General features: G+C 68.2%; 49 protein-coding genes and 4 pseudogenes. 28 read left to right on the top strand and 25 right to left on the bottom strand.

Annotated features, from left to right (window positions below; all coding sequences use genetic code 11):
• On the top strand, positions 1–474 hold a 474-nt coding region (locus PGN37_RS24810), incomplete at its 5' end, for an FBP domain-containing protein (protein WP_335333634.1).
• Here the strand turns inward: PGN37_RS24810 and PGN37_RS24805 are convergent.
• From PGN37_RS24805 to PGN37_RS27385, 4 genes and pseudogenes are all read right to left on the bottom strand, one after another.
• Positions 438–908 carry an SRPBCC family protein gene (locus PGN37_RS24805; RefSeq protein ID WP_335333633.1) on the bottom strand — a complete coding sequence of 157 codons (471 nt, stop codon included), beginning with the start codon at positions 906–908 and terminating at the stop codon, positions 438–440. The two genes, PGN37_RS24810 and PGN37_RS24805, sit on opposite strands and share 37 nt — an antisense overlap.
• Positions 905–1189, bottom strand: a complete 285-nt coding sequence (locus PGN37_RS24800; RefSeq protein WP_335333632.1) for an ArsR/SmtB family transcription factor — start codon at positions 1187–1189, stop codon at positions 905–907. The genes PGN37_RS24805 and PGN37_RS24800 overlap by 4 nt, the downstream gene beginning before the upstream one ends.
• A 6-nt stretch (positions 1190–1195) precedes the next feature.
• Complete coding sequence (locus PGN37_RS24795; RefSeq protein WP_442933015.1) at positions 1196–2524, bottom strand: replication-associated recombination protein A; 1329 nt, start codon at positions 2522–2524, stop codon at positions 1196–1198.
• A gap of 9 nt (positions 2525–2533) precedes the next feature.
• A pseudogene (locus PGN37_RS27385) lies at positions 2534–3291 on the bottom strand (DUF3097 domain-containing protein).
• Here PGN37_RS27385 and PGN37_RS27380 point away from each other — a divergent pair.
• Complete coding sequence (locus tag PGN37_RS27380) at positions 3202–3471, top strand: hypothetical protein (RefSeq protein ID WP_442933016.1); 270 nt, start codon at positions 3202–3204, stop codon at positions 3469–3471. The pseudogene PGN37_RS27385 and the gene PGN37_RS27380 overlap by 90 nt on opposite strands.
• Here PGN37_RS27380 and PGN37_RS24775 read toward each other — a convergent pair.
• Positions 3429–3611 carry a hypothetical protein gene (locus tag PGN37_RS24775; RefSeq protein ID WP_335333630.1) on the bottom strand — a complete coding sequence of 61 codons (183 nt, stop codon included), beginning with the start codon at positions 3609–3611 and terminating at the stop codon, positions 3429–3431. The two genes, PGN37_RS27380 and PGN37_RS24775, sit on opposite strands and share 43 nt — an antisense overlap.
• Positions 3550–4728 carry an alpha/beta hydrolase family protein gene (locus tag PGN37_RS24770; protein WP_335333629.1) on the bottom strand — a complete coding sequence of 393 codons (1179 nt, stop codon included), beginning with the start codon at positions 4726–4728 and terminating at the stop codon, positions 3550–3552. The genes PGN37_RS24775 and PGN37_RS24770 overlap by 62 nt, the downstream gene beginning before the upstream one ends.
• Before the next feature lie 147 nt (positions 4729–4875).
• On the opposite strand from PGN37_RS24770, the gene PGN37_RS24765 reads away from it, so the two are divergent.
• On the top strand, positions 4876–5526 hold the full coding sequence (locus PGN37_RS24765; protein ID WP_335333628.1) for a TetR/AcrR family transcriptional regulator: 651 nt from the start codon (positions 4876–4878) through the stop codon (positions 5524–5526).
• Between the two features lie 13 nt (positions 5527–5539).
• On the opposite strand, the gene PGN37_RS24760 is transcribed toward PGN37_RS24765, so the two are convergent.
• From PGN37_RS24760 to PGN37_RS24740, 5 genes and pseudogenes are all read right to left on the bottom strand, one after another.
• Positions 5540–6625 (bottom strand): zinc-binding metallopeptidase family protein, encoded by a 1086-nt coding sequence (locus PGN37_RS24760; protein ID WP_335333627.1) that lies wholly within the window; start codon positions 6623–6625, stop codon positions 5540–5542.
• Complete coding sequence (locus PGN37_RS24755; protein WP_335333626.1) at positions 6618–7541, bottom strand: transglutaminase family protein; 924 nt, start codon at positions 7539–7541, stop codon at positions 6618–6620. The genes PGN37_RS24760 and PGN37_RS24755 overlap by 8 nt, the downstream gene beginning before the upstream one ends.
• Positions 7538–10173 (bottom strand): annotated as a pseudogene (locus tag PGN37_RS24750) (circularly permuted type 2 ATP-grasp protein). The gene PGN37_RS24755 and the pseudogene PGN37_RS24750 overlap by 4 nt, the downstream one beginning before the upstream one ends.
• Positions 10173–13484, bottom strand: a complete 3312-nt coding sequence (locus PGN37_RS24745; protein WP_335333625.1) for a transglutaminase family protein — start codon at positions 13482–13484, stop codon at positions 10173–10175. Before PGN37_RS24745 ends, PGN37_RS24750 begins: the two are co-directional and overlap by 1 nt.
• A gap of 43 nt (positions 13485–13527) precedes the next feature.
• Positions 13528–14460, bottom strand: a complete 933-nt coding sequence (locus PGN37_RS24740; protein WP_335333624.1) for a DUF389 domain-containing protein — start codon at positions 14458–14460, stop codon at positions 13528–13530.
• 185 nt (positions 14461–14645) lie between these two features.
• Here PGN37_RS24740 and PGN37_RS24735 point away from each other — a divergent pair, with 185 nt between their 5' ends.
• The 9 genes from PGN37_RS24735 to PGN37_RS24695 are packed head-to-tail and all read left to right on the top strand — an operon-like array spanning position 14646 to position 23087.
• On the top strand, positions 14646–15440 hold the full coding sequence (locus PGN37_RS24735) for a DeoR/GlpR family DNA-binding transcription regulator (RefSeq protein ID WP_335333623.1): 795 nt from the start codon (positions 14646–14648) through the stop codon (positions 15438–15440).
• Positions 15437–16930, top strand: a complete 1494-nt coding sequence (locus PGN37_RS24730; RefSeq protein ID WP_335333621.1) for an FGGY-family carbohydrate kinase — start codon at positions 15437–15439, stop codon at positions 16928–16930. The genes PGN37_RS24735 and PGN37_RS24730 overlap by 4 nt, the downstream gene beginning before the upstream one ends.
• A 16-nt stretch (positions 16931–16946) precedes the next feature.
• Positions 16947–18272 carry an ABC transporter substrate-binding protein gene (locus tag PGN37_RS24725; protein WP_335333620.1) on the top strand — a complete coding sequence of 442 codons (1326 nt, stop codon included), beginning with the start codon at positions 16947–16949 and terminating at the stop codon, positions 18270–18272.
• A 54-nt stretch (positions 18273–18326) separates the two neighbouring features.
• On the top strand, positions 18327–19187 hold the full coding sequence (locus tag PGN37_RS24720) for a carbohydrate ABC transporter permease (protein ID WP_335333619.1): 861 nt from the start codon (positions 18327–18329) through the stop codon (positions 19185–19187).
• Positions 19187–20002, top strand: coding sequence for a carbohydrate ABC transporter permease (locus PGN37_RS24715; RefSeq protein ID WP_335333618.1), 816 nt, complete (start codon positions 19187–19189; stop codon positions 20000–20002). The genes PGN37_RS24720 and PGN37_RS24715 overlap by 1 nt, the downstream gene beginning before the upstream one ends.
• 10 nt (positions 20003–20012) lie before the next feature.
• The gene (locus PGN37_RS24710; RefSeq protein ID WP_335333617.1) at positions 20013–21083 is read left to right on the top strand and encodes an ABC transporter ATP-binding protein; all 1071 of its coding nucleotides are present in this window, start codon (positions 20013–20015) and stop codon (positions 21081–21083) included.
• Positions 21084–21107: 24 nt separating this feature from the next.
• Entirely contained in the window at positions 21108–21878 is a 771-nt protein-coding gene (locus PGN37_RS24705; protein ID WP_335333616.1) for an SDR family NAD(P)-dependent oxidoreductase, read from the top strand.
• Positions 21879–21924: 46 nt separating this feature from the next.
• A complete protein-coding gene (locus PGN37_RS24700) occupies positions 21925–22746 on the top strand; it encodes a BtpA/SgcQ family protein (RefSeq protein WP_335333615.1) in 822 nt (273 codons plus the stop codon).
• Positions 22743–23087 (top strand): cupin domain-containing protein, encoded by a 345-nt coding sequence (locus PGN37_RS24695; protein ID WP_335333614.1) that lies wholly within the window; start codon positions 22743–22745, stop codon positions 23085–23087. Before PGN37_RS24700 ends, PGN37_RS24695 begins: the two co-directional genes overlap by 4 nt.
• On the opposite strand, the gene PGN37_RS24690 is transcribed toward PGN37_RS24695, so the two are convergent.
• Positions 23080–23541 (bottom strand): winged helix-turn-helix transcriptional regulator, encoded by a 462-nt coding sequence (locus PGN37_RS24690; protein WP_335333613.1) that lies wholly within the window; start codon positions 23539–23541, stop codon positions 23080–23082. The genes PGN37_RS24695 and PGN37_RS24690 overlap by 8 nt on opposite strands.
• Positions 23542–23636: 95 nt before the next feature.
• On the opposite strand from PGN37_RS24690, the gene PGN37_RS24685 reads away from it, so the two are divergent.
• Positions 23637–24821: a thiolase family protein gene (locus PGN37_RS24685; RefSeq protein ID WP_335333612.1), complete on the top strand. Its 1185-nt coding sequence runs from the start codon at positions 23637–23639 to the stop codon at positions 24819–24821.
• 1 nt (position 24822) lies between these two features.
• The gene (locus tag PGN37_RS24680; protein WP_335333611.1) at positions 24823–25311 is read left to right on the top strand and encodes a DUF302 domain-containing protein; all 489 of its coding nucleotides are present in this window, start codon (positions 24823–24825) and stop codon (positions 25309–25311) included.
• Here the strand turns inward: PGN37_RS24680 and PGN37_RS24675 are convergent.
• Together PGN37_RS24675 and PGN37_RS24670 are read right to left on the bottom strand one after the other, a co-directional pair.
• The gene (locus tag PGN37_RS24675) at positions 25301–25753 is read right to left on the bottom strand and encodes a nitroreductase family deazaflavin-dependent oxidoreductase (RefSeq protein WP_335333610.1); all 453 of its coding nucleotides are present in this window, start codon (positions 25751–25753) and stop codon (positions 25301–25303) included. The two genes, PGN37_RS24680 and PGN37_RS24675, sit on opposite strands and share 11 nt — an antisense overlap.
• A 29-nt stretch (positions 25754–25782) precedes the next feature.
• Entirely contained in the window at positions 25783–27210 is a 1428-nt protein-coding gene (locus PGN37_RS24670; protein ID WP_335333609.1) for an APC family permease, read from the bottom strand.
• Between the two features lie 114 nt (positions 27211–27324).
• Here PGN37_RS24670 and PGN37_RS24665 point away from each other — a divergent pair, with 114 nt between their 5' ends.
• Positions 27325–28995 (top strand): serine hydrolase domain-containing protein, encoded by a 1671-nt coding sequence (locus PGN37_RS24665; RefSeq protein ID WP_335333608.1) that lies wholly within the window; start codon positions 27325–27327, stop codon positions 28993–28995.
• On the opposite strand, the gene PGN37_RS24660 is transcribed toward PGN37_RS24665, so the two are convergent.
• Positions 28985–29734, bottom strand: a complete 750-nt coding sequence (locus tag PGN37_RS24660) for a glucosamine-6-phosphate deaminase (protein ID WP_335333607.1) — start codon at positions 29732–29734, stop codon at positions 28985–28987. The two genes, PGN37_RS24665 and PGN37_RS24660, sit on opposite strands and share 11 nt — an antisense overlap.
• A gap of 116 nt (positions 29735–29850) precedes the next feature.
• On the opposite strand from PGN37_RS24660, the gene PGN37_RS24655 reads away from it, so the two are divergent.
• The gene (locus tag PGN37_RS24655) at positions 29851–30705 is read left to right on the top strand and encodes a GntR family transcriptional regulator (RefSeq protein ID WP_335333606.1); all 855 of its coding nucleotides are present in this window, start codon (positions 29851–29853) and stop codon (positions 30703–30705) included.
• A 13-nt stretch (positions 30706–30718) separates the two neighbouring features.
• On the opposite strand, the gene nikE is transcribed toward PGN37_RS24655, so the two are convergent.
• From nikE to PGN37_RS24635, 4 genes and pseudogenes are all read right to left on the bottom strand, one after another.
• The gene (gene nikE / locus PGN37_RS24650) at positions 30719–32395 is read right to left on the bottom strand and encodes an ABC transporter ATP-binding protein (RefSeq protein WP_335333604.1); all 1677 of its coding nucleotides are present in this window, start codon (positions 32393–32395) and stop codon (positions 30719–30721) included.
• Entirely contained in the window at positions 32392–33339 is a 948-nt protein-coding gene (locus tag PGN37_RS24645; RefSeq protein ID WP_335333603.1) for an ABC transporter permease, read from the bottom strand. The genes nikE and PGN37_RS24645 overlap by 4 nt, the downstream gene beginning before the upstream one ends.
• The gene (locus tag PGN37_RS24640) at positions 33336–33989 is read right to left on the bottom strand and encodes an ABC transporter permease (protein ID WP_335333637.1); all 654 of its coding nucleotides are present in this window, start codon (positions 33987–33989) and stop codon (positions 33336–33338) included. Before PGN37_RS24640 ends, PGN37_RS24645 begins: the two co-directional genes overlap by 4 nt.
• Positions 33990–34001: 12 nt before the next feature.
• Positions 34002–34271 (bottom strand): annotated as a pseudogene (locus PGN37_RS24635) (ABC transporter permease); the annotation flags it as partial.
• Positions 34272–34418: 147 nt separating this feature from the next.
• On the opposite strand from PGN37_RS24635, the gene PGN37_RS24630 reads away from it, so the two are divergent.
• The 5 genes from PGN37_RS24630 (at position 34419) to lysA (ending at position 41708) form a co-directional block, all read left to right on the top strand.
• Complete coding sequence (locus PGN37_RS24630; protein ID WP_335333636.1) at positions 34419–36056, top strand: ABC transporter substrate-binding protein; 1638 nt, start codon at positions 34419–34421, stop codon at positions 36054–36056.
• Complete coding sequence (locus tag PGN37_RS24625; RefSeq protein WP_335333602.1) at positions 36056–37516, top strand: leucyl aminopeptidase family protein; 1461 nt, start codon at positions 36056–36058, stop codon at positions 37514–37516. Before PGN37_RS24630 ends, PGN37_RS24625 begins: the two co-directional genes overlap by 1 nt.
• 67 nt (positions 37517–37583) lie before the next feature.
• Positions 37584–38948 carry an aspartate aminotransferase family protein gene (locus PGN37_RS24620; RefSeq protein WP_335333600.1) on the top strand — a complete coding sequence of 455 codons (1365 nt, stop codon included), beginning with the start codon at positions 37584–37586 and terminating at the stop codon, positions 38946–38948.
• Positions 38938–40419 carry a xylulokinase gene (locus PGN37_RS24615; RefSeq protein ID WP_335333599.1) on the top strand — a complete coding sequence of 494 codons (1482 nt, stop codon included), beginning with the start codon at positions 38938–38940 and terminating at the stop codon, positions 40417–40419. Before PGN37_RS24620 ends, PGN37_RS24615 begins: the two co-directional genes overlap by 11 nt.
• Positions 40416–41708, top strand: coding sequence for a diaminopimelate decarboxylase (lysA, locus tag PGN37_RS24610; RefSeq protein ID WP_335333598.1), 1293 nt, complete (start codon positions 40416–40418; stop codon positions 41706–41708). The genes PGN37_RS24615 and lysA overlap by 4 nt, the downstream gene beginning before the upstream one ends.
• On the opposite strand, the gene PGN37_RS24605 is transcribed toward lysA, so the two are convergent.
• From PGN37_RS24605 to aspS, 3 genes are read right to left on the bottom strand one after another with little or no spacing between them, the layout of a single operon-like run.
• Positions 41705–42154, bottom strand: coding sequence for a nitroreductase family deazaflavin-dependent oxidoreductase (locus PGN37_RS24605; protein WP_335333597.1), 450 nt, complete (start codon positions 42152–42154; stop codon positions 41705–41707). The two genes, lysA and PGN37_RS24605, sit on opposite strands and share 4 nt — an antisense overlap.
• Entirely contained in the window at positions 42151–43083 is a 933-nt protein-coding gene (locus tag PGN37_RS24600) for a DUF4436 family protein (protein ID WP_335333596.1), read from the bottom strand. The genes PGN37_RS24605 and PGN37_RS24600 overlap by 4 nt, the downstream gene beginning before the upstream one ends.
• Before the next feature lie 36 nt (positions 43084–43119).
• Positions 43120–44892, bottom strand: coding sequence for an aspartate--tRNA ligase (gene aspS, locus PGN37_RS24595; protein WP_335333595.1), 1773 nt, complete (start codon positions 44890–44892; stop codon positions 43120–43122).
• A 78-nt stretch (positions 44893–44970) separates the two neighbouring features.
• On the opposite strand from aspS, the gene PGN37_RS24590 reads away from it, so the two are divergent.
• On the top strand, positions 44971–45468 hold the full coding sequence (locus PGN37_RS24590) for an SRPBCC family protein (RefSeq protein WP_442933014.1): 498 nt from the start codon (positions 44971–44973) through the stop codon (positions 45466–45468).
• Here PGN37_RS24590 and PGN37_RS24585 read toward each other — a convergent pair.
• Positions 45462–46949 (bottom strand): carboxylesterase/lipase family protein, encoded by a 1488-nt coding sequence (locus PGN37_RS24585; protein WP_335333594.1) that lies wholly within the window; start codon positions 46947–46949, stop codon positions 45462–45464. The genes PGN37_RS24590 and PGN37_RS24585 overlap by 7 nt on opposite strands.
• 70 nt (positions 46950–47019) lie before the next feature.
• On the opposite strand from PGN37_RS24585, the gene ypfJ reads away from it, so the two are divergent.
• A complete protein-coding gene (gene ypfJ / locus PGN37_RS24580; RefSeq protein ID WP_335333592.1) occupies positions 47020–47907 on the top strand; it encodes a KPN_02809 family neutral zinc metallopeptidase in 888 nt (295 codons plus the stop codon).
• The gene (locus tag PGN37_RS24575) at positions 47900–49531 is read left to right on the top strand and encodes a DUF885 domain-containing protein (RefSeq protein ID WP_335333591.1); all 1632 of its coding nucleotides are present in this window, start codon (positions 47900–47902) and stop codon (positions 49529–49531) included. Before ypfJ ends, PGN37_RS24575 begins: the two co-directional genes overlap by 8 nt.
• Positions 49532–49535: 4 nt before the next feature.
• On the opposite strand, the gene PGN37_RS24570 is transcribed toward PGN37_RS24575, so the two are convergent.
• A complete protein-coding gene (locus PGN37_RS24570) occupies positions 49536–50555 on the bottom strand; it encodes an Rv2578c family radical SAM protein (protein ID WP_335333590.1) in 1020 nt (339 codons plus the stop codon).
• A gap of 56 nt (positions 50556–50611) precedes the next feature.
• On the opposite strand from PGN37_RS24570, the gene helR reads away from it, so the two are divergent.
• Positions 50612–52804 carry an RNA polymerase recycling motor ATPase HelR gene (helR, locus tag PGN37_RS24565; protein WP_335333589.1) on the top strand — a complete coding sequence of 731 codons (2193 nt, stop codon included), beginning with the start codon at positions 50612–50614 and terminating at the stop codon, positions 52802–52804.
• A gap of 1 nt (position 52805) precedes the next feature.
• Here the strand turns inward: helR and PGN37_RS24560 are convergent, their stop codons facing one another.
• Entirely contained in the window at positions 52806–53225 is a 420-nt protein-coding gene (locus PGN37_RS24560; protein ID WP_335333588.1) for a hypothetical protein, read from the bottom strand.
• 265 nt (positions 53226–53490) lie between these two features.
• Here PGN37_RS24560 and urtA point away from each other — a divergent pair, with 265 nt between their 5' ends.
• The 3 genes and pseudogenes from urtA to urtC form a co-directional block, all read left to right on the top strand.
• Positions 53491–54756, top strand: a complete 1266-nt coding sequence (urtA, locus tag PGN37_RS24555; protein WP_335333587.1) for an urea ABC transporter substrate-binding protein — start codon at positions 53491–53493, stop codon at positions 54754–54756.
• A 4-nt stretch (positions 54757–54760) separates the two neighbouring features.
• Positions 54761–55646, top strand: a pseudogene (urtB, locus tag PGN37_RS24550) (urea ABC transporter permease subunit UrtB).
• Positions 55643–56673, top strand: a 1031-nt coding sequence (gene urtC / locus PGN37_RS24545) for an urea ABC transporter permease subunit UrtC (protein ID WP_335333586.1), incomplete at its 3' end; no start/stop codon positions are given. The pseudogene urtB and the gene urtC, both read left to right, overlap by 4 nt.

Below are 56673 nucleotides of genomic sequence, written 5' to 3'. Positions count from 1 at the left end.
AGCGAGATCAAGAAGGTCACCTTCGCAACCGATTTCGACACTGTCGAGTTCGACGCGCTGGAGTACTACGGCTGGACCGATCCCAAGATCCCACGTCGGGCCTACCTCGTCATCGAACGCACCGACGGGCCGGTGGCACTGCTGGTCAACCGGGCGGCGAGCAAGCCTCGAGGACGGACCATGTGCACGTGGTGCAACGACGTCACCCTCAGCGAGGACGCCGTGCTGTACACCGTGCGTCGCGCCGGCGCCGCGGGCCGGCGGGGTGACACGCTGGGCACGCTGATCTGTTCGGATTTCGGGTGCTCACGTAATGTGCGGCGGCTGCCACCCGCCTTCCACAAGGGCACCGACCTGGACCTGATCCGGGCTCAGCAGGTCGACGAACTTCGCCGCAAGGTGCACGGATTCGTCGACAGGGTGCTGTCCTCCGACGATCAGGTGCGGGCCAGCAGCTCGTCGAGCGCGTCGTAGCCCTCGGTCATGCCGCTCTCCATACCCGAGGAGAGCAGCGCGTCCCGCGCCTCGATGGTGGGGCAGATCGACCGCCCGCGCAGCCGGGAGCGGCCATCGCCGAGATCGTCGAACCACAGGTACTCGAGGTTCACCATGTCGGGCGCGCCGTCGAATTCGAAAGTTTGGAGGACGAATTCGTCGGTGCGCACCGTGTGGAAGGTGCCGTTGAACGAGAAGGTGCCCCGCCGGTTGTTGTGGATGTAGCGGTAACCGCCGTGATCGCGGAAGTCCCATTCGGCGATCTCCATTTCCAGGTCACGTGGCCCGAGCCACTGACTGACCAGGTCCGGGTCTGCGTGCGCGGCGAACAGCGCGCCGACCGGGGCGTCGAACTCACGGGTGAACTCCATGGCGAGGGTGTCCACGGGTGCGGTCACCTGCAGGGTGCTCATCGTGGGTGTCCTTTCTCGGCGAGCAGCTGGTCGAGCTGCCGGTAGTTGCGTTCGGCGTCGAGCCGGTAGCGGTCGATCCACGCCGTCATGGCCTCCAGCGCGGCCGCGTCCAGATGCACCGGACGGCGCTGCGCATCGCGGGTACGCGTCACCAGACCGGCCTGCTCGAGCACTCGAATGTGTTTGGAGACAGCCTGTTTGGTGATAGCGAACGGTGCGGCCAGCTCGTTGACCGTGGCGGGGCCGCGGGCGACCTTAAGTCGTGCCCGACGGCAGGTCAAGAGGCCTCAGCGTTTCCGTCGGATGATGGCGCGCAGCTTCTCCACCCGCGTCGCGATCTCACGTTCGGCGCCGTGGGAGGTCGGCCGGTAGTAGTCCACGCCGACCACCTCGTCCGGCGGATACTGTTGCGAGGCAACACCACCCGGTTCGTCATGGGCGTACTTGTAGCCGACCGCGTTGCCCAGCTTCTGCGCCCCTGCGTAGTGCCCGTCGCGCAGGTGTGGCGGCACCAACCCCGCTTTGCCGGCCCGGATGTCGGCCATCGCCGCACCCAGCGCCGTGGTGACGGCATTCGATTTCGGCGCGGTCGCCAGATGCACCGTGGCGTGCGCCAACGTCAGCTGCGCCTCGGGCATACCGATCAAGGCGACGGTCTGGGCGGCCGCCACGGCTGTTGGCAGAGCGGTCGGATCGGCCATGCCGATGTCCTCACTGGCCAAGATCATCAGACGGCGTGCGATGAACCGCGGGTCCTCCCCCGCAACCAGCATGCGCGCCAGGTAGTGCAGCGCCGCATCGACATCGGAGCCGCGCACCGATTTGATGAACGCGCTCACCACGTCGTAGTGCTGGTCACCGTCGCGGTCGTAACGGACGGCCGCCTTGTCCAGCGACTGCTCGATGACCTCGACGGTGATCTCCCCCGACTCCGCCGCGACCTCGAGAGCTGTCAGCGCCCGTCGGGCGTCGCCGGCCGACAGCTGCACCAGGAGGTCCAGCGCCTCGTCGGTGATGGGCACCTCTCCCGCCAGTCCCCGCTCGTCGTCGAGGGCGCGGCGCAGCACTGCTGTGATGTCCTCGGGGGTCAGCGGCTGCAATTGCAGGATCAGTGAGCGGCTCAGCAGCGGCGCCACCACCGAGAAGGACGGGTTCTCCGTGGTGGCCGCGACCAACAGCACCACCCGGTTCTCAACCGCCGCGAGCAGCGCGTCCTGCTGGGTCTTGGAGAACCGATGCACCTCGTCGATGAACAGCACCGTCTGCTCGCTGCGCCGCAGCAGGGCCACCCGCGCTTCTTCGATGACTGCACGCACCTCTTTGACCCCGGCCGACAGTGCCGAGAGCGCCTCGAATCGGCGGCCCGTGGCCTGCGAGATCAGCGACGCGAGTGTGGTCTTGCCGGTGCCGGGCGGTCCGTACAGGATCACCGACGCCGCACCCGATCCCTCGACCAGCCGGCGCAGCGGGGAATTGCCGGTCAGCAGATGCTGCTGACCCACGACCTCGTCGAGCGACGCCGGCCGCATCCGCACGGCCAGCGGAACCGCCGCCCCGACCAGCTGCGCATCAGAGGGCGCGCGCTCGCTGGGAACGTCGAACAGGCTGTCGGACACGCTCCCTGCTTACACGGGTGCGGTGACGAAGTCGATCAGTTCCTCGACGCGGCCGATCAGCTCGGGCTCCAGGTCCGTCCAGTCCCGCACCCGGCCGCGGATCTTCTGCCACGCCGCCGCGATGTCGGCCTGGTCGCGGTGCCGCCAGCCCAGCGCCTCGCACACCGCCGTGCTTCCAGTCTTGACCTTTGGGCACCACCGGCCACTGCGTGACGCCGATCCGTGCGGGTTTGACGGCCTCCCAGATGTCGATGAACGGGTGGCCGACCACGAGCGTGTGCTCGCCGCCGGGGCCGCGCCGCACCTGCTCGGCGATGCGCGCCTCCTTCGAACCGGCGACCAGGTGATCGACCAGGACACCCAGGCGCCGGCCAGGACCGGGCCGGAAGTCGGCGACGATCGCCGCGAGATCGTCGACGCCGCCCAGGTATTCGACGACGACACCCTCGACGCGGAGGTCCTCGCCCCCACACCTGCTCGACGAGCTCGGCGTCGTGCCGTCCCTCGACGTAGATGCGGCTCGCGAGTGCGACTTTCGCGCGTGCGCCGGCGACGGCGACCGAGCCCGATGCGGTGCGCGTCGGCGCCGCGGGCGCAGCTTTTTTCGGCGCGGTCAGGATCACCGGCTTGCCGTCGATCAGGTAGCCGGGTCCGACGGGGAATGGTTTGGTACGGCCGTGCCGGTCTTCGAGGGTCATGCGGCCGTACTCGACCCGCACCACCGCACCGACGAAGCCGGTCTGCGCGTCCTCGACGACCATCCCGATCTCGAGCGGCTGCTCGGTCGAGCGGGGCTTGCGGTGCGGGTTCTGCGCCAGGATGTCGGCGCCGTATCGATCGGCCACCCGGTGATCGTAGGGACCGACCGGGTCACGACGGTCGAGCCGCGCGGCGCGTGTTGGCCTCAGTCCGGCAGCAGGCGGGTCCGCAGCCAATCCTGTGAGTAGTCCAGCCACCGCCGGTAATGCTCCATGGCGCAGTGATCGTCGTTCGGGTAGAGCAGCAGCGTGGCGTCGCGTGCGGCGTCAGCCAGGTCGATGGTGTCCTGGGTGCTGAGCAGCGTGTCGTGAGTGCCGTTGATGGCCAACAGCGGAATCGTGATGTCGGCGTAGCGATCTCGAATGGACAGCCCGCGCAGAGGGCGGACGAGCGCGATCGGGTTGGTGACGCCGAGGGTCTGCGCCAGCGCGTGGATGATCACGTCGGGCATGCCGAAACCACCGCGGAAGGAGTGGTGGGTGGGGGCGCCGCACGCCACGGCGCACGCGAGGCGGGAGTCGGTGGCGGCCATGCGCGCCGCCCAGTACCCCCCCGAAGCTGACGCCGACGAACGCGATGCCACCGGGGTCGAGCCGGTCGTCGGAGGCGAGCCGATCGATGACAGCGCGGTAGATCGCCTCGGACTCCCTGCTCATCGGCTCGGCGTACGCGTAGCTCCCGGGCATCTCCATCAGGAATGTCGCCAATCCCGCTCCGCGGTACCGCAACAGAGCCACCGCGAGCTCCTGGATCGTCCCCTCCAGACCGTTGGTGGTCAGCACGACGGGATGGGGACCGGGCGTCGACGGGAGGATCAGCCATCCGCGCACGGTCTGCCCGTCGCTCGCGGTGACGTCGACCTGTTCGACATGGACGTCGATCGACGGCGCCAGGACGCGGACCAGAACGTCGAACAGGTCGCGAGACCGACGGTAGGCGGCCATCCGGTGCGGGTCGTGGCCGGGAAACGCGCTGACCTGGAAGTAGGTCAGCGCCTTGACCCAAGTATCGATGACCTCGAACGCGGCGACCACGCGGGAGCGGTCGGAGTCATCGAGCGCGGCGACGAGGGCGTCGATCGCCTGCGCACTCGGCTGCGGTCCGTGATCGGCGAACAGTACCGCGCCCGGGCCCACGATGTTCTGCAGGACGCCGATCTGCTCATCGGTGATCGATCCCGCGTCGTCGAGATCGGGCACGTCGGCGAACCCGTCACGTCGCCCCAGGTCGCGGAGCTTGGCGTCGCACCGTCGAAGATGCAGTGCCGCAATGCGATTCCAGTGATCGCACCATCGATCGGCCCGGAACGAGCGTGCGGCCCGGATCTGCCCGGCGAACTCCTGCGGATCGAGACCCCCCATGTTGGCGTAGCGCAGGACGAACAGCTTCGGCAGGAAGGGAGTCGCTCCGCGCCAGTGGGCGACCAGGTCGGTCGTACGCGTCATCGCGCACGTCGTAAGCAGGAGCTTGCTCCGCAGCGTGATTCCGGCCATGTCGATCCCTTCGAGGCGTTCCGGAACGATCGTTCCGACGATACCATCGAGGCACTACTGATCGGAACAATCGTTCCGCTAATCGCAGATGGATCGACGATGACGACGAAGACGACGAAGACGACGAAGCCTCACGTCGAGGAACGGCTGCTCGACAGCGCCGAGGAGCTGTTCGCCGCGCGCGGGTACTTCGGCGTCAGCGTCCGGGAGATCACCGACCACGCGCGCACCCGGCTGGCAGCGGTCAGCGATCGCTTCGGCGGCAAGGAAGGACTGTTCCGCGCGGTGGTGTCGAGACGCATCCAGCCCCTCAACGACGACCGCCGCGTCCGCCTGGCCGCCGTGTCAGCTGGGGAGCCCCACGACAGACGCCTGCGCGCGCTCGTCGAGGCGTTCGTCGAGCCGATGCGCCAGCGGGCCGGAGATGCCGGCTGGGACAACTACTTTCGCCTCATCGCCCAGCTCGCGAACTCCGGACATCCCATCAAGTCGCTGATCGCCGATGAATTCAATGCGATCGCCGCCGATTTCATCAGCACGCTGCGCGCCCTGTTCCCGAACGCCGACGACGCTGCCGTCCACGACGCCTATCTGCACATGGTCGCCGCGACCCTGCACACGTACTCGAACAACATGCGGCTGGACAGCCTCACTCTGGGCAGGATGCACACCGACGACATCGAGCAGCGCCACGACGCGCTCATGCGCTTCGTCCTCGGCGGTATCACAGGTGTTGCCGGCGCGACCTAGCGCGCAGCAGAACTCACGCCAGCTGTTGGCTCTGCTCCCCGGCGGGCGCGCCGACCTCCGCGAGTTTGGCGGGATTGGAGGTGACCTCGTCGATGACGGTGTGGATGAACCGCATCTTCTCCAGCACCGGAGCCGGGAGCACGAACGGATACAGGTCCTCTTTGCCCATCGAGTGGTTGACCATGTTCAGTGCCCACGCCAGAGGAAGCCACATCTCGATCATCGTGTCGAAGCCACTGGGGCCCAGCACCCTGCGGTCGAAAGTCGCTGCCGCCGGGGCCATTCCGAACGCCGCGGCGGTGTCCAGGGTGTCCCGGATGTGGAGGTAGTGCGCGAACGTCTCCGCCCAGTCCTCGGCAGGATGCATCGTCGCATAGGACGACACGTAGTCGGCCTCCCAGCCGGCGGGAGCTCCCTGGCTGTAATGGCGGTCCAGGGCCTCCTGGTAGTCGGCGTCGGGATCACCGAACAACTCGCGATAGCGCTGCAGGTACGCATCCGAGGTGCCGATCAGCCGGTACTGGTAGTAGTGACCGATCTCGTGGCGAAAGTGTCCGAGCAGGGTCCGGTAGGGCTCGTCCATCGAGATGCGCAGCTGCTCGCGGTGCACGTCGTCGCCCTCGGCCAGGTCGAGGGTGATGATCCCGTTGTCGTGGCCGGTGAACACCTTCTCGAACTGACTCGAGAGCAGATCGAACGCAAGTCCGAACTGCGGGTCCATGTCGCGACCCACGATCGGCAGCTTCAGCTCGTGCAGCTCGACGATCAAGCGGCGCTTGGCCTTCTCGGCCGCGGCGAACGCCGCCAACGCGATGGTGTCCGCATCGTTGGGCCGGGTCCGGGTGAGCGCGCACGACACGCACAGTTTGGCGATCGGCCCCTTCTCCACGAGCCAGTTGCACTCGGCGAGGTGCAGATTCGCACACAACTGGAAGCGCGTCTCGTCCACGGCGCCGGCATGCTCGCTCTCCGCGGGAGGAGCGATCACCAGCAGCGCCATGTCGTCGAGCGAAAAGCCCAGAGCGCTACCGCAACTGAGGCACACCGAGTTCTCGAATGCGAGCCGTTGCCCGCAGTTGGGGCAGATGAAATCACGCATGGAGCGGTTCTCCCTCGTACGGCGCAACATCCACCGACACGTCGATGGTGCTGCTCTCGGAATCGGTGTAGATGATGCCGCGCAACGGCGGTACGTCCGCGTAATCGCGGCCGAAACCGACGGTGACGTAGCGCTCGTCGACCATCTGATCATTCGTGGGGTCCAGCCCCAGCCACACGTTCTGTGGCGTCCACACCGACGCCCATGCGTGCGTCGCGTCTATCCCGACCATGCGTTCCTTTCCCGGCGGCGGATCGGTGGCCAGGTAGCCCGATACGTAACTCGCTGCCAGTCCGTTGGCGCGCAGGCACGCGATCGCGAGCCTGGCGAAGTCCTGACATACCCCTTCCCGCGCCTCCAAAACCTCGCTCACCTGGGTGGAAACGGTGGTCGACCCGGACTTGTACGTGAAGTCCGCGTAGATGCGCGAGGTGAGGTCGTGCAGCACGTCGATCAGCGGCCTGCCGGGGGTGAATGTCGGTGCGGCGTACTCGCGCAGTGCCTCGGTGATCTCCGGGGGCGACAGGTCGAGGGTGAACTCGCTCGCCAGCGCCCCCTCGGAGCCGACCGGCCGCGCGATCTCCCACGGCGCCCGGGCCGACGGCCCCTGGTAGACGTCCGGTGGTGGCGGTGCCACCTCGACGACGGAGCGGCTGGTGACGCTGAGCCGGTGATGGGGCCGGGTGATGTGGAAGTACGAGCTCACGTTGCCCCAGCCGTCGCGACTCGTGGAGCTGTCGGCCGCCTCGGGGTCGAGGACCAGTTCGTGGGACAGACACGTCTGCCGGGCCGAGTCGCGCGGGGTGAGAAAGCCGCGGCCGTAGGAGCTGGTGACGACGTCGGAGTACGTGTACACCGTCTGATGTGTGATCGCGTACCGACGGGCTCTTGGGCTGAGCGCTTGTGGTTCGCTCACGCCGGCACCACGCGGCGCTCGTTCGGCCCCCACAGCGGCTGCATGTCGCCGGGAAGGGCCAGATGCGTGGCGGTGATGACGTCGGCGAGCTCCCGCAGCGCGGCATGCAGCCCGGTGAGCAGCCCGTCGAGCTCCTCACGGGTCCCGTCGGCGGCGACGTCGTCGAGGTCGTCGGGCTCGATGCGGCGCAACCGCATCGCGATCTCGTCGACCAGCCGTTCGGCCGTGACGATCCCGACGATCCGGGCAGCGACTTCAGGTGCGCCCGCAGCCGGTTGAGCTGAAATACCAGCGATCTCGGATTCTCGGCGTCGAACAACACCAGTTCGGCGACACCGGCGACGCTGATCGTTCCGGGGTTGCGCCGCCGGTAGATCACCAGTGACTCACACACCGACAGCGTCGATTCGATGACCGTCTGTTCGGCCTCGGGTGGGCGGGCAGTCGTAAGGGTCGCCCGCAGCAGCGCCGTCAGCACCTGCGCCCGCTCGAGGCGCTTGCCGAGGTCGAGCATGGTCCAGCCGATGTCGTGGACCATGGATTCGGCGATGACCCCGGACAGCGCCAGCAATCCGGCGAGGGCGACGGTGTTGGTCGAGGACAGGAACGCCTCCCCCTCGCTCCCCGACTCCGGCGGGCTGTCGCCGGCCTGCAGCAGGGTCCGCTCCAGCGTCGAGAGCAACATCCAGGTGTCGTTGGACATCTGATCGCGTACCGCGCGTGCCGCCGACCCCAACCGCTCGACCGACTGGGCCAGCGATCCGGGGCGGTGCCGGTCTGCGGTCAGCGACCACAGCGTGGTCGGCGCGGTGGCCACCATCTCGTGATAGTCGGACCCGCCGGTGTCCGTTCCGGTGATATCGCCCAGAGCGGACAGCAGCACCGGCACGCACTGGCTGCCGTCCATCGCCTGGCGGCGCCGGAACTCGTGGTAGCGCTCCCGCGTGACCGTCAGCAGACGCGCGGTGTGCTCGGCGCGTTCGGCGTAGCGACCGATCCAGAACAGGTCCGACAGCACACGAGGCGAGCTGATCTCGTGCGTCGGGCTCGCGGTGAGCGGGGTCGGCAGCGTGGACTCCTCGGGCGGTGGCATCACCACGGTCTCCGCGGTCACGCGCGCCGGGGCACGCACCCAGACGTCCTTGGCGGCAACGTTGTTCAGATCGTAGGCGGCAGATCCGGCCGCCAGCAGATAGCCGAGCCCGCCGATCATCGGCGCATACCCACCCCGCTGGGACACCGTGAACAGCCGCATGCCGACCCGGGACAGCGACAGCCCCCCGGGAAGGTAATCGGCTGGCGCCGAGGAGAACTCGGGAAGTTCCTGTCCCACCCACAGCCATGGGGAGGCAGAGATGCGCGCCGCCAGATCTTCACGCTGCGCCGCCGAGAGGTCGGGACCGACGATCGGCTCACCACCGGTGACCGGCCGGATCAGCAAGGTGGACAGATGCGTCAGCAGATGGGATCGCTCGATGTCGATGCCACCCCAGTACATCGGCGCGCTCGGCAACAGTGGGGTCTCGCCGAGCAGCGACTCGGCGAGCGCGGGCAGAAAGCGCATGACGCCCGGACTCTCCAGCACACCGCTGCCCAATGTGTTGACCACGGTCACCGCGCCACGACGCAGCACCTCCACCAAACCCACCACACCGAGGCGCGAATCAGCCCGCAGATCCAGCGGATCGGCGTAGGCGGCGTCGACGCGGCGCAGCACCACGTCGACGCGCTTGAGCGTTCCCATCGACCGCATCCACAGCCGACCGTCTCGCACCACCAGGTCGGCGCTCTCGACCAGCGGCACGCCGAGCATGCCGGCCAGGTACGCCTGGTCGAACGCGGTCTCGGAGTGGATGCCGGGACTGAGCACCACCACGGTGGGTTCCTCGGCCGATTCGGGTGCCGCGTCGACTAGCGCCAGCCGCAGCGCCTGCGCCCAGGGCGACGCCGGCTGCGGCCCGACCTGTTCGTAGAGGTCGGGGATCGCGTGGGCGATGACGCGCCTGTCGGCCAGCGCATAGCCTGCGCCGGACGGGGCCTGCGTCCAGTCGGCGTTGACGACGAACTCGCCGGAGCCGGCGCGGCTGATGTCGCAGCCGTGCAGGAACAACTGGTGCCTGCCGGGAATCTGGATGCCCTGGGCGGCACGCACGTAGCCCTGATGGGCGAACAGTAGCTGGGGCGGCAGGATCCCGCCGGTGATGGTGCGCCGCTCGCCGTAGAGATCGGTCAGTACGGCGTCGAGCAGTCGCGACCGCTGCACCAGCCCGGCTTCGAGCCGATTCCAGTCGGCGGCAGAGACGATCAGCGGCAGGGCATCCAGTTGCCAGGGTCCGGGTACCGCCGACTCGTCGTCGGTCCGGATGTAGGTGATGCCGTCGTTGTCGACCAGGTCGCGCACGACCGCGCGCAACCGGTCCAGCCCCGCCCTGCCGCGCTCGGTCACGCATTCGGCCAGCTCGTGCCAGTCGACCCTGACTTGCCCTGCGGCGTCGAACAATTCGTCGTAGCCGCCCACCGGGCTGTCGACCGTGCTACGCACGTCGAACAGCGCCTGCTGCGCCCGCATCGCGGCGTAGGGCACCAGCGGGTCGTCGTGGCTGGGTGAGTTCAGCCCGGTCGGTACGGCCATCAAGAGAGCACGGTACGCACTCGCCGCAGGTCGAGGATCCCCGGCGCGCCCACGTCGGTGGCTTGCCGGGCCTGCTTCTCGCGCAGATCCTGCAGGTCGACCGCTCCGGCGGTGAATCCGGTGGCCTCGAATCGGCGTCCCCGCCGGGACTCGGCCTCCACGGCATTGACGGGCGGGGTGTCGTAGGAGCGTCCGCCCGGGTGCGCCACGTGATAGGTGCAGCCGCCCCTGGCGACACCGCTGGCGGTGTCGACCAATTCGAAGCGAAGCGGGCCGTCCACGGTGATGGTGGGGTGCAGCGCGCTGGGCGGCTGCCAGGCGCGATACCGCACACCGCCGACCTGGACGTCGGCATTGTCGGTGGCCAGCAACGGGATCGGATGTCCGTTGACGGTGACCATGAAGCGCTGCCGGTCAGCGCCGATGAGCCGCACCTGCAGGCGTTCCACCGAGGAATCCACATAGCGTGCGGTGCCGCCCGCGGTGGCCTCCTCGCCCAGCACGTTCCACGGTTCGATGGCGCCACGCAGCTCGATCTCGACTCCGCCGAACACCGCGGTGCCGATACGGGGGAAGCGGAACTCCGTGAACGGATCCAGCCAGCTGGTGTCGAATTCGATGCCGTGGCTGCGCAAGTCGGCTGCGACTTCGGCGATGTCCTGAATCACGAAGTGCGGCAGCAGGTATCGGCCGTGCAGGTTGGCGCCGTGGCGAATCAGGGGCGCGCGCAGCGGCTTCTCCCAGAACCATGCGACCAGTGCGCGCACGAGCAGCGACTGCACCATCGCCATCTGCGGGTGCGGCGGCATCTCGAAGCCGCGCAGCTCCAACAGGCCGAGCCGGCCCCGAGGGCTGTCGGGGCTGTAGAGCTTGTCGATGCAGAATTCGGCGCGGTGGGTGTTGCCGGTGATGTCGGTGAGGAGGTGGCGGAGAGCCCTGTCCGTGACCCACGGCGTTCCTCCCTCCTCGCCCGCGGCCAGCCGGGCGATCTCGGCGAAGGCGATCTCGAGCTCGTAGAGCGACTCCGGGCGGCCCTCGTCCACCCGGGGCGCCTGCGACGTGGTGCCGATGAAGCGTCCGGAGAACAGGTACGACAGCGCGGGGTGGCGCTGCCAGTACGTCAGCAGCGACACCAGCAGGTCGGGCCGGCGCAGCAGCGGCGAATCGGCGGGGGTGATCCCACCGAGGGTGATGTGGTTGCCGCCGCCCGTACCGCCGTGGGTGCCGTCCACGTCGAAGGCCTCGGTGGACAGGCGGGCCAGCCGGGCATGGGCGTACAGCGTCTCGAGCTGGTCTCGCTGCTCGGCGAAGCTGCCCGACGGCGCGACGTTGACCTCGATGACGCCGGGGTCGGGGGTGATCGTCATCGACTGCAACCGCGGATCGGCGGGCGGGCCGTACCCCTCGACCACCAGCGGGCAGTCCAGCGCTGCCGCGGCCGCCTCGATGCGTCCGATCAGGTCGACGAAGTGGTCGAGTTCTTCGGTGGGCGGCAGGAACACGTAGAGGATGCCGTCGCGGATCTCGGCCACCAGCGCCGTGGTCGGCACCGCGTCGGCCTCGGTGATCTCCGCGGATTCCTCTCGGCCCGTCTGCAGCGGGTCTGTCGAACGAGTGGGGTCGGCGTCGCCGCGCGGCGGCGGCGGCTGCCAGCTGATCGAGGACAGGGGCAGGCGCAGGCCCGCCGGAGAATCGCCCTCGGACAGCACGATTCGCCCTCGACGCAACGTCCAATCGGCGCTGGCCCAGCCGGCGTCATCGTCGCGACGATGCAGCGGCAGGACGAACGCGGCGGGTTCGCTGACGGGCTCGTCCAGCGTGGCGAGCAGCTGCGCACGCGCCCAAGCGCTGTCGGCGGCCAGATCCTCGCCGTCGGCGACCGGCAGCCCGGCGGGGCGGCGCACCGCCGCGGCCAGCTTGCTCAGCGGGTCCTCGTAGGCGGACCGGACCTGGCTACGCGGCAACCCGAAGTCGTCGGCGATCGCGGCCAGCAGCCGCTGCGGGGCGTCCGGCGCGGCCTCCGATGCGGCCTGCTCCGACCACGGATCGGCCAGCAGGGTCGGGTCGCTCCACAGCGGCTCGCCGTCGACGCGCCACAGCAGCGCGATCTGCCAGCGCGGCAGAGGCTCTCCGGGGTACCACTTGCCCTGACTGCGTTGGACGAGCCCCTGCGGAGCCCACACCGCCTTGAGGCGGGCCGCCAGATCCGAGGCACGCTGGCGCTTGTGCGGCCCGTCGGCGTCGGTGGTCCACTCGGGGTCGGTCTGGTTGTCTATCGAGACGAACGTCGGTTCGCCGCCGACGGTGAGGCGCACGTCGCCGGCGGTCATCCGGTCGTCGACGCGATGCCCGAGGGCGTTGATCGCACCCCACGTCGCCTCGGTGTAGGGCAGCGTGACGCGCGGGTCCTCGTGCACCCGGGTGACGACATTGCTGAATTCCAGCGTGGTCTCGCACGGTTCGGTGGCGCCGGTGATCGGGGCCGCCGATTCTGGGTGCGGGGTGGCTGACAGCGGGATGTGCCCCTCGCCGGCGAACAGGCCCGAGGTCGGGTCGAGTCCGATCCAGCCGGCGCCGGGAATGTAGACCTCGGTCCACGCGTGCAGGTCGGTGAAGTCCGCGGCCGGACCCGACGGGCCGTCGAGGGCCTCGACGTCGGAAGTGAGCTGGACCAGATAGCCGGACACGAACCGGGCGGCCAGGCCCATCTGGCGCAGGATCGAGACCAGCAGCCAGGCCGAGTCGCGGCATGATCCGATGCCGGTGCGCAGCGTCGTATCCGGGGTCTGCACACCGGGTTCGAGACGCACGCTGTAGCCCACGTCGGCGTTGACCGCTCTGTTGAGAGCCACCAGGAAATCGATGGTGCGCGTGTCGGATGCCACCGAGAAGTTGGCCACCCACGCCTCGACCAGGTCACCGGGCCCGGAGCCGGCGCCCTCTTCGTCGACCGGCCGCAGATAAGGCTTGAGATCCTCGGCCAGGGCCCGCGGATAGGTGAAGCCCACCTTTTCGGCGTAGTCCTCGATGAAGAAGTCGAAGGGGTTGATCACCTTCAGGTCGGCGATCAGCCCGACGGTGATCGTCAGGCTGCGGGCCCGGGTCGGGAACACGAGCCGGGCCATGAAGTTGCCGAAGGCGTCCTGCTGCCAGTTGACGAAGTGGTCGTCGGGTTCGACGGTGAGCGAATAGGCCTCGATCGGCGTGCGTGAGTGCGGAGCCGGACGCAGCCGGACCACATGAGGGAACACTTCGACGAGCCGATCGAACGTGTAGCTCGTGCGGTGCTCGAGGGCAACCTTGATCCCCATAGCGCTAGATCCCACCACACCGCCTGCGGCGGCGCAGGTCGCGTCAGGTCTGCGCGCGCCGCGGAATGAGGTTGGTGCGCGGACGAAGCACCAGCACCAACACACACGCGATCACGATGCCGGCGAGGTTGACGGCGAGCTGGGTGGCCGAGCGAGCCGCCATCCCCCAGTCCCCGAGCACGCCCGCGACCGCTGTGAATCCCGCCGCGGGCACTGTCGTCACAGAGATGAAGACCCCGACCAGGGCCGCCGATTTGGCCGATACCAGCGACAGCATGCCGGCGGCGCCGGCGAGCAGCGCCACGACGAACGAGACCGGTCCTACCTGGAAGATGAAGTCCACGTCCTCGACGCTGCGGACGGCATCGAGGTCCACCCAGCCCACGGCATGGGCGGCCATGGTCAGCAGCGCCGTGACGCCCATCGCGATGGGGAATCCGACCAGCAGCGCGATCGCGGCCCGGCGCGCCAGATCGACCCGACGTTGAACGAGCGCGACCGAGACCGCCGCCAGGGGGCCGAACTCGGGTCCCAGCACCATCGCGCCGACGACGGTCACCATCGAGTCGGTGACCGCCCCGACGGCGGTCAACAGGCACGCCAACGTGAGGAAGAGCACGAAAGTCACCGACAGCGTGGACTCCTCGCGGGTGCGGCCGATGAGTTCGTCCCACACCACCGCGTCGGCGGGGTCCCCTTCGGCATCGTCCTCGGCCTCGTGCGCGCGGGTCGACAGCACGGTGTCGAGAACCGTCAGCAGGATCGCGCCCCGATGTTGGGCGTCGAGGTCTTTGAGGGACTTGATGACGTCGTTGGCGCATTCGCGGGCGATCACCGCGGTGATCTCGTCTCCTCCGGGCGGCTCCACGGCCGCGCCGGGGTGGATCAGGATGTGCGCCACGCCGACCTGTCGACTCAAGACGGCCACGACGTCGTCACGCATGTCGGCGGGCACGATGACGCGCAAGTCCAGCACCGGCGCCAGTTAACAGGTGCGCGGCCGCCGCCGGAACGGGTTGAGAACTTTTCGCCGCTAAGTGTGGCGAGTGCACAGCACGCTGTTATAGATTCACACTCCATCGCGACATTCGAAGTCACGCCCACCCGAGCAGGAGAGATTTCTGTGAATTTTGAACAGAAGCTGCCGGTGCAATCGTGGACGTGAAGTCCCGGCGCGACCACATCGAGCAGCGGGTGCGCACCGCCCGCGAGATCACCTACGCCGACCTGGCCACCGAGTTCGACGTCTCGGAGATGACGATCCGCCGCGACGTGGAAGCTCTCGAGGCCAGCGGCGTGGTGCGGCGCGTGGTCGGCGGTGCGATCGCCCTGCAGGGCAAGGACACCGAGCCGTCGTTCGCGACTCGGATGGCCGACGCCGCGCAGGAGAAGATCCACATCGCCGACGTCGTCGCCGATCTGATCGGGGTGAACGAGACGCTCATCCTCGACTCCGGCAGCACCGCGCTGGCGGTGGCGAACTCGTTGCGCGGGCGCGGGCTCGGCCTGACCGTCGTGACGCCGAGCGTGCTGGCCGCCCTCGCGCTGGTCGACGAGCTCGACACCACGGTCGTCCTGACCGGCGGCGAATTGCGCTCCGGCGAATTGAGTCTGATCGGGTCCGCGGCAGAGGACACGCTCGCCAACTACAACTGCGACACCTACGTGATGGGTGTGGCCGGCATCGACGGCGAGCGTGGGATATCCGACTATCACCAGGCCGAGAGCCGGGTTAAGCGCGCAGCCAGCCGTCGCGCCGACCGGGTGATCGTCGCGGCCGACAAATCCAAGCTCGGCCGCGTCACGTTCGTCAGCATCACCGCGCTCGCCAGCGTCGCGACCATCGTGAGCGATGGTCCCCCGGACCACCCGGCGCTGGTCGCCGCCCGCGACGCGGGGGTCGAGGTCATCTGCGTGAGCGCCCATCACGACGCCCCCGCGTCGGAGGCCCGATGAGCCGCTACACCGTCGGCATCGACATCGGCACCACGGGCACCAAGACCGTGCTGCTGGACACCGAGAGCGGGATCGTCGCGACCGCCACCCGCGACACCACCCTGTACTCCGACGCTCCCGGGTATGCCGAAGCCGATACCGAGCAGTGGCACCGCAACGTCATCGAGTCGATTCGCGAGGTGCTGCACACCGCGGGCGTCCCCGCCGAGGGGGTGGGCGCGCTCGCGACCTCCGGCATGGTGCCCGCCGTGGTCCCCCTCGACGACACGGGACGTCCGCTGCGCCGGGCCATCCTCCAGAATGACGCGCGCGCCCATCGCGAAGTGGTCGACCTGGCGGCCGCGCTCGCCGACACCGACCTCGTGCACCTCACCGGGTCGGCCCTCACCCAGCAGTCGGTGGCACCGACGACCGTGTGGTTGCGCGATCACGAACCCGAGGCGTCGGCCCGCACGGCGCACTGGGTGGGCTCCTACGACTGGGTGCTGACGGCGCTCGGTGCCCCCGTCCACGTCGAAGAGAACTGGGCCATCGAATCCGGTCTGTTCACCCTCGACGGCCAGCTCGCCGAGATGGTCCTCACCGCAGCGGAACTCGATCCGGCCACGCTGCCCGCGGTGCGGCGTCCCGGCACCCAGGTCGGAGAACTCAGTCGGGCTGCCGCCGAGGCGACCGGGCTGCGCGCCGGCACCCCACTGGTGGTCGGTGGAGCCGACCACGTGCTGTCGGCGTTCGCGGCGGGCGTCAACGGTCCGGGTGACGCCCTGGTGAAACTCGGTGGCGCAGGCGACATCCTGGTCGCCAGCGACAGCCCCGTCGTCGACGAGCGCCTCTACCTTGACGCCCATCCGACGCCGGGGCACTGGCTGCCCAACGGCTGCATGGCCACCAGCGGCAGCCTCATCCGGTGGTTCCACACGCTGATCGGCGGCACCGCGACCCACACATCGCTGACCGACCTCGACGACGAGGCGGCACAGCAGCCGCCTGCCGAGATCCTCTGTCTCCCCTACTTTCTCGGCGAGAAGAGCCCGCTGCACGATCCCGATCTGCGGGGAGTGTTCGCGGGCATGCATCTCGGCCACGGCCGCGCCGACATGTACCGCGCCGTGCTGGAGGCCATCGCCTTCGGGTTCCGCCACCACGTCGACGTCTTCGCCGAGATCGGGATACCGCTGAGCCGGGTGATGATCACCAACGGAGGGTCGAAGTCCACGCTGTGGAAGCAGATCCACGCCGACGTCCTCGGCATGGAGATGAACCCGGTGCGCGGGCACCCCGGAGCGTCGTTGGGTGCCGCGGTGATCGCGGCCATCGGCGTCGGCGCCCTCGACGACTGGTCCGACGCCTCACGCTTCATCGCGCTCGACGAGCCCTACATCCCTGACCCCGCCCGCCGAGAGCGCTATGACCACGCCTACGCAGCGTGGCGCGATCTCGGCAACGCGGTGGCCCCGATCTCCCACGCACTGGCACGCACCACCCGATGAAAGGAGCACGACCGCAATGAGAATCACGCAAACACCCTCCGCGAGGCGACGGAGCCGCACCCTTCGCTCTGTCGCCCTCACCCTGTTCGCCGTTCTGGCTCTCGCACTGTCCGCGTGTGCGGGCAGCGGCGGCCCGGAACAGTCGCAGGCGACCGGCACCGGCGAGGTGGCCAAGGACACCTCGGGCACCGTGCGCATCCTGATGGAGAACGTGCCGGACACCGACATCGTGAAGTCGATGGTGGCCGACTTCAACAAGACCTTCCCCGACATCAAGGTCGACATCGAGTCGCTGACCTATGACCAGATGCGCGACAAGCTGGTGTCGTCCTTCCAGTCCTCGACACCCACCTACGACCTGATCGTCGTCGACAATCCGTGGATGGTCGACTTCGCCAACGCGAAGTTCCTGCAGCCGCTCGACGCGCGCATCGACAGCACCCCGGATTACGACGCGGCCGACTTCTTCAAGCCCCTGACCGACATCACCACCGTCGACGGGGTGCGCTACGGAGTTCCGTTCTACAACTACGCACTCGGATACCTCTACAACACAGACGATCTCGCGGCCGCCAATCAGCAGGTACCCACCAACCTCGACCAGCTGGTCAGTGTCAGCAAGGCGCTCAAGACCCCGGAGCGCGCCGGCATCGCGATGCAGCCGCAGCGCGGGTACAAGATCTTCGAGGAGTGGGGCAACTGGCTCTTCGCCGCGGGCGGCTCTATCTACGGCGCCGACGGCAAGGTCACGCTGAACACCCCCGAGGCCAAGCGTGCGCTCGAGGCCTACATCGACACCTATCGCACCGCGGCGCCGCCGAACAGCCTGAACTGGAGCATGGACGAAGCCCAGCGGTCGGTGTCGGCCAACCAGTCGGCCTCGATGATCAACTACAACTGGCAGCTGCCCGCGATCAACGAGCCCGGCTCGGGCCCGGCGGCAGGCAAGGTCAAGCTGGCGCCGATCCCCGGCGGCAAGCAGGTCCTGGGTTCCTGGAGCTGGGCGATCCCGGCCAACTCCGCCAGCTCCGACGCGGCGTGGGCGTTCGCCTCGTGGATCACCGCCAAGCCCAACGATGTCACCCGCGTCGAGAACGGTGGAGCGGCGATCCGCAAGAGCACGCTCGCCGATCCCGCTGTGCTGCAGGGGAAATTCGGCGCTGACTACTACAAAACGGTCGAGCAGCTGCTGGCCAACTCGGCGCCGCTGAGCCAGGGGCCCAGCGGTGAGGAGATGATCCAGGCGGTCGGCACCGAGCTCAACGAAGCCGTGGCCGGTACCAAGAGCGTCGACGACGCCCTGGCCGCCGCCCAGGCCGCAGCCGAGAAGATCCAGGGCTAGCCGGGTCTTCGAGAACCGGAAGCCGACCACCCCACGAAAGGAGCGCAGACCACCGTGAAATTCGCTCATGGCATGGTCACCCCCCTCGTCGCCCTTTTCGTCGGGGTGGTCGGTTTCCCCCTCGGATACGCCGCGTACCTGTCGGTGACCGACTACAAGCTCACCGACCGCGGCGCGCCGAGCATCGTCGGCGCCGACAACTACGCCGCCACCTTCGGCGACACCGCGTTCTGGCATGCGTTCGGCACCACCGCCCTGTTCGTCGCGGTCGCCGTCGGGATGGAGCTCATTCTCGGCCTGGCGATAGCCCTCTCGCTGCAGAAGCAGCGCTGGGCAAAGGATCTCACGCGCTCGATGCTGCTGGCACCGATGTTCATCACGCCGATCGCGGTGGGGCTCACGTTCCGCTTCCTGCTCAACGACCAACTCGGCGCCATCCCGGAGCTGCTGCGCGGGCTCGGCATCTCCTATGACTTCTTCGGGCCCGGCCGCGCACTGTTCACGATCGCGTTCATCGACGTCTGGCAATGGACCCCGTTCATGGTGCTGCTGCTGCTCGCCGGCCTGGAATCGATTCCGCGCGAACCGATGGACGCCGCGCGGGTCGACGGTGCCAGCGCCTTCTACGTGCTGCGCCGCGTCACTCTGCCTCTGCTCGCCCCGGTCCTGGTGGTGGCGATCCTGCTGCGCTGCCTCGATGCGATGAAGGTGTTCGAGTACGTGTTCGCCACCACGCGCGGCGGGCCGGGCACCGAAACCGAGACGCTGCAGTACTTCATCTACCAGACCGGTATCCAGTTCTTCCGGCTCGGCTCGGCATCGTCGATGGCGTTCGTCGTGCTGGTGGTGGTGCTGGCCGTCATCGTCGTCGCCTTCCGCCGTATGGACCGGGCACGGGAGAGGACGCACACGTGATGAGTCGCTTCTCGATCCTCGGGGTGCTGCGGGTCACACTGCTGTGGGCGGCCGGCATCACCGTCGCGTTCCCGCTGTTGTGGATCGCGCTGGCGAGTGTGAAAACCCCTGCGCAGCTCGACGATCCGTTCCTGCTGAACTTCACCCCGACGCTGGCGAGCTGGCGCAACGTGCTGGCCTCGGACATCCTCGGCGCGGCGGGACGCAGCGCGCTAGTGGCGCTGGTGACCGTCGGCATCAGCGTCGTGGTCGGCAGCACGGGCGCCTACGCGATCGCCCGGTTCCGGGCGGGCGGGACACTGACCCGGTTCGGGATGCTCGCCGCCCAGGTGCTGCCCCCGGCGGTGCTGGTCTTCCCGTTCCTGACGATGGCCTACGCGCTACGGCTGACCGACACGCTGGTGCCGGTGATCTTCGCGCACCTCAGTTTCGTTCTGCCCGTGGTCACCTGGTTCCTCATCGGATTCTTCGAGGCGGTGCCGCGCTCACTGGAGGAGCAGGCACAGGTCGACGGATTCACCCGCTTCGCCGCATTCCGGTTGGTGGTACTCCCCCAGGTACTGCCCGGCGTCGGTGCCTCGGCGATCTTCGGGTTCACCCTGTCGTGGAACGACTTGTTCTACGGCCTGATCCTGGCGCCGGGCAAGGCGGCGATCCTGCCGGTGGCGATCGCCGGCTTCAACACGTTCCGCGGAGTTCAGATCGGCTCGATGAGCGCGGCGATCCTGATCGCGGTCATTCCCGTCGTCGTGGCGAGCTTCTTCATCCAGCGCAGGTTGGTGCAGGGCATCAGCGGCGGCGCGGTGAAGTTCTAGGAAGGCATCCATGGCGCAGGTCCGATTCTCCGGTGTCACCAAGGCGTACGGAAACGCCTCGGTGGTCAGCGATCTCGATCTCGAACTACCCGATGGCTCGTTCACCGTGCTGGTCGGTCCGTCCGGCTGCGGCAAGTCGACGTCGCTGCGCATGCTGGCCGGGCTGGAGACCGTCAGCTCGGGCACCATCACGATCGGCGAGCGCGACGTCACCCATCTGCAGCCGCGCGACCGCGACATCGCGATGGTGTTCCAGAACTATGCGCTCTACCCCCACCTGAGCGTGGCGGAGAACATCGCGTTCCCGCTGCGGGCCACCCGCACACCGCGCCGCGAGGCGCTCGCGCGCGCCGGCGAGATCGCCGAATCGCTGGGCCTGGCACAGTTGTTGTCGCGCAAGCCCAAAGACCTCAGCGGCGGCCAGCAGCAGCGCGTCGCGATCGGCCGGGCCATCATCCGCGAGCCGTCGGTGTTCCTGTTCGACGAGCCGCTGTCCAACCTCGACGCGAAGCTGCGGGTGGAGACCAGGACCGAGCTGCTGCAGATCCAGCGACGGCTGGGGATCACCTCGGTGTACGTGACCCACGACCAGGAAGAGGCGATGACGCTCTCGGACCGGATGGTCGTGATGCGTGACGGCCGTATCGCCCAGCAGGGTCCGCCGCAGGAGGTCTACGCCCGGCCGGTCGACACGTTCGTCGCCACCTTCGTGGGCAGCCCGAAGATGAACCTGCTCGACGGCGAGTTCGAGGGCCGGAACTTCCATCTGGCCAACGGTTTCGCGCTGACCACCGACAGGTCCGGCGCGGCCGGCCCCCTTCGCCTGGGGGTTCGGCCCGACGATCTGGAGCTCGCCCCCACCGATATAGACGCCGACACTGATGATTCAGCCCGGGTCACGCTGATCGAGAACCTCGGCCCCCGAGCGATCGTCACGATCGACGCGCGCGGCACCGAGATCACCGCCGTCGTCGACGGACCCGCACTCGCGGGCATCGCCGAAGGCACGCCGGTCGCCCTGTCCGTGCGCCCCGGCGCCACCCACCTTTTCGACGCCGCCACCGGGCAGCGAACCGCGTAGAACACGAGAGGAACACAACACCTGATGAGCAGAACCGTCGTGGTCACCGGCGCCGGCTCGGGCATCGGCCGCGCGATCGCCCGCGAACTCGCCCACCGGCAGTGGCGGGTGATCGTCACCGATCTGGACGCCGCCGCCGCCACGGCCGCGGTGGGCACGCTGGCGAACTCCGGCGCCGGCCACGAAGCCGCGGCCCTTGACGTCACCGATGCGGCCGCCGCGGCCGCACTGGCCGCCGATGTGGCCGACCGCCTCGGCCTGCACGCCTGGGTGAGCAATGCCGGCATCTCGTTCATGCATCGCTTTCTCGATGCACCGGTGGAGCGCTACGACCAGACGATGGCGGTGAACCTCAAGGGCGTGTTCGTCTGCGGTCAGGCCGCGGCGCGCGAGATGGTGCGCACCGGCGTGGCGGGCGCGATCGTCAACACCGCCTCGATGGCCGGCAAACAGGGCCGCGTGCCCTACCTGTCGGACTACGTCGCGTCGAAGTTCGGCGTCGTCGGCCTCACGCAGGCGATGGCGTACGAACTCGGCGAGCACGGCATCACCGTCAACTGCGTGTGCCCGGGCTACGTCGAAACACCCATGCAATCAAGAGAATTGGAGTGGGAGGCGCAACTGCGCGGCACCACCCCGGAGGGTGTGCGCGACATGATGCTCGCCGACACACCGCTGGGCAGGCTCGAGCAGCCCGAGGATGTCGCGCGGGCCGTTGCGTTCCTGCTCTCCGACGACGCCCGATTCATCACCGGGGAAGCGCTGGCCGTCAACGGCGGCGCGTACATGGATTGAGACCCCCCAACACTTCCGAAGCTTGTTCAACAGAAAGGCAATTCCCGTGACCACCACCTGGCTCGACGAGGTTTTCGGCGTCAGCAAGCCCGTCATCGCCATGCTGCACCTGTCCGCTCTGCCCGGGGACCCCGGCTACGACTCGGCCGGCGGCATCGCCGCGGTGCTCGAGAGGGCCCGCACCGAACTCGACGCGCTGCAGAGCGGCGGGGTCGACGGGATCATGATCAGCAACGAGTTCAGCCTGCCGTACCTGACCAAGACCGAACCGATCACCGCGATCACGATGGCACGCATCATCGGCGAGCTGCTGCCCGACATCACCGTGCCGTACGGGGTGAACGTGCTGTGGGACGGTCGTGCGTCGATCGACCTCGCCGTCGCCACCGGGGCGTCGTTCGTGCGGGAGATCTTCACCGGTGTCTACGCCAGCGATTTCGGCCTGTGGGACACCAACGTCGGTGAAGTGGCCCGGCACCGGGCCCGCGTCGGCGGTGCCGGGGTGAGGCTGCTGTTCAACATCGTCCCGGAATCAGCGCAGTACCTGGCCGACCGGGATCTGGCGGCGATCACCCGCACCACGGTGTTCGCCACGCTGCCCGACGCGATCTGCGTCTCGGGGGCCACGGCCGGCTCCCCGACCGACACCGAGGCGCTCAAGGTGGTCAAGGACGCGGCCGGTGCGGTGCCGGTGTTCGTCAACACCGGTGTGCGCGCCAACAACGTCGCCAGCCAGCTCGCCATCGCCGACGGCGCCGTCGTCGGTACGTACTTCAAGAAGGACGGCGTGTTCGAGAACCCCGCCGAGACGTCGCGGGTGCAAGAACTGATGGCCGCGGCCAAGGAGTTCCGGCAGGCCCTGCGGTGACTGCGCTGCAAGCCAACAGCGTGCTGCGCGCGGCTCACGTGCCGGTCGAGCTCGCCGATGTGCCCGCCGACCAGAGTGTGGCGGGGCGGCCGCAGACCGGCAGCGTCGAGCTCGGCAGCCTCGGCGAGGTCGAGGTCGGCATCTGGGAGATGACCGAGGGCATCATGACCGATGTCGAGAGCGACGAGATCTTCATCGTGCTCACCGGCCGGGCCACCGTCGAATTCGCCGACGGCACAGCGCCGTTGACGCTCGTTCCCGGCGATGTGGTGCGACTGGCCGAGGGATCGCGGACCACCTGGACCGTGACCGAGCGGCTGCGCAAGGTCTACCTCACCTGAGCGCGATCCCCAGCTCGTCCGGGGGCACCACATGCCCGTTGTCGCAGACGATCTCGACGCCCGCCTGGGCCCCGCACCCCAGGTGCTTCAGCCGCAGTGCCGAGTCGCCGAGGTGCTTGCGGCCCCACTCGAACATCGCCCACACCACCGGCATGAACTCCGTACCGGCGTCGGTGAGCACGTACTCGTCGCGAACCCGCTGGCCCGGTTCGCGGTAGGGCTGTTTGGCCAGCAAGCCGGCGTCGACCAGTTCGGAAAGCCGGGCCGAGGTGGCCGCCTTCGTGATGCCGACCCTGCGGGCGAAATCGTCGAACCGGGTGGTGCCGTAAAAGGCCTCCCGCATGATCAGCATCGCCGACTTGGTGCCGACCAGGCCCATCGTCTTCTCGACCGGGCACTTGCCGATCGCCGACCACGCGTCGCGGTCGGCCAGTGGCCCCTGCAGCACTGTCATGCAGATCACTCCCCTGCTGGGTTGTTGTCGGTGTACTCAGCTGTTACATCTGAGTATAGAGAGCAGTACTCAGAGCCGAGTCTCCAGGAGGACACATGTCCGAATACTCCGATCGCGACGCCGTCATCGTCGGCGCGGTACGCACCCCCGTCGGCAAGGGTAAGGCCACCGGTGCGCTGCACGAGGTCCTGCCCGCCGATCTGCTGGCCCACAGCCTGCGCGAAGTGATCACCCGCACCGGTGTCGACCCGGTCGAGATCGACGACGTCATTGCAGGCGCGGTCACCCAGGCCGGTGACCAGGCGCTCAATATCGCCCGAAACGCCCTGCTGGGCGCGGGATTCCCCGAGTCCGTCCCGGGTACCACGGTCGACCGCCAGTGCGGCAGCAGCCAGCAGGCCATCAGCTTCGCCGCGCAGGGAGTCCTGGCCGGCGCCTACGACATCGTGATCGCCGCGGGCGTCGAATCGATGAGCCGGGTCCCGATGGGCGCCGCAGTGCTGCCGGGCAGCAGCCCGTTCGGCGACGGTATGGCGCAGCGCTACCCCGACGGCCTCGTGGCCCAGGGCATCAGCGCCGAACTCATCGCGGCGAAGTGGAACCTGTCGCGCACCGAGCTCGACGAGTTCTCCGCCGAGAGCCATCAGAAAGCCGCACGCGCCGCCAAGGACGGTCTGTTCGACGCCGAACTCGCGCCGATCGCGGGGTTGACCCACGACGAGATCATCCGGCCCGACACGACGGTCGAGACGCTGGCCGGGTTGCGGCCGGCGTTCTACAACGAGGCAATCGGAACGCGCTTCCCGCAGATCGACTGGCGGATCACGCCAGGCAACAGCTCGCCGCTGTCCGACGGCAGCGCCGCGGTGATGATCACCAGCGGGGCCGCCGCGCGCCGGCTCGGCCTGACACCGCTCGCCCGTATCCACACGACGGTCGCGGTGGGCTCCGATCCGCTGTACATGCTGACCGGCGTGATCCCAGCGACCGAGAAGGTGCTGGCCCGCTCGGGCCTCTCGCTCGCCGACATCGACCTGTTCGAAGTCAACGAGGCATTCGCGCCCGTGGTGCTGGCGTGGGCCCGCGACACCGGTGCCGATCTGGCTCGCACCAACGTCAACGGCGGCGCGATCGCGATCGGGCACCCCTTGGGCGCCAGTGGGGCCCGCATCATGACCACGCTCGTCAACGCGCTGCACCAGCGTGGGGGTCGCTACGCCCTGCAGACCATGTGTGAGGGTGGCGGGATGGCCAACGCCACGATCATCGAGCGTCTCTGACATGGCGACCGAGACCCGGTTCGAGGGTGTCCGGGTGCGCTACGACAGCACCAAGAGTTACGACGACCTCGTCGCCGCGCTGCTCGCCGACATCGGCGAGCAACCGGTGCCGATCACCGAGATCGGTGCCGCGGGCGGCGATTGGCAGGCCTATCGCGATCGCGTCGAACCCTATGTCGGCCCCAGCGGGTTCATGCTGTTCGCTCTCCTCGATCACGGGGCATGGATCACCAAAGCCGGTGTCGAGCGCAAGGTCCTGCGCGTGATCCTCGGCAATCCGTTGATCGCGATCACGATGGTCCGCCACGACCAGACGGCCGCTCTGTTCGTTCCCGTCGAGGTGCTCGTCCTCGACGAGGACGGTGGCAGCAGCCTCACCTATGTCAGGCCGTCGTCGCTGATGCTCGTCGAATCCAACGCGGAACTGCGTGCCGCAGCCGTGGCACTGGACGAGAAGCTGGCGGCGTTGGCCGCCAAGGTCACCTCGTGAGTTCGAACAGCGGGATGACCCGGGTCGTCTTCGCCTGGTACTCGCCGAACTGCGGTGCCCTCTCGACGACGCGGGGATACAGGGCGTCGCGCTCCTCGCCGGGCAGCTCCGTGGCTGTCGCGTCGTAGGAGTCGTCACCGATCTCGACGTGGACTGCCGGGTGGGCGCGCAGATTGTGCACCCATGCCGGCGCCTTCGGCGCACCACCCATCGAGCCGGCGATCAGAATGCGGCCGTCGATGTCGAAATACACCAGCGGGGACAGACGCGGCTCCCCCGACTTCGCGCCCGTCGTGGTCAGCAGCACGATGGGCATGCCTTCGAAGGGGCCGCCGACCTTGCCGCCGTTCGCGCGGAACTCCTCGACGACCTGCCGGTTCATCTCGTTGAGCGCGTCGGCGTTGTTGACCAGTTCTTCTGAATTGAATTCGGTGTCACTCATACCGGGTCACGACCCCGGCGAGGACGAATCTATTCCCCGAAGCGTCGGCGTCCCGCCGTGTAGTAGGGCGCCTTCCCGATGCGCGCCGACAGGAACGACAACACCAGGCCGAAGGCCGAAAGCCCCACGCCGAAGGCGATCTCGATCCCGTTGAGGGAACCGGACGCCAGCGCGTAGACGATGACGAAGGCCAGGAAGAGGGCACCCAGGCCCGGCATCACGCCACCGATCACGAAATCGCCCACCGATCGGGTGATCTGGGTGCGGTAGCACCAGATGGCAGTGGTGGCGGTGAGTAGATAGAAGATGGCAGCCATCAGGCCCAGGGTGCTGACGATGTCTGCCAGCGCGGCGCCCACCGAGCTGATCAGCGTCGAGCCCCAGAGGAACACGACATTGAGCAACCCGAAAACCAGCGTGGCGTTCCACGGTGTGCCGAAGCGGTGGTGGACACCGGCGAACCAGGAGGGGATGACGCGGTCGCGTCCCATCGCGAAACCGATGCGAGACGAGCTGACGATCGCTGCGAGAAGCGATGCGAGCGTGCCTCCGAGCACGGCCGCGATCATCACCTCTTTCCAGAAGCCGCCACCGAGGCGCTCGCCCACGAATGCCAGGATGTTGGCGGCGTGGTCCTGCATCTCGGACATGGGCGCGATGCCCTGGAACGCCAGCACGGTCACCGAATAGATGACGAAGAGCAGGACGACGCTGGTCACGGCGGCCCGCCCGGCCTTCTTCCCCGACGATTCCTCACCGACGTAGGCGGCGGTGTCCCAGCCCGAGTAGAGGAAGATCGCCAGGAGCACACCGGCGATGAGCGAGTCGAAACCGCCGGCGCCGCTGATGGTGAACCACGACGAGTCCACCGGGACCACACCGGGATGACCGGAACTGATGTAAACGACAGCGGCAACGGCGAATCCGAGAACCAGTGCGTACTCGAAGACCGCCCACATCCATTGGAACTTCGCGGACAGTTGAGCGCCCAGCGCGGCGACGACGAGGACGACGACATTGAAGACGGTGCCGACGGCGGCCACCGCGACGGCGTCGTTGGCCGCGTCGTCGGAGAAGAAGCTCAGCAGGTAGCTTCCCAGCGGGATCGTCAGGCTCGTGGTGCCGACCGTGTAGTACAGCAGCATGATCCAGCCGGCGAAGAAGCCGACGTGCGGGTTGAGGACCCTGCCCACCCACGAATAGGTCGCGCCGGCACTGGGTTGCCAGGCGTGCAATCGCTGATAGCCGAGCGCGATGCCGAGCATCGGCACGAAGCAGATCAGGATCGGCAGGAAGCCGGCGTAGGAGACGGTGGCCAGGATTGCCGCCAGCGTGACGGCGACGCTCTGGGTGGGGCCAGAACTGGCAAGGGCCATCACGACGACGTCACCGGCGCGCAGTGCCCCGGACCTCAGACTGCCTCGCTGCCGGCTCTGTTCAGATGCGGTGTCGGACACTGCCAATTCTCCTCGGGCTCGTCCCCCGCGCCAACATAATACTCAGTATATTGTCCTGCAACTCGAAGATGAATCGGTGCGCACCTCGCCCGACGATGCGAAGGGAGTTCTGGAGTGACGTCACCCGAGCAGGGCCGGGCGGACCTGACGACGCTCATCGCAGCGATCGCTCGGCACTGGTCGATTCCGGGGGGCGCGGTCACGGTCGTGGATCGACACGGTGTGGTCTTCACCCATTCCTTCGGCCATGCCGATCCGGTCGCCGGCATTGCAGTGGCGCCGCAGCATCGTTTTCAAATCGGTTCCATCAGTAAGGCTTTCACTGCGATTGCCGCCCTCCGTGCCCTGCGTAGCGGACGGCTCTCCCTCGACGAGCCGGTGAGTGCCGTCCTGGACTGGCTGCCCGAGCCGCTCGACGCCGAGACGCTCACCCTGCGGAGGTTGCTCAACCACACCGCGGGCTTGGTGTCCAGCGTCGACGCCTTGCCCGACGACATCGGTCAGGCGATCTGCTTCCAGGGCTCGCTGTCGTCGGCCGCGCCAGGAAGCTTCTTCCACTACTCGAACCTCGGATACATCCTGACAGGCCTTGCGGTGGCGCAGGTTTCGGGCCGGAGTCTGGTCGACCTGGTCCGCAATGACATCCTCGAACCCCTCGGCATGTCGGACAGTACGGCCTGCGTCACCTACGACGACGATCCGGCGATGGCCCGCGGCTACCGACCGCTGCGCGACGATCGGCCCTGGATTCCAGGCGATCCGGTGGTCGCCGTGCCCTACCTCGAGGTGGCCGGCGCCGACGGCAACATCGCGACGTCGATCGCGGATCTGGGACGTTTCGCCCGGATGCTGCTCGGGCGAGGCACCCTCGACGGTCACACCCTCCTCGAGGTCGAAGAATTCGCCGCCATGGTGCACGCCACCGCACCGTCGGGAGAGGACGTCCTCGCGCTGCCGGGCATCCCGACGTCGATGTCCAGTCGGTACGGCCTCGGGGTGAATGTCGAGCAGGTGCACGGCCGCACCGTACTGTCGCACGGCGGCGGAATGATCGGATACGCGTCGTTTCTGCTCGCCGATCTCGACCACGGGCTGGCCGTCTGCGTCCTGACGAACAGCAACGGCGACTCGCCCGTGGCCGAAGCGCTGGCCCGCACCGTCGCCGCGGAGTTCGAACACCCCGGTTCGGTGCGTCGCGACGACCTCGATCCGTCCTGGTGGGACGCCGACCTCGCCGCCGAACGCGTCGGTGAATTCAGCTGCGCGGCGGCAGTTTCCGAATCGCGCACCCTACGATGCGTCGTCACCGACCAGGCGGGTGCTCACGTCCGGCTCGCAGTCGAGACCGGCGGCGGCACGGCACCGCTGCTGCGGACGTGGGGCGGCGCGGCGCTGACCCGGCACCGTGGCCTGCGGACGTTCGCATTGAGCTTCGATGCCGGCGCATGGCATTGGGGACCCCACATCTTCGCTCGCGGTGACAGCCACGGACAGCGGCTGCCGGCTCGGGCGGACACGCAGCTGTGCGGCCACTACCGCTCGTACACACCGTGGTTCACGAACTTCCGGGTGGTGTCACGGGGCGGACGACTCCTCCTCATCGCCCCGGGTGGTGTCGAAGCGCCCGGCGGTGAGGTGGAGCTGGCGCCCCTCGGCGGTCGCGTCTACCGCATCGGTGCCGATCCCCGTCTCCCGGAACGCCTCACATTCGGGCCGCTGGTCGGCGGTGTCGCCGCATGGGCCGAGCGCGACGGCTGCCGATACTCGCGTGCCTTCACCGACTGAGCAGTCGGTCGCGTACCTCGAGGCCTGCCGCAGCGGGCGGGTCCACGATCACGACGACGTCGGGGTGCTGCTGCAGGATCGAGGCGGGGCACTGTGTGGAGACCGGCCCGCGGACCGCCTCAGCGAGAGCGCCGGCTTTCGCCGCTCCGGTGGCGATCAGGACGGCGGTGCGCGCGGCCATGATCGTGGCCAGTCCCTGTGTGACACAGAGGGTCGGCACGTCCTCGAGCCGGTCGAAGAATCGGGCGTTGTCCCGTCGGGTCGATTCGGCGAGGGCCGCTACCCGGGTGCGCGACTCGAAAAGCGAACCCGGCTCGTTGAAACCGAGGTGCCCATTACGCCCGATCCCCAGGATCTGCAGATCGACCCCGCCCGCCGCACAGATGTCGTCTTCGAACTCCCCGCAGGCGGCGTCGAGGTCGTCGGCAACACCGGTGGGCACCCGAACGCGCCCGGGATCGAGACCCAGAGGTTCGGTCACATGGGTGCGGATCACCGCGGCGTAGCTCCGCCGATCCTCGGGTGGCAGACCGACGTACTCGTCGAGGGCGAAGGCACGTACCCCGCTCATGTCGAGCCCGCCCTGCACGTGCCGCACCAGTTCGGAATACAGGCCCAAGGGGCTCGATCCTGTGGCCAGTCCCAGCACCGCGGTGGGCCGTCGACAGACCAGCTCGGCCACCCGCGCTGCCGCGGTCACCGCCACCTCGGCGGCGTCACGAGCGACGACGATTTCCACGTTTGTCCTCATTCCTTGTATAACGATGTCGACACTATGAGGGTCGGCAGAGACACCGCGGCTGCCGGAAGGCAAGACTGGGGCATGATCGGTCGTCAGCCCACCTTGGAGGACATGTGACCGGAGGCGCACCGAACAAGCCGAGAGCCACGGCCACGACGCGGCCGCCGCGCGCCCTGCGCTATCAGCATGTCTACGACCTGGTCGTGAACATGATCGAAGAACGCGGCCTGCGCGAGGGCGACCAGCTGCCGAGCACCGCGGAGCTCGCCGAGATGGCCGGAGTCAGCGTCATCTCGGTGCGCCGCGCTCTGGACGAACTGACGCGCAGCGGCAAGATCGTGCGGCACCAGGGTGTCGGCACCTTCGTCGCGCCGCAGCGCCTCGTCAGTGAGCCGTCGCGACCCGGCGCGCTGCTGGACACCCTGACCAGCCCGGGCGGGGATGTCGAGCTCACCACCGAGCTCGTCAGCATGCTCGTGGGACTGCCCAGTGCGAAACACGCTGCAGCCCTGGGCATCGACGCCGGCCAGCCGGTGTGGGAGATCAGCCGCCTGCGACGCCTCGGCAGCGCGCCGAAGGTACTGGAGAAGGCTGTCCTTCCGCTGCAACTCGTGCCGTCGTTGGACGAGACGCGCATCGCCGACGGCGGATCGCTCTACGGCTTTCTCTCCGAGCGGTACGCACTCACCGACGATTTCGTCGAGCAGGTCTTCGAGGTCGACCAGCCCAACTCCTGGGAGCGCGAACACCTGCAGTTGGCCGCGAAGGTCAACGTGGTGCGGATCCGCGGGATCAGCGTCACCGCTGCCGGAGTCGCATTCGACAGCTTCCAGCAGACCTACCCGGCCCGCGAGTTCCTGTTCTACGTCTCCGGCAACTCCGGACCTCGGCTCATGGAGTCCCACGACAACGGTCCATGGTCGGTGCGGCCCCTGGGCGCACCGACCCCGACGGGCGACAACGACTGAGGTCATCGGCCGGTCACGACCGCCGCCGCGCGGGATCCGGGCTCGGCACACTCGCCAGCAGTGTGCGGGTGTAGTCGGCGCGGGGTTCGTGCACGACCTGCCACGCCGCCCCAGCCTCCACGACCGCACCGTCGCGCATCACGATGATGCGGTCGGCGTAGGCGGCGGCCGTCGACAGATCGTGGGTGATCATCAGGATTCCCATCCGGTGTTCGCGGCGCAACGCGTCGAGCAGTTCCAACACCCCGGTGCGCACCGACACGTCGAGCATCGAGACGGGTTCGTCAGCGAGGAGCAAGCGTGGCCGAAGGACGAGACTGGCCGCGATCGCCACGCGCTGACGTTGCCCGCCGGACAGCTCGTGCGGGAATCTGTCGGCGAAGATCGCCGGGTCGAGCCCCACGTCGCGCAGCGCTTCCGCGGCCAGGGTCCGCCGCTCACGTCTGCCGCTGCCGATGCGGTGGACCACGAGGGGTTCGGCGACAGTGTCTGCGACGCGCAGGCGACCGTCGAGCGCCTCGTAGGGGTCCTGGTAGATCATCTGGACGTCTCGACGTAACGGACGCCACGCCGCGGCATCGAGGGTGGTGATCTCCGTGCCACCGATCCGGATGGAGCCCGACCGCACCGGTTGCATCCCCAAGATCGCCTGCAGCGTCGTGGTCTTGCCGCACCCGGACTGGCCGACGAGCGCGACCAGCTCACCCTCACCGACTGTCATGCTGACGTCGGCGACGGCGTCCGGCGGCCTCGACGTCGTGTCGTCGTCCGCTCTGTGCGGTGACCATCTCCGGCGTCGCGGACGTGCCACATCGCCGAACGTCACTCGCAGATCCGTCACCTCGAGCAAAGGGCTTGCAGGCGGCGGGCTTTCGCGGGCACCCCCGACGGCGGCGAGATCGGGCGTGGACTCGAACAGTTGACGGGTGTAGGGATGGGCAGGCCGTCGATACAGGTCCTCGACCGTGCCCTGCTCGACGATCCGACCGTCGCGCATCACCGCCGCCCGTGTGCACGCCTGCGCCACCACACCGAGGTCGTGGGTCACCAGAACCAATGCCAGCCCGAGCTCTTCCGACAGCGAGACCAGCAGGCGCAGCACCTGATCCTGCACCACGACGTCGAGCGCCGTCGTGGGTTCGTCGGCGAGCAGCACCTTGGGCTCGCATGCGAGCGCCATGGCGATCACCGCCCGCTGTTTCATCCCACCGGACAACTGGTGCGGATACCGAGCGTCGGTACTGGGCGCCAAACCGACGAGATCCAGGAGTTCCCTGGTGCGTTCGACTGCGCGACGGCCGCGGGCGATCCCGTGGATCTCGAGCGCCTCACGGATCTGCCGGCCGACCGTCATGACCGGATTGAAGGCACTCATCGCGCCCTGGAACACCATCGCGACGTCTGTCCACCGGTGCGCTCGGATCCCCGCCTCACCGCCGGCGAGGATGTCGCGACCGCCCACGCGGATCTGCCCGCCGACCGTGGCGGTGGGGGGCAACAAACCCAGCGCGGCGAGGATCGTGGTGGTCTTCCCGCACCCCGACTCACCCACCAATCCGACCCGCTCCCCCGGCGCCACGGTCAGCGAAAGGTCCTTCACCGTGTGAATCGGGTTGCCGCCGTGATGATCTCGCGGGTCGAACCAGACGTCGAGACCCACGAACTCGAGGGCATTCGCCGGCCCGGTCACAGCGCGTCACCCCCGCGTCCCACCAGGGGCCGCATCCGCCACGACGACGTCGACAGGTACGACGAACGCAACCGTGGATTCAGTCCGTCTTCGATCGAGTTGCCCACCAGGTAGCAGCCCACGATCAACGCCGCGACGCACAACCCCGCGGGCACGATCGCCCACCAGGCACCGGTGCTGATCGCGCCCCGTTCGAAGGCGTGCTCCATGATGGTCCCCCACGTGACCGCGGTCGGATCGGACAGACCGAGAAAGGCCAGCGCCGTCTCGTTGAAGACGGCGAGCGTGATCGCCAGGACGGTGTTGGCGATCACCAGCGGTCCCAGCTGCGGCAGGATGTGCGTGGCGATGATGCGGGTGTGGCTCGCCCCGATGGAGACCGCCCTGCGGACGTAGACCCGTTCCCGCAACGATTTGACCTGTGCGCGAACCACTCTGGCCGTGCTGGTCCACATCAGGAAACCGATGACCATGATGACGTGCGTGAGGCTGGGCCCCCACACTGCGGCGACGACGATCATCAACACGATCTGTGGAACCACCATGAAGTAATCGGTGATGCGCATCAGCACCGTGTCGACCCAGCCGCCGAAGTAGCCGGACAGCACGCCCACGACGGTTCCGATCACGATGGCGATCACAGCCGCCGTGAAACCGACGAACATCGACACCTGGCCGCCCTGGAGCACGAGACTGAGCACGTCGATGCCGCCGTCGTCGCAGCCGAGCCAATGGCGGCCCGACGGCGGGTCGAACACCGGGCAGCTGGGGATCGAGGTGCTGTAGGGCTTGAGGATCGGCGAGAAGACGGACACCACGAGGAACGCCGAGATGACGGCCATTCCGATGAGTGCGGGCGGGCGCCGCATGGCGGTACGAAGATCACCCCAGGCGCCTCGCCGGCGTCCCGGTTGCACCGGGACGGGAATGTCGTCGGCCGTCATCGCGACACCCGCGGGTCGAGCCGGAAATACAGGAGATCGGCGAGGTAGTTGAGCAGGACCACGGTCACGGTGATAGCCAGGAATCCTCCCTGCAGCATCGGGTAATCCCGTTGCAGCACAGCGTCATAGAGCGCCCTTCCGATACCCGGCCACGAGAAGATGACCTCAACGAGGATGGAGCCGCTCACGACAGCGCCCAGCGACAGCGCGACCTGGGTGATCGTCGGCAGCGCGGCGTTACGCAGGGCGTACAACCAGATGATCCTGCGCCGTGACAGCCCCTTGGCGCGCGCGGTCAGGATGTAATCCTGACCGAGGGTCTCCACCATCGCCGAGCGCACGATGAGCGCATTCTCGGCATACAGCGTGAGGACGAGGGTCAGCACCGGCAACGCCATGTGCAGAAGGAGATCGGCGAACTGCTCTCCCGGCGACAGGGCCACAGCGAACGGGTCGCGCATACCCACCGACGGCAGCACCCCGGAGAACAGGATCAGCAGCATCATGCCGAGGAATTGCGTCGGGAAGGCGTAGAACGCGACGGCGACCCCGGTCGAGAGGTGATCGGCCAGGGTGTTGCGCCGCACGGCGGCGTACACCCCGACGGCCACGCCGATGAGGATGGCCAGGATGGTTCCCGTCGCGACCATCGGCAGGGTGTTACCGAAGGCCTCGATCAGGTTGTCCAGCACCGGTTGCCGATTGGTGAACGAGACGCCCAGGTTGCCACGGCAGAGCTGCTCCACGTACAGCAGATACTGCTGCCAGAGCGACTTGTCGAGACCGAATTCGACTTCCAGTGCCTGCCGCAGGGCCGGCGACGCGTTCGGAATTCGCGACACCCGGGTGACCGCGTCTCCCGGCAGTACGCGGAACAGGACGAAGTTGACGGTCAGGGCGACGACGATGGTGACCACCGCGAAAAGCGAACGCTTCCAGAGGTACCCCGCGCACCCAGTCTCCTTCCTCCGGTTGACAAGCCGCTCACGTAGGTCATGATACTAAGCACAATAAGTGACCATGCGCACCTCGGAGGACGTTGTCGACGGAATGCGTTGTCCAGAGAGGATTGACCGTTGATGAGGTGTAGGGGTGCTCTCGCAGCGCTGATCGCTGTCGCCGTGATGGTCGCCGGAACGGGCTGTAGCTCCCGCGAATCCGGCTCGACAGTTCTGCGGATCGGGGTCAGCGCGACCATCGACTCGCTCAATCCCTTCGTGTCCAGTTCGGACTACAGCAGCGTCGTCTTCGAGTACGTCTATCCGCATCTGACGGAGTACGACACGAAGGACATGTCGCTACAACCGTCGTTCGCGACCTCGTGGAAGACCTCGCCCGACGGTCTGGTGTGGACGTTCGACACGGCCCAGAACGCGACGTGGTCGGACGGCAAGCCACTGACAGCTAAGGACGCGGCCTTCACCCTCAACACCATCGAGAAGTTCCGCGACGGCCCAGCCGGGAAGCTCGCCGGGTTCATGCAGGGGTTGACGTCGGCAACCGCCGACGGGGACAACCGCCTGACCCTGACCTATTCGGCGCCGGTGTCCAATGTGCTCGCCCAGATGACGCAGCTGCCCATCCTGCCCGAGCACATCTGGTCGCAGTACGCCGCCGGCGACGGCAAGGAACTGACGACGTTCGCCAACGAGGCGCCGATGGTGTCCGGCGGGCCGTTCCGGCTGACGGAGTACCGCAAGGACCAGCTCGCCCTGTTCGATCGCAACCCCGCCTGGTGGGGTACGGCGAAGCCCACCATCACCGGCTTCGGCCTGCAGATCTTCGCCAACTCCGACGCGATGGTGACCGCGCTGCGGACCGGCCAGGTCGACATGATCGGCGAGTCGACCCCGGCCACCACCGTGCCCTCGCTCAAGGACGCCGGCATGGTGGTCGACACCGCCCCGGGCACCGGCTATTACGAGCTGATCGTGAACACCAACCCGAAGAAGAAGAACCATCCAGAACTCCTGGATCCCGCGGTGCGCAAGGCTTTCGAGTACGCGATGAATCGATCCGAGATGGTCAGTACGGCCTGGCTCGGGATGGCCACACCGGGCTCGACGATCGTGGCCCCCGCGACGGGGTTCCACGACAGTTCGATCCAGGGGCTGCCCTTCGACCTCGCCCAGACCAACTCGATCCTCGACGGCCTCGGCTTCCGGCGGGGCCCAGACGGTATCCGCGTGGCCAACGGGGTGCCCATGAGCTACGACGTGATCTTCCCGACCGAGATCAACGGTGCCGGCGACCGGATGTTCCAGACCATGCAGAACGCCCTGCGCGAGGCGGGCGTCAATCTGGTGATGCGCAAGATGGACACCGATGCGGCCAGCGCGGCGATCATGGGCCCGGACAGCACCTACGACGACTTCGACCTCGCCATGTGGGACTGGATCCCGCCGGTGGATCCCGATTTCCAGCTCAGCGTCCTCACCTGTGCGCAGTGGGGCAACAACAACGACAGCGGGTACTGCAACCCCGAATACGACAAGCTCTACGCCGCCCAGGGCATCGCTCGCACACGCGAGGAACGCCAGCAGATCGTCAACCAGATGCAGCAGCTGGCCTTCACCGACCGGCCCTACATCGTGCTGGTGTACCAGAACGTGATCGAGGCGCACAGCCCCACGTGGACGGGTTTCCTGCTCTCGCCACTGGTCGGCTCGGTCAACAACCTCTCCACGCAGACGCTCATGCAGGTTCGGCCCGCCTAGTGGACACCGTGTCGCTGACGCACCACCGTCCGGCCGAGCTCGCCGCGCTACTCGCCGACCACCACGGGGCGACCGTCGTCGTCGGTCTGCCGCGCGGATCGCGCGGCGTGTTCGCGGGACCGGGCGCGACTCTGCTCGCCGAAGCCCTCGGCGTGAACGTCGTCGATCTGGTCATGACCGATCCCGACTTCGACGGCGCAGCCGCGTCCCGGTCGGTGCTCGCCGTCCCCGGACCGTCCGGCCCGGTCCGGGTGGTGGCGGTGGGCCTCGACGGCAGACTCCCCACGCCGCACGGGCTGTTCGACGCCGCTCTGTCCGCGCGGGCCGGCGGGACAGTGCTGTCGCTGCTGCCACTCGAAGCCGAGGACGCGCTGGGCGCGGTCGCCGAGGGCCACGCACTCTCGGCATGGCGGTACCACCGCGACGGCAGTCCGGCCGGGGCGCGCATCCACCTCGTCGCTGCGACCGCGGACGACACGATCCTCACGCGTGCCGCGACGGTGGCACGAGCCACCGGATGGGTGCGACAACTGGTCGAGACACCTCCGAACTCCCTGTCTCCCTTGACTTTCGCAGCCGCCGTTGCCGATTTTGCCGAGGCGGTCGCGTCGGGTTCGGTGGTCGTCGAGAGGTGGGACGCCGACGTGCTGCGCGACCGCGGGTTCGGCGCCACTCTCGCGGTGGGTGAGGCGAGCGCCCGCCCCCCGCTGGCCGTCGTGCTGCGGATCGACGGTGAGGGGCCGGCAATCGGGCTGGCGGGCAAGGGAATCACCTTCGACTCCGGTGGAGTCAACCTCAAGCGCGACGGCGCCGAATTGTGGTGGATGAAGTCGGACATGGCCGGCGCGGCGGCCGTCGCGGCCGCGGTCATCGCGGCGGCGGCCCTCGGCAGGACCGCGCCCGTGGTGGCGGTGCTGCCGGTGGCCGAGAACATGCCCGGCGGCGCTGCCCTTCGACCCGGGGACGTCGTGCGCCACCCCGGCGGACAGAGCACCGAGGTGCTCGACACCGACTGCGAGGGTCGGCTGGTCTTGGCCGATGCATTGAGTTGGCTTGTCGGACAGGATCTGTCCGGTCTCGTCGATGTCGGAACGCTGACCGACTCGGGCGGCGTCGGTCCGGCCTACTGGGGCTGCTGGACCAACGCGGCGGCTCTTGCGGGTGAGCTCACCGACGCCGGACGACGCGCATTCGATCCCGGCTGGCAGCTTCCCCTGCATCCGACCTACAGGTCGATGCTTCCCTCGCGTGTCGCCGACATCGCCAATGCCTCGCCGGATCAGCCCGATTCAGGACAACTGGCGGCGACGTATCTGAGCTCTTTCGTCGGCGACACACCGTGGGTGCACATCGACAACGGCTCGGCGGCGTGGCTGGAACGCGACGCCCACCCGTGGCCCGCCGGCGCCACGGGCACCCCGGTGCGGGCACTCGTGGAATACCTTCACCCGTCGACGTGAGCACTTTCATGTGCATACTTAGTATACTAAGCTCGATCGCGAAGGCTCGGACTCCGAAGAAGAGGATATGGACACACACGCCATGACGTCGTTCGACACCGCCTACGCCGAGCGGACCACCGCCACCAAGGCGCTCTACGACCGCGCCCGCCGCACCATTCCCGGCGGCGCCGGCAGCACGGCGCGCCTGCCCCGCAACGGTTGGAAGCCCTACCCGCTGTTCATGAGTGAGGGCAAGGGCTCCCGGCTGCGCGACGCCGACGGCAACGAATACATCGACTACCTGCTCGGCCTGGGGCCGATGATCCTCGGGCACCGCCACCCGCAGGTGACACAAGCGGTCGTCGACGCCGTCGAGCAGTACGGCACATGCTTCGGCCTGCCGTACGAACTCGAGATCGAGGCCGCCGAGAAGGTCGTCGCGGCCGTCCCCGGTCTGGAGCAGGTCCGCTTCACCAACTCCGGCTCCGAGGCGGTCGGAACGGCGGTACGCCTCGCCCGCGCCACCACCGGGCGGCGGCTCATCGTCCGCTTCGAGGGTCACTACCACGGCTGGCAGGACACGGTGTACTGGTCCAATCACGTCGACCCGACGCTGGCCGGACCCGCCGACAACCCGCGCCCTGTCGCGATGGGACCGGGCGTGCCGGCCGAACTCGAGGACACCCTCGTCGTCCTCACCTGGAACGACCCCGAGAGCTTCGTGCGTCTCATGGAGCAGCGCGGCGAGGAGGTGGCCGCCGTGCTCACCGAACCAGCGGTGTTCAACACCGGATGCATCCTGCCCGAGCCCGGCTACCTCGAATTGCTACGAGAACAAACGACCAAATACGGCGCCATGCTGATCTTCGACGAGGTCATCACCGGCTTCCGGTTCGCCCGCGGCGGGGCCCGGGAATGGTTCGGGGTGCACTCAGACCTGACCACCTACGCCAAGGGCGTCGGCGGCGGATTTCCCGTCGCCGCCATCGGCGGCACCACCGAGGCGATGCGCATGATCGCTGACGGCACGTACTCGCACTCTGGCACCTACAACGCCAACGTCGTGCAATGTGCGGCCGTATCGGCGACCATGGACGTGCTGGCCACACCCGGCCTGTACGAGCGCCAGCGGGCACTCGGCGACCGGCTGGGCAGCGGACTGAAAGCGCTGGCCGACGAGAAGGGTATCGACGCGTACGTGGAAGGCATCGGCACGGTGTTCCAGTTCTGGTTCACCGATCGCCCCATCAAGAACTGGCGCGACGCCGCCGCCCACGCGCACGAGGACATCTTCACCCGCTGGTACCAGGAGATGGTGGTGCGGGGAATCCTGTTCCACCCGTTGCAATTCGAGAATCTGTTCGTCTCGCTCGTGCACACCGACGCCGACATCGACGAAACCCTGACCGCGGCCGAAAGTGCCCTGACCGTGGTGGCGCGTGAGCGCTGAGGCGCCGACCCTGGCGATCGGCCTCGACCTCGGGACCAGCAGCCTCAAGGCGGTCGCCGTCGACGAGACAGGTCGCTGTGTTGCGCGTACGCGCGCAGACTATCCGACGGCCCAACCCGAAACCGGTGCGGCGGAACAGAACCCGGACGACTGGCTGGCCGCGTGTGACGACGCTGTCCGCGGTTTGGCGCTCGCCACCGACCCGGCGTCGTGGCGGGCCGTCGGCCTGTCCGCGATGTTGCCGACGCTGGTCAACCTCGACCACCGCGGAGCCCCGCTCGGACCGGCCGTGACGTGGATGGATGCCCGCGCCGAGCCCGAGGGAGCGCGGATTCTGGCCCGCACCGATCCGGAGGTGTCCTACGCCAGGACCGGACAACGGTTCGACGGCCGCTATCTGCTCGCGATGCATTTGCGACGGGTCGACCGGGGGCTACCGGCGGACGCGATCACGTGCGGCGCCAAGGATTTCCTGTTCAGAACGCTCACCGGTGAACTGCTCACCGACCCGAGCACCGCCGCCGGCTACGGCGCCTACGACCTGCACACCGGGGAGTGGGACGACGACATGCTCGCGGCGGCGGCCGTACAGTCCGTGCCCGATGTCGTTGCCTCCGACACGACACGACCCCTGCGTGCCGACGTCGCCGTCCGATGGGGGTGCATGGCGGGCATTCCTGTCACCGTCGGTGCAGCCGACTCGGTGCTGGGCGCGTACGGCTTGGGTGTGGACGGCCCCGGTGACGTGGCCTACATCGCCGGCACCAGCAATGTCATCCTCGGGTGGGCTCCGAATCCCGCGATCGACCCGCAGGGCCGCTACCTCGTGACGCCTCTGGCCGGCGACGGTTTCGGCCTCGAAATGGACTTGCTCGCAACAGGTTCGGCCCTGGAGTGGCTCGCAGGGCTGCTGGCCGTAGACGGCCCGGCGGCGGTGGCCGAACTGGCCGCGTCGGCGTCGCTCGACGATGCTCCGCTGGTGCTGCCCTATCTCTCGCCCGGTGAGCAGGGTGCGCTGTGGGATCCGGATCTCGTCGGTGCCATCAAGGGACTGACCCTGCGCACCACGCCCGCCGACCTCGCCCGCGGGCTGACAGCCGGAATCGTGCTGGAGTCGCGACGCTGCACCGAGATACTGGCCGAGGCAACCGGTACCCGCGGCGCACTGGCGCTGACTGGGTCGGGGGCGGCGTCGACGACCTTCCGCAGCGACCTCGCCGACGCCACCGGGCGCAACGTGATCTTCGACCCACATGAACAGGACCACTCCGCGGTCGGTGCCGCGACATTCGCCGGACGCACGGCGCTGGCGTGGTCACCGCAGTCGAGCCGGCCCACCCACCGAGCCGAGGTGATCGAGCCCGATCCGGGCCGCGCCGAGCGGTGGGCAGAACGTTTCGCCCGACACGACGACGCCATGAGGGCCCTGGCCGCACGCTGCGCCACCACTCATCCCGCGGAGCAGACATGACGACACAGATCCACACACCCGCCGACATCGACCTGTCCCTCTACCCGGATGGCACGACACTCGACGCCGCGGGGCGTCTCCTCGTCGGCGGGTGCCGTGTCGATGAACTGGTGCACCAGTTCGGCACGCCCGCCTACCTCATCGACGAGGGCGCTCTGCGGCGGACCGCCCGCCGGTACCTCGACGCGTTCTCCCGCCGCCACCCGCACTCGTTGGTCCTGTTCGCCGCGAAGAGCTTCCCCTCGGCATCGGTGATCGGTGTCGTCACGGACGAGGGATGCGGCGTCGACACCGCCGCGGCAGGTGAACTGGCACTCGCGGTCGCTGCCGGCGCCGATCCCTCGCGAATGGTGTTCCACGGCAACGCCAAGACCGACGACGACATCCGCGCCGCAGTACGCGCGCGAGTGCGCTACATCGTCGTCGACAACCTCGATGACGTCGAGCGTCTCGCCAGACTCGCCGACGAACCCGTGCCGGTGCTGCTCCGGGTCAGCCCGGCACTCGAGGCCAAGACCCACCAGGCCATGATGACCGGGCACGACGCGTCGAAGTTCGGGATCCCGTCCGACCAGGTCGACGAGGTCATCGGGCTCATCACCCGAGAACGCCGACTCGACCTGCGGGGCCTGCACGCGCACGTCGGATCGCAACTGCTCGACCTCGACCAGTTCTCCGCCGCTGCGCGCGCTCTCGCCCAGTTCGGTCGCTTCGGCGTCTACGACCTCGGCGGCGGTCTGGGCGTCCGCTACGTCAGCACCGATGGCGCACCCTCGATCGAGCAGTACGCCCAGCACATGGTGTCTGCCGTGCACCGTCACCTCGGTGAGGATGTCGAACTCCTGGTCGAGCCCGGACGGTCGATGGTGGCGCGCAACGGCGTCACCGCGTACCGCGTCGTCACGGTCAAACGCGGGACCCGCACCCACGTCGCGGTCGACGGAGGCATGGGCGACAACCTCGAGGTGTCGCTGTACGGCCAGCAGTTCCAACCGTCGGTGATCGATCGCAGCGGACCGGGCGAAACCGTCGACATCGTGGGCCGCCATTGTGAATCCGGCGACGAGATCGCCCACGGCGTCGAGGTCGTCCACCCGCAGGTAGGTGACCTGATCACGGTGCCCGTCACCGGGGCGTACTGCTACACGATGGCCAACAACTACAACACGGCGCTGAGACCGCCCGTGGTGTTCTGCCGCGACGGCGTCGCGCGACTGGCGGTGAGGCGGGAAACCTTCGACGATCTCCTGCGGCGCGAACAGCTGATCCCGCCGAAGGCGGCAGATTAGGCGCGAACGAGCTCGAACAGCGGAATCGTCCGCGACGTGTTCGCCTGGTAACCGGCGAACACCTGCGAGTAGTCGACGACCCTCTGCCACGTCGCGTCCCGCTCGTCGGCGGGCAGTTCCCGGGCGACGACGTCCCACGTCTCGATGCCGACCTCGATCTGGGCTCGCGGGTCGGCCCGCAGGTTGTGCGCCCATGCCGGGTTGTTGGGCGCACCGGCATACGAGCCCACGATGATCATCTTCTCGTCGATGGTCAGGTACGCCAGCGGGGAGAGCCGCGGCTGGCCCGACTTGGCGCCGACGGTGTGCAGCAACAGCAGCGTGCCACCTTCGAAGGGGCCGCCGACCTTGCCGCCGTTGGCACGGAACTCCTCGACGATCTTGCGGTTGAAATCGTCGAGGGCCGCCGTGTCGGAGACGAGCTTGTTCTTGTCGATCTCGCTCACTTGGCCACCTTCTCCGGCTTGGGATCCGTTCTGGTCTGCCGCCACCAGGCGACCACGAAGATGACCATAGCCGCGGCCAATGCGACGAGAACCCAGAGGATCACAGCCTGGTCGATCCACGCTCCCGGCTCTGGCGCCCCCGGCAGGATGTTGCGCAAGGGCACCACCGCGAACAGCATCGCGGCGAACCAGGTGATGAACGGCGGCTGGAACTTACGACGGTGCAGCAACATCTCGATCGCGACGAACAGCGCCGTAGCAGGTAGAGCCAGCAGCACCAACAGAATGCCGAGGTCGATGGCCAGCGCCCCTCGGGTGCGCTCGAGACTGAACTGCACGGTCTGGATCTGGCCCCACGGTGCGTCGAGGGTGCGGACTCTGGGCAGGATCTGCCAGGCGTTCACACTGCCGGCCACCACGATGGACGCCGGCACACTGCGCTGCGCCGCGCCCTGTCCCACGAGGGCCTCCACACCGATGACGTCTGTTCGGTACGAGTCGAACGGCCAGTCGTCGGGCTCACCGACAGCGATCAGAGATGTCGAGGTCCGGTTGCTCTGCAGGTCGTCGTGCACGTAGATCAGCTGGCCTTCATCGGTCCACGAACTGAGGCGAATCGTCGCGTCTGCAGTGGCATCGGGTCCGTCCGCGAGCAGGTCGGCGCCCGGGTGCAGGACGACGTCGACGGCGAGTTCGTTCTGGGGCGCATCGACCTGACGGAGTCGAACGATCACCGACGTCTGCGAGGACAGCGCCCCATCGTCGAACGCGAAATGCTGAGGCGGCTGCTCCAGGAAGCGGTATCCGACGAGCGATGCGATGTAGATGGCCATGATGGCGAGGACCGTGGTCAGTACCGTTGCGGTGAGTGCACGCGGCCTGTTCTCTGCGGGCTTGTCAGTCGACGTCGTGTCGGAAGCGGGCGGCACGCGCGGATCGTATCGTGGCCCACCGCGACGTCGCGGCTATCCGCCCACCTTCTCCGGCTTGGCGTCGATGCCGGATTCCTTGCGTTGCTGCGGCGTGATCGGCGCGGGCGCATCGGTCAGCGGGTCGACCCCACCACCGGACTTCGGGAACGCGATCACCTCGCGGATCGAATCGACACCGGCGAGCAGCGCGACGATGCGGTCCCAACCGAACGCGATACCGCCGTGCGGTGGCGCGCCGAAAGTGAAGGCGTCCAACAGGAATCCGAACTTGTCCTGCGCTTCATCGTGGTCGATACCCATCATCGCGAACACACGCTCCTGGACGTCGCGGCGGTGAATACGGATCGAGCCTCCGCCGATCTCGTTGCCGTTGCAGACGATGTCGTAGGCGTTGGCCAGCGCCGAGCCCGGATCGGTGTCGAACGTCGCCTCGGATTCGGGCTTGGGCGCGGTGAAGGCGTGGTGCACCGCGGTCCAGGCACCCGACCCGACAGCGACGTCACCGGAGGCTGTCGCGTCGTCGGCCGGTTCGAACAGCGGCCAATCGACCACCCAGGTGAACGCCCACGCGCTCGGATCGATCAGCTCGAGTCGCTTGGCGATCTCGATGCGGGTGGCGCCCAGCAGCGCCCGCGCCGCCTTCGGCGTGCCCGCGGCGAAGAACACGCAGTCGCCGGGATTCGCTCCGACGTGAGCCGCCAGGCCGGCTCGCTCGGTGTCGGACAGGTTCTTCGCGACCGGGCCGGCCAGCTCGCCGTCATCACCGATCAGGACGTAGGCAAGCCCCTTGTGGCCGCGCTGCTTGGCGAACTCCTGCCACCCGTCGAGCGTGCGCCGCGGCTGCGAGGCTCCGCCCGGCATGACCACCGCACCCACATAGGGCGCCTGGAACACCCGGAACGGGGTGTCGGCGAAGTATTCGGTGCATTCGACGAGCTCCACCCCGAACCGCAGGTCGGGCTTGTCGCTGCCGAAGCGCCGCATCGCCTCGGCGTAGCTGATGCGCGGCAGCGGGGTCGGCAGGTCGTAGCCGATCAACGCCCACAGCGCGCGCAGTACCTCTTCGGACACCGCCATCACGTCGTCGGCGTCGACGAAGCTCATCTCCATGTCGAGCTGGGTGAACTCGGGCTGGCGGTCGGCGCGGAAATCCTCGTCGCGGTAGCAGCGGGCGATCTGGTAGTAGCGCTCCATGCCCGCGACCATCAGCAGCTGTTTGAAGAGCTGAGGGCTCTGCGGCAGCGCGTAGAAGGACCCGGGCTGCAGACGCGCGGGCACCAGAAAGTCGCGAGCACCCTCGGGCGTCGAGCGGGTCAGCGTCGGGGTCTCGATCTCGATGAAGTCGTGGTCGGCCAGCACTCCGCGGGCGGCGGCATTCACCTTGGAGCGCAACCGGATTGCGTGCCCGGGGCCTTCGCGGCGCAGATCCAGGTAGCGGTACTTCAAGCGCGCTTCCTCGCCGGCGGTCTCGTCGAGCTGGAACGGCAGCGGTGCGCTCTCCCCCAGCACCGTCAGCGAGGTCGTGTTGACCTCGACCTCGCCGGTGGCGATCTCGGTGTTGGCGTTGCCTTCGGGTCGGATCTCGACGACGCCGGTGACGGCGACGCAGAACTCCGAGCGCAACCGGTGGGCCTGGGCCAGCACCTCACCGTCGCGGAACACGACCTGAGACACCCCGGACGCGTCACGCAGGTCGATGAAGATCACGCCGCCGTGGTCGCGGCGGCGCGCCACCCAGCCGGCCAGCGTGACCGTCTGCCCGGCGTCGGCGGCACGCAACGATCCGGCGGTGCGGGTACGCAGCACGAAACACTCCTCACAAACGGTGATGATCGACGGTCAAGTCTAGAGGTGGGGTCCGCAGTTCTGACTAAGGTGCTGGTCATGCACGCCTGCGAACGCGTCGGCCTGGATTTCCTGGACTCCGCGCCCCACCGCATCGTCAGCACAGTCGACCTCGAGATCACACCTGCGCAGTTGTTCGAGGTGCTGGCCGACGAGCACTCCTGGCCGCAATGGGCCACCGTGATCACGAAGGTCACCTGGACCAGCCCACCGCCGCGCGGCGTCGGCACCACGCGCACCGTCGACATGCGCGGTGGGCTCAGCGGCAACGAGGAATTCCTGGCGTGGGACTCGTTCGAACGCATGGCGTTTCGCTTCAACGAGATCAGCACATCCGCGATGGCGGCGTTCGCCGAGGACTACCGCGTGGTCCCGACGTCGCGGGGCTGCCATCTGACCTGGATCATGGCGTTGGCGCCCGCGAACCTCGCCGGCCGGGTCGGGCTGACGCTGGGCGCGCCGGTGATGAACCGGATGTGCCAGCGTTTCCTCGACGAGCTGAGGCGCTACACCGACGAGCGATTCGCCCGTCAGTAGATCCGGGCCCATGCGCTGCGGCGCAGCCGATCCGGGTCGTCCTCGACCGCGTCGCGCCGCGTGGCGATCAGCCGGGTCCGGCGACGCTCGACGTCGTAGAGAGGCCAGTTCGCCTCGTCGTGCACGCGGTCGCTGCAGGCGAAGTCCAGCCAGGTGCGTTGCATGCGGACGCCGACCGACGGCGGAAAGCGGCGCCCGAGCGGATGCAGCTTGCGCCCGATGAAGGACGCGTAGCTGTGCTGCACGTGCACGATCTCGCTGCCGTGCGTGGCGCCGAGGCCGAGCAGCCGCAGGCTCAGCCCGGCGTGGTCGAACCGGTACATCCGGGCCGGCGCACGTGAGCTGTAGGCGTCGGCGAACGCCCAGGCAGGCCCGCCGAACATCACGTCGGAGCCGATGGCGATCAGCGCGCTGCGCCGCGGGTAACGCGGATATGCCTGCAGCACAGCATCTTTGACTTCAGGATCGACTCTGTCGAAGTAGGCGTGCACCGATTCCCTCGTGGTGGGCAGCATCGGTGGCCGGGTCCAGGCGAACATCGTCGCCTCGTGGCTGTTTGTCCCGATGATCAGCGGTACGCGGGCGATCTCGCCGGCGCGGGCCGCGTCGATCGGATGGCGGGGCAGCAGCTCGGTGCCATGCGTCAGCCCGTACGCCAGGGTCGGCGTCTGCGCCGCGCTCGCCAGCTGCACCTGACCGGCTGCACGCCGAAGCTGCCGCTGCGGCAGCTCCTTGACCTCGGCTGCGGGCACACCGAGGTGGTCCAGGAAGTCGCGGGCCCGCGCGGCGCGCAGTTCGCGGTCGGCGATCAGTGGCAGTGCCGGGCTCTGCGCGATCGCCCGGTGGAACAGCCCACTCGCCTGCGGGCAGGCCAACAGCGCCAGCACCGACGTCGCTCCGGCCGACTCGCCGAACACCGTGACGCGATCCGGATCACCCCCGAACGACGCGATGTGCTCGCGCACCCAGCCCAGCGCCGCGAGCTGGTCGCGCAGCGCCAGGTTGTCGTCGAAACCCGGCCCCAGATCCCCGAGCTCGAGGCCCCCGAACACCCCGATGCGGTAGGTCACGTTGACGACGACGACGTTGCCGTTGGCCGCCAGGCGAGACCCGTTGTAGAGCTGGAACTGCCCGGCGCCGTAAACGAATGCCCCGCCGGGAATCCACACCATCACCGGTAGCGCGGCGGTGGTGTCCGGCGACCAGACCGTGACGGTCAGGCAGGCCTCGTCCCGGGTCTTGGGATCGTCGCGGCCGCCTCCGACGAACGATGTGGTCTGCGGTGGCAACGGCCCGTGCTCCAACGCGTCGCGCACCCCGTCCCACGGCTCGGGTGCCGCCGGAGCCAGGAACCGTCGCGGCCCGACCGGCTGCTGCGCGTACGGCACGCCGCGCCACACCCCGATGCCACCCTCGATGTCGCCGCGCAACTCACCCAACGAGGTACGCACGACGGTGGATGGTCCGGCGACGACTGCCACAACGCGAATCGTAGTGTGCGATTCTTGACGAGCCCGGCATGCGGGCCCGGCGGCGAAGCGAGGTGGGGCCATGACCTTCAACGAGGGCATGCAGATCGATACCAGCACCACGTCGACCAGTGGAGGGGGGCGAGGTCCCGGCCGGGGCATCGCCGTCGGCGGTGGCCTGGGCGGCCTTCTGATCGTCGTCGTGGCGCTCTTCCTCGGGGTCGACCCCAGCTCGGTGATACCGCAGCAGCAGGCCGGCCCGCAGACGGCCGACACCCCGGGTTTCGACACGAGCCAGTGCAAGACCGGCGCCGACGCCAACGCGATCGTGCAGTGCCGGGTGATCGCCACCGGAAACTCCGTCGACGGCGTGTGGGCCCAGCTGATGCCGGGCTACACCCGTCCGAAAGTGCGTCTCTTCTCCGGATCGGTCGACACCGGGTGCGGACCGGCCACCAGCGACGTGGGGCCGTTCTACTGCCCGGTCGATCAGACCGCGTACTTCGACACCGACTTCTTCGACGTGCTGACCACCCAATTCGGTTCCAGCGGTGGCCCCTTGGCGCAGGAGTACGTCGTCGCGCACGAATTCGGCCACCACGTGCAGAATCTCGAAGGTGTACTCGGCCGCGCCCAGCAGGGCGCGCAGGGCGCCAACGGTAACGGTGTGCGCACCGAACTGCAGGCTGATTGCTATGCCGGCGTCTGGGCGCACTACGCCGCCATCACGAAGCAGGAAGGTACCGGGGTGCCGTTCCTGGAACCGTTGACCGACAAGGACATCGCCGACGCACTGTCGGCCGCATCGTCGGTCGGCGACGACCGCATTCAGGAGTCCGCGACGGGCCGGGTCAATCCCGAGTCGTGGACCCACGGATCCTCCGAACAGCGGCAGAAGTGGTTCACCACCGGTTACCAGACCGGCGAACCGGCTCAGTGCGACACGTTCGCGGCCCGCGACCTTGGGTAGGGCAGCCACCGACGTCGACGCCGTCGCCGAGCGCTATCTGGACACCTGGGCGCAGCTGGACCCGTGCGGGGCCACCGAGGTCGGTATCGCCGGATTCGACGATCAGGTCACCGACTACTCCCCCGCCGGCTGCGCGGCCCGCGCCGACGCCGCACGCGCAGCGCTGCGCGAACTGGCCGGCACTGCGCCGGCCGACGACGCCGATGTGGTGACCGCCGCGGCACTGCGCGAACGCCTCACGGTGCTGGTCGACCTGAACGACGCGGGTCTCGATGTCGGCGAGCTCAACGTGATCGCCTCACCGCTTCAGACGATGCGCGACGTGTTCGACCTGATGCCGACCGAGACCGCCGATGACTGGGCCACGATCGGCCGACGGCTGGCCCGTGTCCCCGAGCGCGTGTCGGGATACGCCGATGCGCTGCGCGCCGCGGTGTCGGCAGGTCGCGCACCCGCCGCACGCCAGGTCCGCCGCGGCATCGCCCAGGCAGGCCAGATCCAGCACCTCTACCTCGACATGGTCGCCGACGCCGTGCCCGACGATCTGACACTGCACGCCGAGCTGCGCCGGTGCGCCGAAGACGCCGCCAACGCCTACGCCGCGCTGGTCGGGGTGTTCCGCGAGGAGATCGGCCCGCATGCCCGGGAGGTCGATGCCTGCGGTCGCGAGGACTACGCGGTGCTGTCCCGGTCCTTCCTCGGCGCATCGGTGGATCTCGACGAGGCCTACGCGTGGGGCCTGGATCAGCTGAGCACGATTGTGACCGAACAGGATTCGATCGCCAATCGGCTGTACCCGGGGGCAAGCGCGACGGAGGCGCTGCGGAGGCTCGACGACGAGGACCGGTATCTGATACACGGCACCGAGGCGCTGGCGCAGTGGATGCAGGACCTGTCCGACCGCGCCGTCGACGCGCTGGCGGACACGCATTTCGAGATCGCGCCGCCGCTGCGCCGACTCGAGTGCCGGATCGCGCCGACAAACACCGGCGGCATCTACTACACCGGGCCCTCGGAGGACCTGAGCCGCCCGGGGCGGATGTGGTGGTCGGTGCCCGCCGGCGTGCACACATTCCACACGTGGCAGGAGATGACCACCGTCTTCCACGAGGGCGTGCCCGGACATCACCTCCAGATCGGGCGTGCCGTCGTGCTCGCAGACGAACTCAACCGGTGGCGCCGGCTCGGCTGCTGGGTGTCCGGACACGGTGAAGGCTGGGCGCTGTACGCCGAACGGTTGATGGCCGAGTTGGGCTGGCTCGACGATGCCGGCAACCGGATGGGCATGCTCGACGCGCAGCGCTTCCGCGCCGCCCGCGTGGTGATCGACATCGGCGTGCACTGCGGCCTGACCGCGCCCGACGGCGGCACCTGGGACGCCGCCCGGGCGTGGACCTTCCTCCAGTCACACAGCGCGATGGCCGAGGAGAACCTGCGTTTCGAACTGGACCGCTACCTGGGGTGGCCGGGTCAGGCACCGTCGTACGCCATCGGTCAGCGGATCTGGCAGGAACTGCGGGACACGGTGACGGGAAACGGAGTGCCGCTCAAGGAGTTCCACCGGCGCGCATTGGATCTGGGCGGGCTGCCACTCGACGTCCTGCGCTCGGCACTGCTCGACTGAGCCTTCAGAACAACGCCGGCTGGACCGGGGGCGCCGGCGCGGGCACCGGGCGGCGCGCACCGGTCTCCCGGAACGAACGGCCCGGCGTCAGACCGTGTTTCGCAACCAGAGGTGCGGCGCGCTGCGCGAGCATCGCCCGGTAGTCGGCCGGCAGATAGGCACCACGCCGGTACAGCTGCCGGTACTCACCGACCAGTTCCGGGTGGCTCGCCGCCAGCCAATCCATGAACCAGCCGCGGGTGCTGCCGCGCAGATGCAGACCGAACACCGTCACACTCGTCGCACCCGCCGCCGCGATCCGGCCGAGCAGGTCGTCGAGATGGGCCACCGAATCGGTCAGCCGCGGCAGCACCGGGGCCACCATCACGTGGCAGGGTAGGCCCGCCTCCCGGATCGCCGAGATCAACCCGAGCCGCGCCTGCGGCGTCGGCGTTCCGGGCTCGATCGTGCTGTGCAGCACCGGATCCCCGACCGCGAGCGACACCGCGACGCTGACCTCGACGCGCCGCTTCGCCTCGGTGAGCAGTGGGAGATCCCGGCGCAGCAGCGTGCCCTTGGTCAGGATGGAGAACGAGGTGCCCGACTCGGCGAGCGCGCCGATGATGCCCGGCATCAGCGCATACCGTCCCTCGGCCCGCTGGTAGGGATCGGTGTTGGTGCCCAGCGCGACAGTCTCGTGCGTCCACGACGGTCGGTGCAGTTCACGCCGCAACACCTCGGCCACATTGGTCTTGACCACGACCTGGGAGTCGAAATCCCGGCCGCTGTCGAAATCCAGGTACTCGTGCGTCGGGCGTGCGAAGCAGTACCGACAGGCATGCGAGCAGCCGCGGTAGCCGTTGACGGTGTACTGGAACGGCAGCATCGAGGCCGCCGGCACCTTGTTCAGCGCGGACTTGCACAGCACCTCGTGAAACGTGATGCCCTGGAACTCCGGTGTGCGCACGCTGCGGACCAGACCGAGCCGCTGCAGACCGGGCAGCGCTCCGTCGTCGACATCGACGCTCTGCCCGGACCACCGCATGCCACCATGCGAACACACGTTCGAAACGGTGTCAAGCAAGTAGCGTGGCAGGCACCATGCCGACTGACGACCACACCACCGAACTCGCCGCCGAACAGCGCTACGTCGCCGCGCTCTACGACCGCCTCGACGCCGAACGCACCCGGGTGAAAGACCGCTACCGTGGCGCCCTGCGCGGAACCGGCGGCACCCTCGTCGAACGCGACGCCGAGGTGCGTGCGCTCGCCCGACAGATGGCCCGGCTCAACGTCGCCGACAGCGGCCTGTGCTTCGGCCGCCTCGACAGCATCGACGGGGAGACGATCTACGTCGGACGCATCGGCATCCTCGACGAGGCAGACGATTTCACCTCACTGCTCGTCGACTGGCGCGCACCGGCCGCCCGCGCGTTCTACGTCGCCACCGGCGCGTCCCCGGAGAAAATGCGACGCCGCCGCCAGTTCCACACGATGGGCCGCCGCGTCCTCGACTTCACCGACGAGATCCTCGGCCGCCCCGACGCCGCAACGGATCTCGACGGCCCGGGTACCGGCGACGCGGCTCTTCTCGCCGCGGTCAACGCGCCACGCGGTGACGGCATGCGCGACATCGTCGCCACCATCCAGGCCGAGCAGGACGAGATCATCCGCCTCGACCACGCCGGCGTGCTCGTCATCGAAGGCGGGCCCGGTACCGGCAAGACCGTCGTCGCGCTGCACCGGGTGGCCTACCTGCTCTACACCCAGCGCAAGCGCATGGAGAGCCACGGTGTTCTCGTCGTCGGACCCAACGCGGCGTTCCTGGATCACGTCGGGCGTGTGCTGCCGTCCCTGGGTGAGACCAACGTCGTGTTCATGACCACTGGCGACCTCTATCCGGAATTGCGGGTGGCAGTCCGCGACACCCCCGAGGTCACCGCGGTGAAGGGCGCACTGGAGGTGCTGAAGGTGCTCGCAGCGGCCGTCGCCGACCGGCAGCGCGTTCCGGCCGAGCCGATTCCGATCGACCTGGCCGACGTGTCCGTCCGCATCGACCTGGACATCGCGCAGTGGGCCGTCGACGAGGCCCGAGCCAGCGGCAAGACACACAACGACGCCCGGGCGGTGTTCGCCGACGTGCTGACGTGGGCGCTGACCGAGCGCGCCATCGCCAAGATCGGCAAGGGCTGGTTGACCCGTGAGGACCGCAACGCCTGGGAGCACCTGCGCTCAGAACTGGTCGAAGAGCTCGACGAGCACCCCGGTTTCGCCGCCGCCCTCGACCGGCTGTGGCCGATGCTGACGCCGGAAACGCTTCTCGCCGAGCTGTATTCGTCACCCGAACGGCTCAGTGCCGCCGGTGCCGACCCGATCCTGTTGCGCACGGACGGGCACGCGTGGACGGTGTCCGACGTACCGCTGCTCGACGAACTGGTCGACCTGCTGGGCCGCGACAAGAAGGCCGAGGCGGCCGCGGAGAAGGAACGCCGCGAGGAAGCCGCCTACGCGGCAGGGGTGCTGGACCTGATGATCGGCCGCGAAGACCTGATGGACGACGAGGACCAGCTGCTGGCCTCGGACGTGATCGCGGCCGAGGATCTCGCCGAACGGTTCGAGGAACGCGATACCCGCGAGCTCGCCGAACGTGCTGCCGCGGATCGAGATTGGACGTACGGGCACGTCGTGGTCGACGAAGCCCAGGAGCTCTCGGCGATGGAGTGGCGGGTGCTGATGCGGCGCTGCCCGCGCCGGTCGTTCACGATCGTCGGAGATCTCGCGCAGCGCCGATCGGCCGCCGGGGTGACATCGTGGCAGTCGACGCTAGAGCCGTACGTGGACCGCCGATGGCTGTACCGCCCGCTGCTGACGAACTACCGCACCCCCAGCGAGATCATGGCCGTCGCAGCCGCGGTGCTCGCCGAGTTCGCCCCGGACGTGACGCCACCCGAGTCGGTGCGCTCCTGCGGGGTGGCGCCGTGGTCACGTCGCGTGACCGAGGACCAACTGGATTCTGCCATCGAGGAATTCGTGCGCGCCGAGGCGGCCATGGAGGGCACCAGCGTGGTGATCGGTCCGCCCGGCACCCCTGGCGCGGTCTCACCGTCGGACACCAAGGGGCTGGAGTACGACGGGGTGCTCGTCGTCTCCCCGGAGACGATCATGGCCGACGGCCCGCGCGGGGCCGCCGACCTGTACGTGGCACTGACCCGCGCCACACAGCGGCTCGGCGTGCTGCACACCGCACCGCTACCCGAGGCGCTGCGCGGACTGACCGAGCAGCGAGCGGGCTAACTCACCACTGGGCGCCCTGGCACAGCGGGCTGTACGGGTGATCACCCTGGATCACGATCTGCCCGTCGACGGCGACCTCGCAGTGCGCATTCGGCGCCGCCTGCCCACCCTTGGTGGTGCTGCTCGCCCACACGTACGCCCACTGCGGATCGCTCAGCGTGGTCTCGAACGTCCACGGCTGCCCGGGGGCGATGGTGACGGTGTCGCGCTTCAGGTAGGCGTACGCGTCGGCGTTGTAGGCCGCCTTGTCCGCCGGCTGATTCACCAGATAGGTCACGTCGAACTGATACGGACCCGCGACGCTGATCGTGTACTGGACCTTGTCGGCCTCCGGCTGTGCGCTCGCGACACCCGGAGTGAGCGCAATCGAAGCGGCCGCGACCATCAGGGACACCCCGACCTTGGCTGTAGCTGTTCGCATGTCCATCACATCGCCCGACGGTACCCAACCGTTACCGTCCTCGGCTCGGTACATCCCAGGCTCAGGTGAACGGCAAACCAACTCCCCCGGCGGCCAACAGGTTAACAGTGCCGTCACACACAGACATTTGACAGAAACACCGGCGCTCTAACGTCCCGAATCGACACCGACCCGTGTCGACAATTCCGCGGTCACCCGTCGTCACCCATGGCGGCTCAGCATGTTCTGCGCAGGTGAACGCTGTCGACTCTCAGAAAGGCCCTTTATGGAGCATCCTCGGCGCCACCCGTCCCGGCGCACCGCGCTCGCAGCGGGAAGCATCGTCGCGGCGGTCAGCCTGCTGGTAGCGGGCTGTGGAAGCAAGGCGAGTGAGTCAGATTCAGCAAATGCGGCGTCGTGTGTGGACACCTCCGGGTCCACCGTCAAGGTCGGCTCGCTGAACTCACTGTCGGGCACGATGGCGATTTCCGAGGTCACCGTCCGTGACTCCATCAAGCTCGCCGTCGACGAGATCAACGCCGGCGGCGGGGTGATGGGCAAGCAGATCCAGCTCGTCGGCGAGGACGGCGCGTCCGAGCCCACGGTGTTCGCCGAGAAGGCCGAAAAGCTGATCAGCAGCGACTGCGTCGCCGCGGTGTTCGGCGGGTGGACCTCCTCGAGCCGCAAGGCGATGCTGCCCGTCTTCGAGTCCAACAACTCGCTGCTTTACTACCCGGTGCAGTACGAGGGCCTGGAATCGTCGCCGAACATCTTCTACACCGGCGCGACCACCAACCAACAGATCGTGCCCGCGCTGGACTACCTCAAGGAGAAGGGCGTCAAGTCGCTCTACCTCGTGGGCAGCGACTACGTGTTCCCCCAAACCGCCAACCGCATCATCAAGGCCTACGCGGGTGCCAACGGTATGGAGATCAAGGGCGAGGACTACACGCCGCTGGGCTCCACCGACTTCTCGACCATCGTGAACAAGGTCCGCACCGCTGACGCCGACGCCGTGTTCAACACCCTCAACGGCGATTCGAACGTCGCGTTCTTCCGTGAGTACAAGAACGTCGGCCTGACCCCGCAGCAGATGCCGGTCGTGTCGGTGTCGATCGCCGAAGAAGAAGTCGGCGGCATCGGCGTGCAGAACATCACGGGACAGCTGACGGCCTGGAACTACTACGAGACCATCGACACCCCGGTCAACAAGAAGTTCGTCGACGCGTACAAGAAGGCCTACGGCGCGAACAAGCCGACCTCGGACCCGATGGAAGCCGCCTACACCTCGGTGTACCTGTGGAAGAACACCGTCGAGAAGGCGAAGTCGTTCGACACCAAGGCGATTCAGGACAACGCCGGCGGCGTCACGTTCGACGCGCCAGAAGGCCTGGTCACGATCGACGGCGAGAACCACCACATCACCAAGACCGCCCGCATCGGCGAGATCCGGCCCGACGGACTCATCTACACCGTGTGGCAGTCCCCCGGCCCGATCGAGCCCGATCCGTTCCTGAAGTCCTACCCGTGGGCCGCCGGCCTGTCCGGCTGACCCGATGGATGTCCTGATCGGACAGCTGGCAACAGGATTGAGCCTCGGCTCGATCCTGTTGCTGGCCGCTCTGGGTCTGTCGCTGACGTTCGGCCAGATGGGCGTCATCAACATGGCGCACGGTGAGTTCATCATGGCCGGCTGCTACACCGCTTACGTGGTGCAGCAGGTGATCTCCAGTGCCGGTGTGTCGTTGATCATCTCGCTGGTCATCGGGTTCTTCATCGGCGGCGCGATGGGCGTGGCGTTGGAGGTCGGGCTGATCCAGCGGATGTACGACCGGCCGCTGGACACCCTGCTGGTCACGTTCGGCGTCGGCCTGATCCTGCAGCAGGTCGCGCGCGACATCTTCGGTGCCCCCGCCGTCAACGTCGTGGCGCCGGAATGGCTCTCCGGCGGAATGGAGATCTTCGGCGCCGTCGTGCCCAAGACCCGCATCTTCATCCTGGTGCTGGCCGTGGTGTGCGTCGCGGTGCTGGCCACGGTGCTCAAGGTCAGCCCCATGGGCCGGCGTATCCGCGCCGTCGTGCAGAACCGCGACCCTCGCCGAGACCAGCGGCATCTCGTCCCGCCGCACCGACATCACCACGTTCTTCATCGGCTCGGGCCTCGCGGCCGTCGCCGGTGTGGCGCTGACGCTCATCGGCTCCACCAGCCCGACGATCGGCCAGAGCTATCTCATCGACGCGTTCCTCGTGGTGGTGGTCGGCGGGCTCGGACAGATCAAGGGCACCGTGATCGCGGCGCTGGCGCTGGGCTTCTTGAACTCGTTCATCGAGTACAACACGACCGCGTCACTGGCCAAGGTCGTCGTGTTCGTGATCATCGTGATCTTCCTGCAGGTGCGTCCGCAGGGGTTGTTCACCGTCCGGACAAGGAGTTTGGTGTGAGAGCCCTCATCGGCCGCTGGCAGACGTGGGTCGGCTTCGGGGTCGCCGCGCTGGTCCTGTTCGTCATCGCCCCCGCGGTGCTGTCGGACTTCCGGCTCAGCCTGCTCGGCAAGTTCCTGTGCTTCGCCATCGTCGCCGCCGGCATCGGACTGGCCTGGGGTCGCGGCGGCATGCTGGTGCTCGGCCAGGGCGTGTTCTTCGGGCTCGGCGGCTACCTGATGGCGATGCACCTCAAGATCGCCGACGCGCAGCTGCGCGGCGACGACGTGCCCGACTTCATGCAGATCCAGGGCATCCGCGAATTGCCGTCGTACTGGCAGCCGTTCGCCTCCCCCGCGGTAACGCTCGTGGCGATCGTCCTGCTACCCACTGCGATTGCCGCCGCGCTGGGGTTCGGCGTGTTCAAGCGCAAGGTCAAGGGTGCCTATTTCGCGATCCTGTCGCAGGCGCTGGCGGCCGCGCTGGCCATCCTGCTGGTCGGCCAGACCGGTCTCGGTGGGTCCAACGGACTCAACAGGTTTCGCACGTTCTTCGGGTTCACGCTCAACGATCCGGTGAACCGCCGGATGCTGTATTTCATCGCCGCCGCGGTGCTGCTGCTCGTGGTCGCAGTCGTGCGACAACTGATGCAGAGCCGCTACGGCGAGCTGCTGGTGGCGGTGCGTGACGGCGAGGAGCGAGTGCGGTTCCTAGGCTACGACCCGGCGAACATCAAGGTGGTGGCCTACACCGTCGCCGCGTTGTTCGCGAGTATCGCCGGCGCGTTGTTCGCACCGATCGTCGGGTTCATCGCGCCGTCGCAGGTCGGCATCCTGCCCTCGATCGCGTTCCTCATCGGTGTCGCGATCGGCGGCCGGACGACTCTGCTCGGCCCCGTGCTCGGCGCCATCGGCGTGGCGTGGGCGCAGACCCTGTTCTCCGAACGGTTCCCGTCGGAATGGACGTACGCCCAGGGCCTGCTGTTCATCGTCGTCGTCGGCTTCTTCCCCGCGGGCCTTGCCGGACTCGGTGTGGTACTGCGCCGGCG

The sequence above is a fragment of the Mycobacterium kyogaense genome (assembly GCF_036946525.1).
Classification (GTDB): Bacteria; Actinomycetota; Actinomycetes; order Mycobacteriales; family Mycobacteriaceae; genus Mycobacterium; species Mycobacterium kyogaense_A.
This window is presented reverse-complemented; position numbering and strand designations above follow the sequence as displayed.

Coding starts and splice junctions, on each gene's coding strand:
- ypfJ (WP_335333592.1), top strand. CDS start 47,020: ATGACCTTCAACGAGGGCATGCAGATCGATACCAGCACCACGTCGACC.
- PGN37_RS24745 (WP_335333625.1), bottom strand. CDS start 13,484: ATGGGGATCAAGGTTGCCCTCGAGCACCGCACGAGCTACACGTTCGAT.
- PGN37_RS24715 (WP_335333618.1), top strand. CDS start 19,187: ATGAGTCGCTTCTCGATCCTCGGGGTGCTGCGGGTCACACTGCTGTGG.
- PGN37_RS24620 (WP_335333600.1), top strand. CDS start 37,584: ATGGACACACACGCCATGACGTCGTTCGACACCGCCTACGCCGAGCGG.
- helR (WP_335333589.1), top strand. CDS start 50,612: ATGCCGACTGACGACCACACCACCGAACTCGCCGCCGAACAGCGCTAC.
- PGN37_RS24770 (WP_335333629.1), bottom strand. CDS start 4,728: ATGACGCGTACGACCGACCTGGTCGCCCACTGGCGCGGAGCGACTCCC.
- PGN37_RS24570 (WP_335333590.1), bottom strand. CDS start 50,555: ATGCGGTGGTCCGGGCAGAGCGTCGATGTCGACGACGGAGCGCTGCCC.
- PGN37_RS24630 (WP_335333636.1), top strand. CDS start 34,419: ATGAGGTGTAGGGGTGCTCTCGCAGCGCTGATCGCTGTCGCCGTGATG.
- PGN37_RS24765 (WP_335333628.1), top strand. CDS start 4,876: ATGACGACGAAGACGACGAAGACGACGAAGCCTCACGTCGAGGAACGG.
- PGN37_RS24675 (WP_335333610.1), bottom strand. CDS start 25,753: ATGAGTGACACCGAATTCAATTCAGAAGAACTGGTCAACAACGCCGAC.
- PGN37_RS24805 (WP_335333633.1), bottom strand. CDS start 908: ATGAGCACCCTGCAGGTGACCGCACCCGTGGACACCCTCGCCATGGAG.
- lysA (WP_335333598.1), top strand. CDS start 40,416: ATGACGACACAGATCCACACACCCGCCGACATCGACCTGTCCCTCTAC.
- PGN37_RS24680 (WP_335333611.1), top strand. CDS start 24,823: ATGGCGACCGAGACCCGGTTCGAGGGTGTCCGGGTGCGCTACGACAGC.
- PGN37_RS24710 (WP_335333617.1), top strand. CDS start 20,013: ATGGCGCAGGTCCGATTCTCCGGTGTCACCAAGGCGTACGGAAACGCC.
- PGN37_RS24640 (WP_335333637.1), bottom strand. CDS start 33,989: ATGGTCGCGACGGGAACCATCCTGGCCATCCTCATCGGCGTGGCCGTC.
- urtA (WP_335333587.1), top strand. CDS start 53,491: ATGGAGCATCCTCGGCGCCACCCGTCCCGGCGCACCGCGCTCGCAGCG.
- PGN37_RS24690 (WP_335333613.1), bottom strand. CDS start 23,541: ATGACAGTGCTGCAGGGGCCACTGGCCGACCGCGACGCGTGGTCGGCG.
- PGN37_RS24730 (WP_335333621.1), top strand. CDS start 15,437: ATGAGCCGCTACACCGTCGGCATCGACATCGGCACCACGGGCACCAAG.
- PGN37_RS24725 (WP_335333620.1), top strand. CDS start 16,947: ATGAGAATCACGCAAACACCCTCCGCGAGGCGACGGAGCCGCACCCTT.
- PGN37_RS24705 (WP_335333616.1), top strand. CDS start 21,108: ATGAGCAGAACCGTCGTGGTCACCGGCGCCGGCTCGGGCATCGGCCGC.
- PGN37_RS24590 (WP_442933014.1), top strand. CDS start 44,971: ATGCACGCCTGCGAACGCGTCGGCCTGGATTTCCTGGACTCCGCGCCC.
- PGN37_RS24760 (WP_335333627.1), bottom strand. CDS start 6,625: ATGCGTGATTTCATCTGCCCCAACTGCGGGCAACGGCTCGCATTCGAG.
- PGN37_RS24685 (WP_335333612.1), top strand. CDS start 23,637: ATGTCCGAATACTCCGATCGCGACGCCGTCATCGTCGGCGCGGTACGC.
- PGN37_RS24645 (WP_335333603.1), bottom strand. CDS start 33,339: ATGACGGCCGACGACATTCCCGTCCCGGTGCAACCGGGACGCCGGCGA.
- PGN37_RS24560 (WP_335333588.1), bottom strand. CDS start 53,225: ATGCGAACAGCTACAGCCAAGGTCGGGGTGTCCCTGATGGTCGCGGCC.